A 56701-nucleotide genomic window follows, 5' to 3' on the forward strand; every position below is an offset into this window, starting at 1 on the left:
CGCCGCCGTCGCCATTGCGGCGTTAAGTGCCGGTGGGTGAGACGATGAAGTCGATGTCAGCTACCAACTTTCCTTCAGACCGGTCCGGCCGGCCCGATGACGCCGCACCCGACGGGGTGCCTCCGGAGCCGGCGGCTCCGGATCTGGCCCAGCCCGCAGCAGCGGGGGCCAGTGAGACCCGTTCCAGCGCCATCATGGCTGCCGGGACCCTGGTGTCTCGTTTCCTGGGCTTCGGCAAGACCTGGATGCTCGGTACCGCCTTGGGCCTGGGCTCAACGGTCAATGACACGTTCATCAACGCCAACAACCTGCCCAACCTGATCTTCCTCCTGGTGGCCGGCGGCGTTTTCAACGCCGTACTGGTCCCGCAGATCATCAAGGCCAGCAAGGCCCCGGACAGGGGAGCGGACTACATCAGCCGGTTGCTGACGCTGGCTGTCCTGCTCCTGTTCGGCCTGACGGCGCTGGTCACGCTGGCGGCCCCGGGCGTGATTGAACTGACCACCCAGGGGTATTCACCCCAGCAGAAGGCCCTGGCTGTGGCCTTCGCGTTCTGGTGCCTGCCGCAGATCTTTTTCTATGGCCTCTATGCCCTGCTCACCCAGGTCCTGAACGCCAACGGAGCCTTTGGCCCAGCCATGTGGGCTCCCATCCTGAACAACCTGGTGGCCATCGCCGGCCTGGGCATGTTCATCTGGATCTTCGGCGAGAACAAGGTGAACCCCCACACCCTGGACAACTGGGGCCCCACCCAAACGCTCCTGGTGGCCGGGTTCTCCACCATCGGCGTGCTGTCCCAGACCGCCATCCTGCTGGTGCCGGTTTTCCGGCTCAAACTCGGCCTCCGTCCCCGGTTCGGGTGGCGGGGCGTGGGACTGGGCCACGCAGCCAAACTGAGCGTATGGACGCTGTTGACGGCCGCCGTCGGGCAACTGGCCTTCCTGTACGTCATGCGCATCGCCACCATCCCCGGTGCCGAACGTATCCGGCTGCAGCAGGCCGGCGACGCCTCCGCTGACACGCTCCCCGGCAACGCGGTCCTGGAGGTGGCCAGCCAGCTGTACCTGCTGCCGCACTCGATCATCGCGCTGTCGCTGGCCACCGTGCTCTTCAACCGCATGACCAGGGCGTCCCAGGACGGCAACCGCACTGAACTGCGCGATGCCCTCTCCCACGGACTGCGGACCATGGCCGTAGCCACCGTCTTCGGCGCCCTGGCGCTGTTTGCCCTCGCCGGTCCGCTGGGGATGTTCTTCTCCGGCGGCTCGCGGCAGGACGGCGTCATGCTTGCCCAGACGCTGACCATCCTGGCCCTCAGCACCCCGTTCATGAGTGCCAACTTCATGATGTCCCGCGTGTTCTACGCCAACGAGGACGCCCGTACGCCGTTCTACGTCCAGCTGCTGCTCGCGGTGGTGTACGTGGCCGGCGCCTTTGCCATCCAGTTCCTGCCGGTGGGCCAGATCATCTACGCCATCGCCGTCCTGTACATGGTGGGCAACATCCTCTCCGTGGTCATCAGCGCGTTCTTCCTGCGGCGCATGCTGGGCCACCTTGACGGCCCGCGGATTGCCAACTCGTACATTCGGATGGGGTACGCGGCCCTTGGCTCGGCAATCGCCGGTGCGGGCGCCCTGTGGCTCATGGGCAGCTACAACCCGGACGGTTTCGCCTGGCAGAACCGGCTCACCGCGCTGGTAACCGTCGTTGTGGTGGGCCCCGTCATGCTGGTGGTCTATTTCTTCCTGCTCAAGCTGTTCCGGGTCTCGGAGCTCACCGACATGCTCCGGCCCCTGCTGGGCAGGTTTGGCCGCGGCGGCCTGGCCGCTGCTCCGGAAGCCGGGGACACGCCGTCGCCCGCTCACGGTGAAGGTGCCGAGGGGGAGCGCAGCCACCGCCCGGAGCGTGCCACCACGTCCGTTGACACCGGCCTTATCCCACGGATTTCAGGCGAATTTGACGCCGTCTCCTTCCGTGCCGGCCCCGATCCGGAGCACGGTTCCCGGCGGCTGGAAACGTACGACGACGGCGCGCGGCAAGGTGCCGAAGGCGCCTACCTGCCGGGTGAGGACCAACCGGGCACCGCCCGGGGCGGCCTGCTCAAGGAGCAGATCCCGCTTCCCGGCCGCCGCACCTACCAAGGCAAGCCCGGCGAGAACCCGTATTTCAAGACCCGGCGCAAGCGGAAAAAGTGAGCCCCATCGGGTCCGGCTCACGTCTTCTCCACGGCCGTTTGGGGCGGATCGGCTAGGATCGAACAGGTACAGGGGTAGTTGCATTCGGGGTTTTGCCATGCGCGGCACCCGAACGGCGGTTGCGTCACCAGACCGGCAATCCCGGACAGTCTAGGAGGAACACGTGTCCAACCCGATCGATGTCGGATCAGTACTGGGCGGCCGCTACAAGGTCACCGCCACAGTGTTGGCCTCGCACGACCACGATCTGGTGCTGGACGGTGTGGACCAGGTCCTCAACCGCCCGGTCAGTATCCTGGTAGCCGGACCGGAGAACACCGAACAGGTTGCCCAGAGTGCCCGCGAAGTCGCCACGGGCGAACGTCCCGGCACCGTACAGGTACTGGACCTTGGCGTCACCGAGGACGCCACCTACCTCATCACCAACCACACGTCCGCCGCAGACCTGCTGGACTTGGCAGTGGCGCCCAACCCGCCCTATGTGGAACCGTTCTTCACGGACACCCTGGGCAGTGAGATCTTCGGCCAGCCGCGGTCGCACGAACCCGAGCCGTACGACGAGGAAGACCACGTCGACGCCGGATACATCAACTACGCCGATACGCACCCCAGCCAGGTTGATCCATACCGTTCCGCTCCCGCAGTACCGCCCAGGCCTGCTGCCCGCCCCGAGTCCCAGCAGCCCGCTGCGCCCGGACGCAACGGCGCAGCCGCTGCGGGTTCCGGTAAAGGTTCCGGTGTCGGGACCGCCGCTGCCGGTGGTGCGGGTGCTGCAGGTGCGGCGGCCTCGAAGGCGGGTGGCGGGGCCTCCCGGATCGATCCGGATGCCACTGCCGCACAGCCTGTCGCCCCTCATGACCCATCCCTGCAGGCGCGCGCCGGCTCCGCGGACGCAGATACGGGTCCCAACGATACGGCTGCCACAAGCACACCCCAGCCGCGGGTCCAGCCCTCCGAAGAGGACCGCACGCCAAAGGTTTCCCTGTGGTCCGATGACGACTATGCGCAGGCAGGGGACAAGGACCACTACGAGGACACTCACGAATCCCCGCGGGAACAGCCTCCCGCAACGGGCAAGCCGGCCTTCTTCGCCCGTGCGGCGGCACCCGCTGCCGCCGGCGTGGCGTTCGCCGACCGTGACGATGACGACGATGACCGTGATGAGTCCGAAAACCAGCCCCGTTCAATGCGCTGGTTGGTTGGCGGCCTCCTGGCCGTCGTGCTGATCGCAGGCCTGATCTTCGCCGTAACCAACCTCGGCAGCCTCTTCACCTCCGAGCCGCAGGCCAAGCCGACAGCCGCCCCGGCAACCACCAGTTCCCAGGCGTCAGCACCTGCAACGCAGGCAGCACCGTCTGCCCCGCCTGCAGTTCCTCCGGCCATCGAGAGTGTCAGCCGGCAGGGGAACTTCGACTTTGCCGCAACCTTCGATCGCGATCTGATCAAGGCCTACGACGGCAACGCTGCCAGTTACTGGTCCGACATGGAATTCGCCACCGAGAACTGGGGTGGCTTGGCGCCGCAGGGTGTTCCCCTCGTGGTGAAACTCAAGGGCACTGCCACTGTCTCTTCCATCACGCTCTCCCAGCTTGGCGGGTCGGGCGGCAACATCACCGTCTACACCAATGACCGGCCTTCCATGGACGGAGCCAAGGCGGTAGGAACCAACAGCTTCACCTCCACTGACCTGAACATGCCGCTCCCGGAACCGGTCCAGGCACAGTACGTGATTGTCTCCATCAATTCACTTCCCAAGCTGGCGGCTCCCAAGACCCGCTACGGCTACGGCCTCCGGTTGGCGGAGATCAAGGTCCAGTAGCAAAGATCTCACCAGCAAGGGCCGTAACACGCGTCATTACGGCCCTGGGTGTTACTGCTGCTGTTACTGCTGCCCGCCGCGCAGCCGCAACGGGAAGGTAGTCTGGAAAAAGCGCCCTGTGACGGCTGGTCTCCCGTCTTCCCCGATGGTTCACCTTGTCCGGGCGCTGGAATATTCAGCACGCGGGCACAGTTGTGCCATGTGGCCGGCCTCCACAGGGAGGCGAGTCGAACAAGGAAGAGGTTCACGGTCCAGTGACCATCGAAGAGAAGACGGCGTCCGACGTTCGCGACGTCATCATTGTGGGCTCAGGCCCGGCGGGCTACACGGCAGCCGTCTATACAGCCCGGGCGAACCTCAAGCCTCTGCTGCTGGCAGGATCAGTGACCGCCGGCGGTGAGTTGATGAACACCACCGACGTGGAAAACTACCCCGGCTTTCCTGAAGGGATCATGGGGCCGGACCTCATGGAAAACTTCGAGAAGCAGGCGGCGCGCTTCGGGACCGAGATTCAGTTTGAGGACGTCACTGCACTGGAGCTCGAGGGTCCGGTCAAGACAGTGACCATCGCCACGGGGGAGACCTTCCAGGCCAAAGCCGTCATCCTCTCCACTGGCTCTGCCTACAGGGAACTTGGTCTGCCTAACGAGAAGCGGCTCTCAGGCCATGGTGTTAGCTGGTGTGCAACCTGCGATGGTTTCTTTTTCAAGGACCAGGACATTGCGGTTATCGGCGGCGGTGACTCGGCCATGGAAGAGGCTCTGTTCCTCACCAAGTTTGCGAAATCAGTAACGGTTGTCCACCGCCGTGATTCGCTGAAGGCCTCCAAAATCATGGCAGACCGCGCACTCGCCCACGAGAAGATCAAGTTCGTCTGGAACAGCACCGTGGACGATGTCCTGGGAACCGACAAAGTGAGCGGTCTTCGGTTGAAGAACCTGTTGGACGGTTCGCTCTCGGAGCTCGCAGTCACCGGTGTCTTCGTCGCTATCGGCAATGATCCCCGTACCGACCTCGTCAAAGACGTCCTCGAGTTGACGCCAGAGGCAACTATCGCCGTGGAAGGTCGCAGCTCCAGGACAAGCCTCCCCGGTGTGTTCGCTGCCGGCGATGTCGTGGACCTCACGTACCGTCAGGCCATCACCGCTTCCGGTTCCGGCTGCGTGGCGGCAATCGACGTCGAACACTACCTGGCAGACCTGCCGGCATAATCTGCGCCCATTGATATCCGAAGAGAAAGATAAGGTTATGAGCAACGCTAAAGATGTAACTGACGCAAGTTTCGGCACCGACGTCCTGTCCGCCGAGAAGCCGGTAATCGTCGATTTCTGGGCCGAATGGTGCGGCCCCTGCCGCAAGCTCGGGCCCATTCTGGACGAAATCTCTGTCGAGTACAGCGAAAAGGTGGACGTCGTCAAGGTAAATGTTGATGACAACCCTGCCATTGCCGCTGAATACGGAATCACCTCTATCCCGGCCGTCTACCTCTTCCAGGGTGGCGAAGTGAAGAGCACTGTCATCGGTGCCAAACCCAAGCAGTTCTTTGAGAAGGAATTCTCTGACGTTCTTTCGTAAGTGACTGACCCCTGGTACGACGCAGGGGAGTTGGAATAGAAGAATGGCCACCGCCCCGCAGCGGTGGCCATTCTTTTGCCCTGCGCGCGATCGGTTGCCAGTGATGTTTCACGTGAAACTCCCGCTGCCAATATTCCGTCTCCTTAACTCGAATTGGCAGAACCTGTCAATCGTCTGAGCTAAGACCGCCAACACGGCCAATGCTGAACCTGCGCGGCCTGAGGTGAAGAATGCGACGAGCGTCAGCACCATCCGACCCCCGGTAGCTAGCCGAAGGATCGAGGCAAGCGGCACAAGCTACTCGAATTCGCAATCGGTGTCTGCTCCGGCCTCGCGACTTCGCGGCTTGGGGTTGGTTTTGCCCGGGCTAAAGCTCCAACAAAGCGAGCGGGGAGGGCATCGCTGTCGGAATGGTTTCACGTGAAACAATTCCCACCGTCCAATCGGAACGCGCAGCCGATCCGCTCGGTAGATCGTGGTTCGCAACGCATGCTCCCTCGGAATGTTAAGAAAAACACAAAGGAACGCGCCCTAATCCACGGTCAGCTGCCCATCAAGCCTGTGTACAGGCAATTGCCGTTCCGCATGCCGCGCCCAAAGGCTCGAAACCATGGGGAACGGCAAGCCAGGGAGTCCGGGGCTAGCGGCGCCGGCGGGCATGCAGGTACCGGACGCGTGAGGATGACTATTTCAGCCGCTGCTCCGCAACGTTGTCCTGCGTACCTTCTACCGCCTGGCGTGGTGCCTTGGCTGTCCAGGAACCTGCGGTGGACCAAAGTCCACGAAGAGGGAAACGAGAAGACGGAGGATCTATGCCGGCAACTCAGATTTATGGACACACCGGACTGCTGCAGTGTCTTGCCACGCTAGAAAACGTCGCGCATACGACGCCGGGCGCAGTGGAGTTCTGCAGGGACCAGGACCACTCCACATACTTTTTCAGCCATTAATACGGAGGTTGTCCCATGAACTTCCCCACGGCCAATGGCCAATTTTCTAAGTGGACAGCTGACATGCATACTCTGACGTGGCGGAAGCGATGAAGGGCGTGGCGCCAGCAAGCCATAGTCCGCGCGGATGCCGAGGTGCTTGGGGGAGGACATCCTCCTGGCCTCGACGTTTGCCTCTGTGATTTCGTCAGCGCGCTACGCGCCATCTCGATCATGCGCCGTTTCACGTGAAACATCGCAGCCTGGGGATGTGTTTCACGTGAAACGCACGCGATGGACTGTAGCGCCGATACCCGGGGGAGCCCAGGCGCCTTCCCTCAGCGGCCACCCACCACCGGCTATACCAATAGCTCGCGGCAGCCCCATGGGGAAGAAGGACATGCCCTCTTCCAAGCGGAGGCGCGTCATGAAATTCCGCACGAGGACAACCCTGCGTCGTGCAACGACGTATGGTCTGCCTTTTATGCAACACACTACCGGTGCGGGCAAAGGTGCGAGATCTGGAGCTAAGAAGGAAGCTTGCAGGACCCCGCGGTCTCAGCTGATCTACAACACGGCGTCTCGGGGCAAGGCCGGCAGTCCCGGACGCCGGTTGAACAATAGGGGTTTGAAGGGCCCCTAAATCTCGCCATCCGTCCAGTGGGCTATCCAGGTCTTCCCAAGCACGTGCAATGAACCTTCACGCTTCTCCGGCGGGAGGCTCCGGGTTGACCGTTTGGGATCAAGGACGGACCTGCGAGTATCCCTTGGCCGGCCGCCGTCCACTTCTCATAAGCACTAACTATGGCGGGGATGGCAGTGCCCATCCACACGGTTATCCACACGCCATCGTAAAGATGTCCACAATCTTATCCACAGGCCGAGACCGCGGTCAGTCACTGTGGCGACATTGAAGCTTTAGTAGGAATCCCCGCAGCTCCAACCAAGCGGGCGCAATTGCAAGACGATGCTTGGTGACTAATGCCAGCATGTTCGGCTTCCCCGAGCGAGTTAGGCAAGAGAAACGCCTCTTTGCGGTTGTTTCAAAGCCTGGGAGTACCACACGCTGCGCGCGTATCCGAGTTTCACGTGAAACGCCGCAGAGGTTGGAGCATCAAGGACGAACCGCACGCGACCGGGCTGCGCTCCTTGCGGACGAGGGCGGTCGGTCCTTTGACGCGTGCGGGGGGTGTTATGCACATCCTTGTCCACAGTGCTATCCACAGGGATATCCACTGGTGACATTGCACACGGGTCCGGCGCTTCGGGGTGCTCGCATACTTTGTCCCCGGGAGGGGAACCAGACGTTGCCTCCCCTCAACCCACCGACAAGCTCCTACAGCTGCGTCCGCTGCCTTCTAGCCCGGACCTGATGAGGTCGACGCTGCCCACGGGAGATCAGGCCGAAGCGCACTAGCACCAACTACGCCGTTGACTGCTCCCTGGACAATGTCGCTACCCCCTCCCTGCCCTTTGCGCCTCGCAGTTCGCTTGCGCGGTGGACCGATGCAAACGAAGGGTCGCTGCACGACGCAGCCACTTGGCTGTCACAGTCGCCGGACACGGCGCATACCCGGTCGAGGAATCATGCTCTGCTGCCATACGACCGCCAACCTTGGTCCCACCGCAAGCGAAGGTCTCGCACCATCGTAGCCAGCTGCCGGCCCAACACATTTATCAGGGGCTGCTAAACCAGGGGGACAGGCGAATGGATGTGCAAACCTTTTGTGCCTGGGATGTAAGAGATCACGACAAGCGCCGGAGCAGCCGAAGCTATAATCGCGATGGAATCAAGCGCATCAAGCTACTGAAGAAGATCATCCTTGAAGACCAAGCAATCCCTCCCGTTCAAGATCACCATCGCAGTACATGCCGTTTCACGTGTAACAACTGCCACTCCAGACGAAGGCGCCACCGTTTACTTCGGCTATCGCAAGTGTGGGAAGCCGCTCTCGGCATCGTCGTTTCACGTGAAACAAAGTCTGCCCCGGCCGGATTCGCCGAGTACCGGTACCTTTACCGGTACCGGCGCCCATGACGCGGTGATCATCGTCAGTAAATGGCCCACATCTCTCCTAGCCCTGCGCCAACCCGTGGATGGATCCTACGAACGTGCCAGAGCAGATCCTTCGGGCCCCGGTCATCTGCACCTCGGGCGCAGAGGCCAGTCGACTTAGTGATTACTTGTACCAACAGGACCTGAGCATCAGTGTAGATCCAACGGAATCGGCGATCACATCGGTACACACCGGAAGGAACCGCCACCACGGCTCATGGAGGCGGGAAGTTCTCCAGTACCCGTCCCCATCAGCCACACATGCCATCGGCTGCAAACTTGCGACGGGTTAGTTAGCCCGCAGGACCCTCAATCGCCTCCGTGCGCACCTGGTGCGCACGGGAGCACTATGTCGCCCTGGCCCTGCGAGTAGGTGTTAGACGGCGCGCACGCCTGTGCGAAGGCAAGAATAAATGCAGCATTCGCAGCCGCGGGGCAGAAGATGAAGGCTGTGTGGGACGTATTCGCAATACAGATGAAGTCCTGGTCAAGCCCCTTGCAGAAGCATCAATACGCCGAGGCCCGTTCTGATTTGGGTACCAGCACGGACTGATCCTATCGGCTTGGCCAAATGCCAGGGAATGACACACCAATCCCGCTGCAGCCGTCGGCCCGCGGGGTCCAACCATTGGTTTCACGTGAAACAGGAACCGAACAAGTTGGTCCGAGCGGGCTGCATTGGGCTGCAACTATAGAGGTGCGACCATAGAGCAGGCCGCAAATCCACCACGGGGGAGGGTCACGCTCATATATGAAGAGGTACAGGGATAAGATCAGTGCCGAGGGCCACGGAAGCGGCAGCGAGGAGCGCTCCGTGGCCTAAGCGAGGCATTTTGAACGCACCGTTGTCCAGTTGAGGCTGCCCGATAGAGCCTAGAACAATTAGGTTCCACGGACGAAGACGCGTAATTGACAAAGGTTTCGTAGTTCGACGCGGATGCAGACCCAAGGAACTACACGAGCGTGGCAAGAATACGACGCCAGCGGCACTCGGACGGGCTTGGTGACAACGTCAAAAGAAAAAGACCCGATTCATAATGAATCGGGTCTTTCGCGGGGGAGTTAGTTGGTGGAACCAGGTGCAAGTACATCCATGATTCGGTTTAGGTCCTCGACGCTGGCGAACTCAATGCTGACTTTGCCCTTCCTCACCCCGAGGGAGATCTTGACATTGGTATCAAGGCGGTCAGAGAGTGATGATGCAAGGTAGTCCAGGCGCTCATGCCGTGCACCGGGCCTCGGAATATTGTTCTTTGCCGGCTTGGCAGGATCCTGGTACAGGGTCACCGCCTCCTCCGTGGCGCGGACAGACATTCCCTCGGCAACAATCTTCTGCGCAAGACGCTCCATGGCAGCAGCATCCGGTAGGGAGAGCAAAGCCCGGGCGTGGCCCGCCGACAGCACACCTGCAGCAACACGCCGCTGCACCAGCGGGGGAAGCTTCAACAGCCGGAGCGTGTTCGACACCTGGGGACGGGAACGCCCGATGCGGTCTGCCAACTGCTCATGGGTGGTGCCGAAGTCCTCCAGGAGTTGCTGGTACGCAGCAGCCTCTTCGAGGGGATTCAGCTGGCTGCGGTGAAGGTTCTCAAGCAGCGCATCCCGCAGGAGATCGTCATCCGCCGTATCGCGGATGATGGCAGGAATGGTATCCAGCCCCGCTGCCTGCACGGCGCGCCAGCGGCGCTCACCCATGACAAGTTCGTACGGTTCACTATCGTTTTCGGTTGATGTGCGAACAACAATCGGCTGTAGGACACCGATCTCGCGGACAGAGTGCACCAGCTCAGCCATGTCATCTTCATCGAAGACATTTCGGGGCTGTTTGCGGTTCGGATGGATATCGGACACGGGAATCTCTGCGAACCGCGCACCGGGAACCTCCACCAGCTCAACGCCGGAGTCTGCCCGCGTGTCCGCAGGGTCGGTCTTGGCTGGCTTCCGGTTCTCTGCCGCAGGAGCCCCGTTCACCTCGGTGGCAGCGGCGGATTCCACGTCAGGGGAGGGTTCAGGCTTCTCCTTGGAGCCCGCAGTGGCCTTCCTGGCAGGAGCCTTCTTCGCCGGAGCCTCATCGACTGCAGGAGCGGACTTCTTATCGTTACTAGTCTTGTCCGAATCCGGCTTGGCAGAAGCTGCTTCAGCTGCGGACGGTCGCGTCCCCGCGGCAGCGACGTCCTTGTCCTGTACGTTGGCGCTGTTGACTGCAGGTTCTTCCAGCGGCTCGGTCTTCTTACGGCCTTCCGGAAAGAACAAATCCACAGGCCGGGATACCGCACCACCGTTGCCGGCCCCATTAGTTGCGGCGGAACTCGGAATCAGCGCGCCAAGACCGCGGCCTAGGCCCCGTCGCTTCTCGCTCATGGGTAAATCCCTCCAGTGGTAGAGCCCCGGACCAGCCTGGCTCCGTGCGTTGCGGTAATGAAGATTTTAGCGTTCCGCTATTTCAGCAGCGGCTTCCAGGTAGGACAGTGCACCACTCGAGGACGGATCGTATGTCATGACCGTCTGCTGGTAGCTGGGCGCCTCAGAAATGCGCACCGACCGCGGAACCACGGCCGAAAGAACCTGGTCGGGGAAGTGCTGCCGTACCTCCGCAGCGACTTGTGCCGCAAGGTTGGTGCGGCCGTCATACATCGTCAGAAGGATGGTGGAAACAACGAGGTCAGCGTTGAGGTGCTTCTGAATCATCTCGATGTTCTTGAGGAGCTGGCTCAGGCCTTCCAAGGCGTAGTACTCGCACTGGATGGGAATCAGCACTTCACTGGCTGCACAGAACGCGTTGACCGTCAGCAGGCCCAGGCTGGGCGGGCAGTCAATGAACACGTAGTCCAGGCGCTCTTCACCGTTCTTCTCGCGGGTCTTCGCGTAGACGTCGATAGCGCGGCGCAAGCGCTGTTCGCGGGCCACGAGCGACACCAGTTCGATCTCGGCACCCGCAAGGTGGATGGTGGCCGGGGCGCAGATGAGCTTCCCTATATCGGGGCACGGGGCAACAACATCGGCCAGCGGGACGTCATTGATCAAAACATCGTAGATGCTGTCCACATCGGCATGGTGTTCGATTCCCAACGCGGTGGAAGCGTTGCCCTGCGGGTCGATATCGATAACCAGAACGTTCAGTCCAGCCGCCGCCAGTGCCGCGGCAATGTTCACGGTTGTGGTGGTCTTGCCGACGCCGCCCTTTTGGTTTGAAACGGTGAAGATCCGCGTTTTATCGGGCCGGGGCAGTTGGCGGCCCACCAGCCGTTCGCGGCGCTTGGTCTCGTGTGCAAGTTCGCGCGCGATGGGGCTTGAGTCATCAATGGCATCAATAACGTTTGAACGACCACCAGAGGTTGTTTCACGTGAAACTGCTCTAGCAGAGGCGGCTGAACCAACCGTCTTAGGGTGATTTCCGCCGCGTCCGGGAGCCATGGCACTCCCCGCCAACCCCGACCCAGCGACAGAACGTGCCGACCCCAAAGACACAAACGGTGGGATCCGTTGTGCGGAGGCTTCACTACTGGTCACTGGGGCACACTCACTCTCGTTCAGCCAATTTTGCTGCCGTTGTCTAGCCTAACCGCTCCGGCCTGCTGACAGCCGTCAGCAGGCCCGCATTAGGACTTCTTTTGGGACTTGTTCACCACGATGCGGACCACCGTGGTGGGCTCCTCCAGGAGATTGTCGCCGACGGTCAGCACGGAGGTCTCGACACCACCCAGCTTGCGGATGGTCTTGGCCGCCTTTTCGATCTCCTCGCCCGCACTCCGGCCCTTGATGGCCACCACTTCACCGTGGCCGCCAAGAAGCGGGATGGTCAGGCCGGCAAGGTTGGACAAAGCGGATACGGCCCGGGCCGTCACCACGTCAGCCTCCACATGCCCCACCGCCAGCTCAGCACGGGTGCGCATCACGGTGACATTGTCCAGGCCGAGGTCATCGACCACTTCCTGGAGCCAGATCACGCGGCGCTCCAGCGGTTCGATGAGCGTCAGCTCAAGGTCGGGACGGGCGATGGCAAGGCAAAGCCCCGGCAGTCCGGCGCCGCTTCCGACGTCGGCAACGTGGCTTCCCTGGGCAATTTCGCTTTCAATGACAGCACAATTGAGCACGTGGCGGCTCCACAGGCGCGGAACCTCACGCGGCCCAATCAGGCCGCGCTCCGTCCCGGACGTGGCCAGGTGCTCCACGTAGCGCTTGGCCAGTTCCAGGCGGTCGCCGAAGATCTTCTCAGCAGCGCGAAGCTCTGCTGCCGTGATGTCAACCATGGTTATCGGGTCAGCATTCTCTAGTCTGCGGAAACAACAATGTGGCGTCCGGCGCCTTCGCCCTCGGACTCACTCACGAAGCCGAGGTCGGCTACGGCGTCGTGCACGATCTTGCGTTCGTAGGCGCTCATCGGTTCCAGCGCCACAGACTTGCCGGTCTCCTTGACAGACGCTGCAGCATCCTCGGCGATCTTCTGCAGATGGCCGGTGCGTTCCTGCCGGTAGCCGTTGATGTCCAGGACAAGCCGGGAACGGTTCTCCGTGGCGGACAGGACAGCCAGCCGGGTGAGCTCCTGGAGGGCCTCAAGGACCTCGCCGTCTTCGCCAACCAGGCCTTCGAGCCCAACGGACTCCTCTTCGGCCACGATGGAGATGTACGTCCTGCCGTTGCGGACCTCAATGTCGATGTCGCCGTCGATGTCGGCGATGTCCAGCAGTTCCTCCAGGTAGTCTGCAGCCACGTCCCCCTCTTCCTCGAGGCGGCTGGCGGCGGAGCCCTTGGGGGACGAAGCATCCTGGTTCACGGACTCGTCCTGATCTTCGATCTCTTCAGAGAAGGCGTGCTCGGTGCTCTCGGCTGACATTACTTCTTCTTCCTGTTCTTGCGCTGGGGCTGGACGCGCTGTCCCTTGATCTCAACTGCGGAGGAGCCAGCGGTGTCGGCTGCTTCGTCCCGCTTGCCGGTAAGGACGGACAGGGCCGGCAGGCCCTTGGCGGCACGGCGTTCGGCGAGGGCCTTGGCTGCGGGGGATCCCGGCGTCGGCATGCGGCGGATGACGAAGAACTGCTGGCCCATGGTCCAGAGGTTAGTGGTGGTCCAGTAGATGAGGACACCGATGGGGAAGTTGATGCCACCCACGCCGAAGACGAGGGGCAGGATGTAGAGCATCATCTTCTGCTGGCGCATGAAGGGGCTGGCCATGGCCTCTTCGGACATGTTCTTTGCCATGATCTGCTTCTGGGTGATGAACTGCGACGCCGTCATGGCCAGGATCATGATGATCGAGAGGATCCACACAGCAACCTGGTTACCGCCGCCACCATGCAACAGGGATGCGGAGAGTGGGGCGCCGAAAATGCTGGATTCATCGAACTGCACCACCTGCTCGTGGCTCATGGCACCGATGCCTGCACCAGTCTGGCGCGCTGCAGTGATTCCTGACAACACCTGGAACAGTGCGAAGAAGAACGGCATCTGGATCAGCATGGGCAGGCAGGCCGAGAACGGGTTGGTCCCGTGCTTCTTGTACATGGCCATCTGTTCCTGGGCCATGGCCTGGCGGGACAGTTGGTCGGTCTTGCCCTTGTACTTGTCCTGGAGCTTCTTCAGGTCCGGCTGCAGCAGCTGCATGCCACGCTGGGCCTTGATTTGCTTGACGAATACCGGAATCAGTGCGGCACGGATCACCAGCACGAGTCCAATGATGGACAGCGTCCAGGTCCAGCCGTTCGCAGCAGGCATCCCGATGGCGCTCAGGCCATCGTGGAATCCGATCATGATGATGGAAACCAGCCACTTGAACGGGGCCATGATTGTTCCAAAGAAGTCCATACTTATCCCTATTCGTCAGGCCGCACTGCGGCCTTCTTCATCAGTCCGAGCAATCAGGTACCTGTCCGGATTGTTCAACACAACAATTTTGGGGGTCTGGCCTGCGGGCCATTCCCTGTGGCCGGCGGGGACGTGGTCCACTCCGCCGGCGTTCCATGGATGGCAGTGGCCCAGGCGCCGGACCGCGAGCCAGCTGCCCTTGACGGCTCCATGGACGGTGACCGCTTCAAGGGCATAGGCCGAGCATGAAGGGAAGAATCGGCAGACCGGCCCGTACAAGGGAGAAACCACCTTGCGGTAAGCCATCAGCAGAAGGATGAGGATGTTCCGGGGCAGGTTCCAGAAGAACCTCCCGACGGCGGCGGCCAGGTTGCTGAAAAGGGCGACGACGGCGGTGGCGTTAGGCACGCGTTGTCCCCTTCTGTGTTGTACCGGCTGAACCTGTCGCGGCAGCCCGTGGAGGGCGGCCAGCCAGCCGGTTCAGCGTAGATTCCAGTGCAGCGTTGTAGTCCGACAGCAGCTGGTCCCAACTGGCGGACGCGGACGCCGGAAGCGCCCGGACCACGATAGCCAGTCCCGTACGGTGCTCGCCCAAGGAGGCAGCAGCTGCTTCTCTCAGTCTCCTCTTAACGAGGTTCCTAACCACAGCGTTCCCTACACTTTTGGAAACAATGAACCCGATCCGGCTGGGTTCGTCGGCAGCAATGGCTGCCGCATATAACACTACGTTCCGGCGCCCATTGCGGACACCGGAACGTACAGTTGTTGAAAAATCGGTTGAGGTCCTCAAGCGGTTGCGGGCGGCCAGCACCTTAAACTCGCAAAGGGATGTCTACCGACAAGCCAGTTATTTAGGCCGACAGTTCGGTGCGGCCCTTGCCACGACGGGCTGCCAGGATGGCACGGCCGGCACGGGTACGCATACGAAGGCGGAAGCCGTGCTTCTTGGCTCGACGGCGGTTATTCGGCTGAAAAGTCCGCTTGCTCACGTTAGTTACTCCAGTGGATCAAAGGTGCGCCCACCCGATCAGTATGGGGAAGAACTGGCCGACGCTAAGTTTTGTATATGCACGCTTCCCCCGGCTGCCCTGACGCACTGCGCCTGGGGAGTTCAGATGGGGCCAAAAGCGGACACAAAGGACTTCACAACGTTAGGGCAATTTACGGCCCCGAGTCAAACCGGAAGGGTCCTCCCGGGCTGTCCCCAGCTGTGCCTAAGTATCCCCAACAGCCTGTGGATGAAGTGGCTCACAGGGCCGTTTGAAGAACCACACTGGTGTAATTATCCACAGCCGGATACCCAGCTATCTTCTGGGCTTTTCATCCCCTAGAGTGTCCCAGTAGCCGATTATCCACGCGCTGTGCATAACCCTGTGGATTAAGTGGGGCCAGCACCCTGGTTCCGGACTTGGGCTGCAGGCAATGCAGGCAAAGCAAGTTTTGAGGGAACCGATTGATGACAGTAGACGAAGCCAACCACGCCAATACTGTCGGAAGTTCCTGGCGCCGGGTTGTCAGCCTGCTGGAACAGGACCACCGTGTATCCCCACGCCAAAGGGGCTTTGTCATCCTCGCCCAGGCACAGGGCCTCATCGGTTCCACCCTCCTGGTTGCCGTCCCCAACGAACTCACCAGGGAAGTGCTGCAGACCCAGGTCAAGGACGCCCTGGACGATGCCCTGCACAACGTCTTCTCCGAGGACATCCGCTGCGCGATCGACGTCGACACCGATCTGGTTCCCATCCACGAAGAGCCCGAGCCCGTCGTCGAACCGGCTTACGCGCCCGACCAGCTGATCGAGCAGAAGCCGCAGCCCATGCTGCCCAGCACTTCGCATGAATTCGGCCGGCTGAACCCCAAATACGTCTTCGATACCTTCGTGATCGGTTCCTCGAACCGCTTTGCGCACGCCGCCGCCGTCGCCGTCGCCGAAGCACCGGCCAAGGCCTACAACCCGCTGTTCATCTACGGTGACTCCGGGCTGGGCAAGACCCACCTGCTGCACGCGATCGGCCACTACGCCCGGCGGCTCTACAGCGGAATCCGGGTCCGCTACGTCAACTCCGAAGAATTCACCAACGACTTCATCAACTCCATCCGTGATGACGAGGGCGCCAGCTTCAAGACCACGTACCGGAATGTGGATGTGCTGCTCATTGATGACATCCAGTTCCTGGCCGGCAAGGACCGGACGCTGGAGGAGTTCTTCCACACCTTCAACTCGCTGCATAACAACAACAAGCAGGTGGTTATCACCTCGGACCAGCCGCCCAAGCTGCTGGCAGGCTTCGAAGACCGCATGAAGTCCCGGTTCGAATGGGGCCTGCTGACAGACATCCAGCCGCCGGAACTCGAAACCCGTATCGCCATCCTCCGCAAGAAGGCGCTGAGCGAGGGCTTGTCGGCACCGGATGATGCCCTGGAGTACATCGCTTCCAAGATTTCAAGCAACATCCGCGAACTTGAAGGCGCGCTGATCCGGGTGACGGCCTTCGCAAGCCTGAACCGCCAGCCCGTGGATGTAGCCCTTGCGGAGATGGTCCTGAAGGATCTGATCACCGACGACGGCGCACAGGAGATCACATCCGCCCAGATCCTCCAGCAGACCGCTGACTACTTCAAGCTCAGCATGGAAGAACTGTGCAGCAAGTCCCGGACCCGGACGCTGGTTACCGCACGGCAGATCGCCATGTACCTCTGCCGGGAGCTGACTGACATGTCGCTTCCCAAGATCGGACAGGAACTTGGCGGCCGCGACCACACCACCGTCATCCACGCTGACCGCAAGATCCGCGAGCTGATGGCCGAGCGCCGTGTGATCTACAACCAGGTGACAGAGCTGACCAACCGGATCAAGCAGCAGCAGCGGGACTCCTGAATCCACATTGCGGCCGCCGCTCTATACCTTATTAACAGGACCATGTGGATAAGCCTGTGGATACTTAAGGGGACAAGCGCGGTTAATGGGCTTAAAACCCTTAAGGCGCCTGTGGATCGTTAAAAACCGTCCTTCACGTTGTCCCCATCCACACCCTGTTTAAAACCCAGTTAACGCACACTCCGTGAACAGGGCTTAACCGCGGAACGGTGGGGCAGGACTGGGTTATCCACAGTTTCCACAGCAGTTATTAACACTACGAATCCCAAAAAATTGAATTCCCTCAAACAACAAGATCGCTGCGCATGTTCGACCACGGGGCCTGCAGGCCCCAAAGCGGGCCGGGCCTGATCGTGGGGGATGGGTTAATCCAGGATCTTCCGGCTAAGCTGTCAGCAGCGCTCCCATCCCTGGGTTTTTGTGTGGTTTCGGTCTGAACGGACCATGCACCAGCCAGGGTGCGCCCAACTTCTTCCGGAGTTTCCCCTCGAAATTCCCGGGTTTACATGGCAGCAGCAATGAAAGGCGGCACCCTTCCGTGAAGTTCAGAGTCGATCGGGACGTCCTGGCAGAAGCCGTCACCTGGACAGCCCGTTCGTTGTCTCCGCGGCCGCCAGTGCCTGTCCTCTCCGGCCTGCTTTTGAAGGCTGAAGCAGGAACAGTAAGCCTCTCCAGCTTCGACTACGAGACTTCGGCAAGGCTTGAAATCACGGCGGACATCAGGGACGAAGGAACCATCCTTGTTTCGGGCCGGCTGCTCGCCGACATCTGCCGCAGCCTACCTTCCGCGCCGGTCGACGTCGAAACGGACGGCAACAAAGTCACGCTTACCTGCCGCCGAAGCAGCTTCCACCTGGCAACAATGCCGGAAGCCGAATACCCCCCGCTCCCTGCCCTGCCGGCCATCAGCGGAACTGTCCCGGGTGACGCCTTTGCACAGGCCGTATCGCAGGTCATCATCGCGGCCAGCAAGGACGACACCCTCCCCATCCTCACCGGCGTGCGGATGGAGATCGAAGACGACCTGATCACCCTTCTTGCCACTGACCGCTACCGCCTCGCCATGCGGGAAGTACCGTGGAAGCCGGTGACTCCCGGCATCTCCACCAGCGCCCTGGTCAAGGCAAAGACACTCAACGAGGTCGCCAAGACCCTGGGCAACAGCGGTGACATCAATCTGGCCCTGTCCGACGACGACAGCCGGCTGATCGGCTTCGAAAGCGGTGGCCGCACCACCACGTCGCTGCTGGTGGACGGCGACTACCCGAAGATCCGTTCGTTGTTCCCGGAGTCCACCCCCATCCACGCCACGGTCCAGACCCAGGAACTCGTGGAAGCAGTCCGCCGTGTCTCCCTTGTGGCTGAACGCAACACCCCGGTCCGGCTGGCCTTCACCTCAGGCCTGCTGAACCTGGATGCCGGCACGGGTGAGGACGCCCAGGCCTCGGAAGAGCTTGAAGCCCAGCTTTCCGGCGACGACATCACGGTGGCTTTCAACCCGCACTACCTGATCGAGGGCCTCAGCGTCATCGAGACCAAGTTCGTCCGCTTCTCTTTCACCACGGCACCCAAGCCCGCCATGATCACGGCGCAGGCGGATGCCGACGGCGAGGACCAGGATGACTACCGTTACCTGGTGATGCCGGTCCGCCTTCCCAACTAATCCCCATCGGCTCCCAGCCTTCGCAAGCTCAGGCCGGCCCCTAGCCGATGGGGCCCCACCCACCGCCACCCTCCCACTAGCGCAGAAAAGAGTTCCACGTGCACATTGGACTGATCGGCCTCGGCAAAATGGGATTCAACATGCGCGAGCGGCTGCGCAAGGGCGGCATCGAGGTCACCGGCTATGACCGGAACCCCGACGTCACCGATGCCGCCAGCGTCGATGACCTGATGGCCGCTGTCCCGGCGCCCAGGATCATCTGGGTCATGGTCCCGTCAGGGGCCATCACGGACGCCGTTATCACCGAACTCAGCGAAAAACTGGAGCCGGGCGACCTGGTCATCGACGGCGGCAACTCCCGGTTCACGGAAGACCAGAAGCACGGCGAAGTGCTTGCTGCCAAGGGGATCCGCTTCGCGGACTGCGGTGTCTCGGGTGGCGTCTGGGGCCTCCAGAACGGCTACGGCCTGATGGCCGGCGGTGACGCCGCCGACATCGAACGCGCCCTGCCGGTCTTTGACGCGTTGCGCCCGGAAGGTGAACGGGCGGACAGTTTTGTGCACGTGGGCGGCGTCGGTGCCGGCCACTACGCCAAGATGGTCCACAACGGCATCGAGTACGGCCTGATGCAGGCGTACGCCGAGGGCTACGAACTGTTGGCCGCCAAGGACATCGTCACCGACCTGCCCGGCACGTTCCGGGCCTGGCAAAAGGGAACTGTGGTCCGCTCGTGGCTGCTGGACCTCATGGTCAAGGCCCTTGACGAGGATCCGGGGCTGTCCTCGATCGACGATTACGTGGAGGATTCGGGCGAAGGCCGCTGGACGGTGGAGGAGGCTATTGCCAACGCCGTCCCCGCTCCGGCCATTACCGCCGCGCTGTTCGCCCGGTTCGCCTCCCGGGAAGACACCTCTCCTGCCATGAAGATGGTTTCCGCTCTGCGCCACCAGTTTGGCGGCCACGCAACCCGTCCCGCCAAGTAGCACCCACAGGGAACCAGCAGCGTTCCCAGAATTGCCGAAAACCGCGTGTATCTGGAACACCTTTCACTGACCGACTTCCGCAGTTACGCCCAGGTTGACCTCGCGCTGGGCCCTGGTGTCACCGTCCTGGTGGGATACAACGGCATCGGCAAGACCAATCTGATGGAGGCCATCGGCTATCTGGCCACGCTCAGCTCTCACAGGGTGAGCTCAGATGCGCCGCTGCTGAGGTTCGGCACCGAGCGCGCCCTGGTGCGTGCCCGGCTGGTCCGCGGTACCCAGGTCACTGTGCTGGAGCTGGAAATCAACGCCGGCCGCGCCAACCGTGGCCGCATCAACCGCAGTAATCCGGTCCGTGCCCGGGACCTGCTCGGCATCTGCCAGATCGTCCTTTTTGCGCCCGAGGACCTGGCCTTGGTCAAGGGTGATCCGGCCAACCGCCGCCGGTTCCTGGATGAGCTGCTGGCAAGCCTCATCCCGCACCATGCCGCCACGCGCAGTGACTACGACCGTGTCCTGAAACAGCGCAATGCCCTGCTGAAGTCGGCGCGCGCCGGAAAGTTCACGGCCGCCCATGAATCGACCCTTGACGTCTGGGACCAGCACATGGCGCGGGCCGGAGCGGAGCTGCTGCATGCCCGGCTCGAACTGGTGGAACGCCTCCGTCCGCACCTCGCCCGGGCCTACGCGGAGCTCACGGACGCAACGAAGCCCGCTGACGCCACCTACCGTTCAACGCTGCAGAACCAGATGGACGACGACGGCGTCCCGGCCGGAGGCATGCAGGGTGCCGCAGCCGGAACTACTTCGGGCGGCCCGGAAGACCTGCGTCTTCTGTCGGTGGACCAGCTCACGGAACAGTATGTCCAGGCCTTTGCGGAGTCACGGAAAAAGGAACTGGAACGGGGCATATCGCTCGTGGGTCCGCATCGTGACGAACTTGAGCTGATGCTGGGCCAGGCGCCGGCCAAGGGGTATGCCTCGCACGGGGAAACATGGTCCATGTGCCTGTCCCTCCGACTGGCCTCGTACTATGTGATGCTTGACGATGCCCGGACCGGCGGTTCGGCTCCCATCCTCATCCTGGACGATGTTTTTGCTGAACTGGATGTCCAGCGGCGGCGTAAACTTGCGGCAATAGTCTCCGGCGCGGAACAGGTCCTGGTGACCGCCGCCGTCGACGCCGATATTCCGGAAGAGCTGTCCGGGCGGCGGGTGAAGGTCATCCCGGGAGGTATCGATGAGCAGTGACCAGGGCGGCGGGCCCCCACCCGGCCGCGAGCCTGACAACATCGATGCCCCCCAGGCCGCGCTGAACAGGATGCGCGAAGCCGCCGCTGCACGCGGCGAAGTGCGCCGCAAGGTGGCACGGCCGGGTTCCCAAAAGGCCAAGGGCAGCATCCGTGACACCCGCGGCTTCAGCCAGTTCCACGCCACGGGCCGCGATCCCCTGGGCCTGGGAAAGGTTGTTGGCCGCCTGGTGGCAGAGCGCGGCTGGACTTCACCGGTGGCTGTGGGCTCGGTGATGGCGGAGTGGGCCACGCTGGTGGGACCGGAGATCTCGGCCCACTGCACGCCCGAAAGCTTTACCGACACCACGCTCCACGTCCGTTGTGATTCCACTGCCTGGGCCACCCAACTTCGGCTTTTGAGCAGCAGCCTCCTCGAGAAATTCCGCCGGGAACTGGGCGACGGCGTGGTGACCAGCATCCAGGTGCTTGGCCCCTCAGCGCCCAGCTGGCGCAAGGGTGGACGCAGCGTCAACGGCCGTGGGCCGCGGGACACCTACGGATAGCCGGGCCGGCAGCTCTTGAAACTGCGCCCGAGGGCGTGTACGGCGCTGTAAGGACCGAAGCGTGTATAGGCACCCGGAGGGGGTACCGCTGGGCCGCCCTAGGCGGGGCCAAGTGCCTTGCAGAGCCATATTCCGCCACTGGCGAAGGCCCCGGAATGCGGGGATATGAGCCTGTTCGCGGTAGAATTGGGCAGATAACTGGGCGCGGATGAAACGTTGACATCAGTCCGTTCTCCGCGCGCTCTCCGCGTGCGGAGCGTGGATCACCAACCGTCAGCAAGTCACCGGCGCCATAAGCTTGTGCCTGTTGGCGGGTGGCTTTTCCCTGGGGAAGAGAAACCGGCCGGCCATCATCGAGAACAGAGGAGTCGCAGCGCCTGTGGCTAACGACAATACAGATATTCTGGCAGCAGATACCGCAGTCGAGGATGGCCGCACCCCTGATACCCCGGCCGCGCCAAGCACCCAAAGGGAATACGGCGCCAGCGACATCACTGTGCTGGAAGGCCTGGAAGCTGTCCGCAAGCGTCCCGGCATGTACATCGGTTCCACCGGCCCCCGCGGCCTTCACCACCTGGTCTATGAAGTGGTGGACAACTCCGTGGATGAGGCACTGGCCGGCTACTGCAGCCACATCGAGGTGGTCCTGCAGGCTGACGGCGGCGTGAAGGTAGTGGATGACGGCCGCGGCATTCCGGTGGACATGCACCCCACCGAGCACAAGCCCACCGTCGAGGTGGTTATGACCATCCTGCACGCCGGCGGTAAGTTCGGCGGCGGCGGATACGCGGTCTCCGGTGGCCTGCACGGTGTGGGCATCTCCGTGGTCAACGCCCTCTCCAGCCGGGTGGACACCGAAGTGCGGCGCCAGGGGCACGTTTGGCGGATGTCTTTTGCCGACGGCGGCAAGCCGCAGGGCAGCCTGGTCAAGGGTGAAGAGACGGATGCCACCGGCACCACCCAGACCTTCTACCCGGACCCGGCGATCTTTGAAACCACGGAATTCGATTTCGAGACGCTGCGCGCCCGTTTCCAGCAGATGGCCTTCCTGAACAAGGGCCTGCGGATCACCCTGACGGATGAGCGCGACGCGGCCACCGACGAGGCAGACGCCGATCTCGATCTCGACGAGCTGGTTACCGAGGGTGAGGTCAGCGCCGAGCACCGCACTGTGGTGTACCAGTACAACGAAGGCCTGCTGGACTACGTCAAGCACCTGAACTCGGGCAAGAAGGTGGAGGTGGTGCACGAGGACGTCATCGCCTTCGAAACCGAGGACACCGAACGCCGCATCGCCCTGGAAATGGCCATGCAGTGGACCAGTGCGTACTCCGAGAGCGTGCACACCTACGCCAACACCATCAACACCCATGAAGGCGGCACGCACGAAGAAGGTTTCCGCGCTGCCATGACATCCCTCATCAACCGGTACGCCCGGGAAAAGGGCATCATCAAGGAGAAGGACGACAACCTCACGGGTGACGACATCCGCGAGGGCCTCACCGCCGTCATCTCCGTCAAACTGGCAGAGCCCCAGTTCGAAGGCCAGACCAAGACCAAGCTGGGCAACTCCGAGGTCAAGGGCTTCGTCCAGCGCGTTGTTACCGATGGCCTGGGTGACTGGCTGGAGCGCAATCCCGGCCCCGCGCGCGACGTCATCCGCAAAGCCATTTCCGCCGCCCAGGCCAGGATGGCAGCACGGAAGGCCCGGGACAACGCCCGGCGCAAGAGCCCGCTGGAATCCTTCGGCATGCCGGGCAAGCTGTCCGACTGCTCCTCCAAGGACCCGGAAAAGTGTGAGGTCTACATTGTGGAGGGCGACTCCGCCGGTGGTTCTGCCAAGCGCGGCCGCAACCCCGAGACCCAGGCCATCCTGCCGCTGCGCGGCAAGATCCTGAATGTGGAGCGCGCCCGCCTGGACAAGGCCCTGGGCAACGCGGAGGTCCAGTCCATGATCACCGCTTTCGGTACCGGCATTGGCGAGGACTTCGACCTCGCCAAGCTGCGGTACCACAAGATTGTCCTCATGGCGGATGCCGACGTGGATGGCCAGCACATCACCACCCTGCTGATGACCCTGCTGTTCCGCTACATGCGGCCGTTGATCGAAAACGGCTACGTGTACCTGGCACAGCCCCCGCTGTACCGGATCAAGTGGTCCAACGCCCCGCATGATTACGTCTACAGCGACCGTGAACGCGACGCCAAGCTGGTGGCGGGACAGGCTGCCGGGCGCCGCATCCCGAAGGACAACGGCATCCAGCGCTACAAGGGCCTGGGCGAGATGGACTACACCGAGCTGTGGGACACCACCATGGATCCTGACCACCGCACGCTGCTGCAGGTCACCATGGACGACGCCCTGGCCGCCGACCAGATCTTCTCCGTCCTCATGGGCGAAGACGTCGAATCACGCCGCAACTTCATCCAGCAGAACGCCAAGGACGTCAGGTTCCTGGACATCTAAGGACCCGCTCCAAAGTATTCAGAACCAGACATATACCTGAAACGGAAATTAAAGAATGAGCGACGAAACCCCCGAGATTCCCGCCCCCGAGGCCGGAGCTCCGGACACCGTTCTTGAAGGCGACGTGCTGATCGACCGCGTGGAGCAGGTGGACCTGCAGACGGAAATGCAGCGTTCCTACCTGGATTACGCCATGGCCGTCATTGTGGGCCGTGCCCTTCCGGACGTCCGCGATGGCCTCAAGCCCGTGCACCGCCGGGTGCTGTACGCGATGTTCGACGGCGGCTACCGCCCCGACCGGTCCTTCAACAAGTGCGCCCGCGTGGTCGGCGAGGTCATGGGCCAGTACCACCCCCATGGCGACACCGCGATCTACGACGCCCTGGTACGCCTCATCCAGGACTGGACCATGCGCTACCCGCTGGCGCTCGGGCAGGGCAACTTCGGCTCGCCGGGCAACGACGGCGCCGCCGCACCGCGGTATACCGAAACCAAGATGGCGCCCCTGGCCATGGAAATGGTCCGGGACATCGACGAGGAAACGGTCGATTTCCAGGACAACTACGACGGCAAGAACCAGGAACCCACCATCCTGCCGGCCAGGTTCCCCAACCTGCTGGTCAACGGTTCCTCCGGCATCGCCGTCGGCATGGCCACCAACATCCCGCCGCACAACCTCCGCGAAGTAGCCGACGGAGTGCAGTGGTACCTGGCCAACCCCGGCGCCACCCGCGAGGAACTCCTCGAGGAACTGCTGGTGCGGGTCAAGGGTCCGGACTTCCCCACCGGTGCCACCATCCTGGGCCACAAGGGAATCGAAGACGCCTACCGGACCGGCCGCGGATCCGTCACCATGCGGGCAGTGGTTGCCGTGGAGGAACTGCAGGGCCGCACCTGCCTGGTGGTCACGGAGCTTCCGTACCAGGCCAACCCGGACAACCTGGCCATCAAGATCGCCGAACTGGTCAAGGACGGCAAAATCTCAGGTATCGCCGACCTCCGCGACGAGACCTCCGGACGCACCGGCCAGCGCCTGGTCATTGTGCTGAAGCGCGACGCAGTGCCCAAGGTGGTGCTGAACAACCTCTACAAGCACACCGAACTGCAGAGCAACTTCTCCGCAAACATGCTGGCCATCGTCGACGGCGTGCCGCGCACCCTGAGCCTGGATGCGTTCATCCGGCACTGGGTGACGCACCAGATGGACGTCATTGCGCGCCGCACCCGGTACCGCCTGCGCAAAGCGGAGGAAGAAGCACATATCCTCCGTGCCCTCCTGAAGGCACTGGATATGCTCGACGAGGTCATCGCCCTCATCCGCGCGTCCAACACCACCGAAGCCGCCCGCGACGGGCTGATGGAACTGCTGGACATCGATGAGCTGCAGGCCCGGGCCATCCTGGACATGCAGCTGCGCCGCCTGGCCGCACTGGAACGCCAGAAGATCCAGGACCGGCATGCCGAACTTGAAGCCCTGATCGAGGAATACAACGCGATCCTGGGTTCCGAGCAGCGGCAGCGCGAGATCATCAGCGTCGAACTCGGCGAAATCGTGGACAAGCACGGCGACGACCGGCGGACCAAGATCCTCATGGGCTACGACGGTGACATGTCCATGGAGGACCTGATCCCCGAAGAGGAGATGGTGGTCACCATCACCCGCGGCGGATACGTCAAGCGCACCCGCAGCGACAACTACCGGTCGCAGCAGCGCGGCGGCAAGGGCATCAAGGGCGCCCAGCTCCGCGGTGATGACGTGGTGGAACACTTCTTCGTAACCACCACCCACCACTGGCTGCTGTTCTTCACCAACCTTGGCCGCGTCTACCGTGCCAAGGCGTACGAGCTCATGGAAGCAGGCCGGGACGCCAAGGGCCAGCACGTGGCCAACCTGTTGGCGTTCCAGCCCGATGAGCACATTGCCCAGGTCCTGGACCTGAAGGACTACCAGCAGGCGCCATATCTGGTGCTGGCCACCAAGAGGGGCCTGGTGAAAAAGACCAGGCTGGAGGACTACGACACCAACCGTTCCGCCGGCGTGATCGCCATCAACCTGCGCGACGGCGATGAGCTGGTCTCGGCCCAGCTTGTTTCGGAAACCGACGACCTCTTCCTGGTGTCCCGCAAGGGCCAGTCGATCCGCTTCACTGCCACCGATGACGCACTGCGCCCCATGGGACGTGCCACCTCGGGTGTTACCGGCATGAAGTTCCGCGAAGACGATGAATTGCTGGCCGCCGACGTGGTCACCGACGGTTCCTTCGTGTTCATCGTGACCGAGGGCGGTTATGCCAAGCGCACGGCTGTGGAGGAATACCGCCTTCAGGGCCGCGGCGGCCTGGGCATCAAGGTAGGCAAGTACCAGGAAGAACGCGGGCACCTGGTAGGGGCACTCATTGTCCAGGAAGAAGATGAAGTCCTGGTGGTTATGGAGGGCGGCAAGGTTGTCCGCTCTTCGGTTGCCGGTGTTCCTGCCAAGGGCCGTGACACCATGGGCGTCATCTTCGCCAAGCCGGACAAGAATGACCGGATCATCGAGGTGGCGCGCAACAGCGAACGCGGTCTCGAGGACGAGGAATCTTCCGGAGATGACGTAACGTTGGCTGAAGATGGCGGGCCCGCTGGGGAATCCGCCGTGCCAGCAATGGCAGAAGAATCACCGGCCGTTGAGTCAGAGGACGCCTCGGGCGACGCTGAGCCGAACGAAGACAACACGGAGGTAACGAGTGAGTAATTCCGACTCATTTCCCAAGCCGAACAGCACTGTTCCCGACGGGAACCGGCCTTCCGGGGCACCCCGGGTAAACGCCCCCGTACGTCCGCAGCAGCGGCCGGCAGCTCCTGCCGGGGCTCCAGGCCAGCGCCCTGCCGTGCCGGGCCAGCGTCCGCAGCAGGGTGACCGCCCCGCCCAGCCCGGCCAGCGTCCCTTCCAGGGACAGCAGGGCCAGCAAGGGCAGCGCCCGGCACCGGCAGGACAGCGTCCCGGGCAGGGGGCTCCCGGACAGGGAACGCCTGGCCTGGTGAAGCCGGCGCCCAAGGCAAAGGTCCGCCGCGCCCGGCTGCTGATCAGCAAGGTGGACCCGTGGTCCGTCCTGAAGATGGCATTCCTGCTTTCCGTGGCCTTGGGAATTGTCACCGTGGTTGCCGCCATTGTCCTTTGGACAGTCCTGGACCTGACCGGAATCTTCGACCAGGTGGACAGCCTGCTCGGTACGCTCGCGGGCTCTGAAAGCGGCGGCTTCGAACTGAAGAAGGTGGCCTCGCTGGGACAGGTGGCCTCGTTTGCCACCATCATTGCCGTGGTCAACGTTGTCCTGCTGACGGCGCTGTCCATGCTCTCCGCCGTCCTCTACAACATTTCAGCCACCCTCGTGGGCGGCATCGGCGTTACCCTCACCGACGATTAGGAAGCCATTTCCGCCGCCCAAAAAAGCGGCGGAAAGGCCCGATTTGAGATCGGGCCGGGATGTGCTGTAAAGTCATGTCTCGGCCCGATGAGGCATCGGGGCGTATAGCTCAGGCGGTTAGAGCGCTTCGCTGATAACGAAGAGGTCCCAGGTTCAAGTCCTGGTACGCCCACGGAACCTGTGCAGGTTTCACAATAGGTCTGGTCCGGATTCATCCGGAACTTGACTGGAACGGGGAGCACGTGAAGAAGTTGCTTGTATTGGCAGCCGCAATCGCAGGCGTCCTGGTCTACCGGAAAGCACAGGAATCCGAAGCCCAGAAGACGGTCTGGAGTAAGTCAACCGATACGGTGGACTAGCCCGGACACCCACTCCGGGAGCCTGTCAGGGGCTCTGCGGTTCTAGGGTATGATGGACGGGTTGCTTCTTATGGGGGCATGGCGCAATTGGTAGCGCACCTGCTTTGCAAGCAGGGGGTTCGGGGTTCGAGTCCCCGTGCCTCCACCATAAGAAAGTCCCGGTCAGCGGAAACGCTGGCCGGGACTTTTCGCTTTCCATTTCCATTAGGAACGAGCTTCAGGGGTGCGCCATGAACTTCTTCTTCGCCGCCTTGGGCGTCCTGGGTGTCGCCTCGTCCGGCCCCTTGATTGCAGCCACGCTCGGTGCCACCAGCGTCAGCGCCCTGGCCATTGCCTTTTGGCGCAACGCCATCGGAGCAGCCGTCATGGCCGCCCCCACCCTGGTTCGTGAACCCCGCCAGTTCGGCCGCATAACCCGCCGCGAGTTCCGCTGGTCGTCTCTGGCCGCCGTCGCCCTTGCACTGCACTTTGCCTGCTTCATCACCTCCCTGCAGCTCACGTCCGTCGCCGCCGCCACGGCCCTGGTTTGCCTTCAGTCAGCCTGGATTGCGGTCTTCCAGCTCTTCCGCGGCACCCGCCACCGCTGGCAGGTCCTGGCCGGGCTGGGCATCGCCTTTGGCGGCGTCGTTGCCATTACAGGCTTTGACCTGGGAACCTCATCGCGGGCGCTCACGGGAGACCTGCTGGCGGTGGCCGGCGGTGCGCTGGCCGGCCTCTATACGCTGGCCGGGGGCAAGGCGCGGCAGAGCATGACCACGGGTACCTACACTACGCTCTGCTACGGGATGTGCGCCGCCCTGGTGGCCGTACTGGCCCTGTTCGCGGGCCAGCCGCTGGCCGGGTTCGAGCCCGCAGGATGGCTGGGCATCGCTGCGATCACCGTCTGCGCGCAACTGGTGGGCCATACTGCGTTCAACCACCTGTTAGCCACCGTGAGCCCGCTCTTGGTCTCCATGATCATCCTCCTGGAGATCCCGGGCGCTGCGCTGCTGGCGGCGATGTTCCTGCACGAGACCCTGCCGGCCGGCACCTACGCCGGACTCGGCCTAATTCTGGCCGGACTCGCCGTCGTGGTCCTGGGCCAGCGGAACGCGGGCAGGCGCGGAAGGGCACCCAAGGATGAACCGCCGTCGGAACTCGCCGAGCTCGGGGCCGACTGAAGTTATTGGCCGCCGCGGCGGATGGGTTGGGCTGTGTTGACCGTGTGGATGGCCCTGAGGAGCTTGGCCGGGAAATACACCGAAAAGAAGACCACCATGGGGGCCTTCAAAGCCATTTTCCTGACGTTGTGGGCCTTATAGGTCCGGTCGAAACGGGTGACGTAGTAGCGGTAGTCGCGCGGTGAATCCTCCAGCCGGCGCGCGGACATCCCCGACACCATTTGAGGCCAGTAGCGTACCGGAAGGTCATGCTCGGCCAGGTGCAGGGACAAATCGATGTCCTCGTGCATCTCGTCCTTCTCGTCCCGGCACGTTTCGGAGCGGATGGTCTCCCAGGCGGTGGCGCGCAGGGCCATGTTGGAGCCGAACAGGAAATGGTACTGGTGCTTGGCCAGCTTGAGCATCAACTGGCGCATCTTGTCGTCTGCCTTGAGCCCAAAGCGCCGCATAGGCATGTCGTAGTAGACCACAGGGCCGGTGGCGGCCTGGACGGATGGGTCCGCGAAGGCCTTCTGCACCTGCTCCACCCAGTCGGGTTCCACGATGGAGTCCGAGTCGATGCGCCCCAGGATGTCCCCGGTGGCACTGTCCAGCCCGAAGTTGCGGGTGGGGATGAGTCCCTGCTCCCGGTCCTGGCTGAGCAGGATAATGGGGCTTTCCGGATACTCGAGCTGCATCTGGCGGACGATGTCAGCGGTCCGGTCTTTGGAAAGGTTGTCCACCACGATGATCTCGTGGGCGGGAACAGACTGGTAAATAGCCGCTATGAGGCATTGCCTGATCACGCTTTCCTCGTTGTATGCCGGGATGACGATGGACACGCGGAGCTGTACGGCTGCGTCGTTCACGGCATCCCCAGAGGATTGATTGGCTGGCATCACTATAAATCTAGCATCCGGGCCATGGCCTGCCCCCAGCGGTGGCCCCGCTTCTGAAGCGGGCTCGTGCGAATGTGGACGGCCCGGCAGGAAGGTTTGCGGCAAGGCGTGGAGCGGTACGCAAAAGGGGCCCCGTCGTGTAACGGAGCCCCTTCGAGTGCGGGATGGAATCTAAGGAAAACTAGGCCTGGTTGCTGCCTTTGTCGTCCCCGGTGGCCGTCTTGGCGTCGTTGGCGGCGCTCTTTGCACCCTCAGCGGCGTCTGCGGCCACGTGCTTGGCCTTTTCAGCGGCGTCCGCGGTCTCTTCCTTGACCGCATCGGCTGCGTCGCCGGCTTTGCCTGCAGCGGCAGCCGTGGCGGAGCCGGCAGCAGAGGCAGCACTGCCGGTGGTGTCCGCGCTGCTGTCCTTGACATCGCTGACGGTGGTGGCGGGAACCGGAGCAGGAGTGGGTGTCACCGGCGAGGGAGTCTTCCAGGGGTCCTCCACCGGCTTGGATGCCTTCCATGCGGCGACACCCGCGGCCACGGCAGCAGCAACAACTCCGAAGACCAGCCATCCGCGCTTCTTGGGCTTTTCCGGCTGCGCGAGCTGAACGTCTACTGCCCGGCTGGCGCCTGCTGCGGCTGCCTTCAGCTGCGTGCCGGTTGCCTGGGCCTGTTCCTGGATGGCGTGGATGATCCCCACATCGCCCAGCTTCTGGGCCACGGCGTCCACCCGTGCCGGGGTGTTTTCCAACGTGCGGTGAACTGCACCGGAGGCCACGCCGATCTGGTCCGAAAGCCTGGGCAGGTATTCCACTACTACCCGGTCACGGGCATTCAGGACAACAGGGGTGGCCTTGTCCAAGGCTTCGTGCAGCCTGGGTGAGGCGCCGTCGACGACGTCATTGATCCTGGGGGCCAACTGGGCCAGACCGTCCTGGATCCGGGGAGTTACTGTGGCAACACCGTCGGCCAGGCTGTGCGCAGCCGTCTTGAGGCCCTCCTGGATCTTGGGAGATGCGGTATCCAGGCCATGCTGGAGACGGGGAACAGCCCAGTCAACGGCAGCTTCCACCCGGGGGGCCGCCCAATCCTTGGCGTTTTCCACCGCACTGGTGACCGACTGCTCAAGGTCACGGGCAATACGATCCGATTTCTTCACAACTACCTCCCGATTAATGTGACGGTTCTGTCGTTAGCCTACGTGCCCAGATCACCACGGGCTATTCACTCTGCGGATTTTAGGGCGATTTCACCCAGCGCGGAACTGTGCCCGCAGCCGTGGCCGCCCATAACCGGCGTGGAAGAATGGGGCCTATGACTGCCATCGCAACTGCAAAAGCAACCATCCACACCAGCCTCGGCGACATCGTGGTTAACCTCTTCGGCAACCACGCGCCCAAGACGGTCAAGAACTTCGTTGGCCTTGCCACCGGCGAGCAGGCCTGGACCCACCCGGAAACCGGTGAGGACAAGACGGGCACCCCGCTCTACAACGGAACCATCTTCCACCGCATCATCAAGGACTTCATGATCCAGGCGGGCGATCCCCTGGGCCGCGGAACCGGTGGCCCCGGTTACCGCTTTGACGACGAGATCCACCCCGAACTCAGCTTCAACCAGCCCTACAAGCTGGCCATGGCCAACGCGGGCATCCAGATGGGCAAGGGCACCAACGGTTCCCAGTTCTTCATCACCACCATCCCCACCGACTGGCTCCAGGGCAAGCACACCATCTTCGGTGAAGTGGCCGACGACGAATCCAAGAAGGTCGTTGACGCCATCGAGGGTGTGCGTACGGGCATGGGCGACCGCCCGGTGGAAGACGTGACCATCAACAGCATCGACATCGAACAGCTGTAACGCTCCACCATGAGCTACGGAATTCCGTCGGCTGAGCCGTCCGCCCAGGTTCCGGTCTGCCCCCGGCACCCGGACCGGCCGTCCTACGTACGCTGCCAGCGCTGCGGGCGCCCGGCGTGCCCCGACTGCCAGCGGGCGGCCGCCGTCGGATTCCAATGCGTGGACTGCGTCAACGAGGCAAAACGTACGACGCCGGAGGTACGGACCGTCTATGGCGGTGCCGTTGCCACTGGCAGGCCATTGGTGACGTTCGGCATCATCGCCGCTTGCGCTGTGCTGTACGTGCTGCAGTGGCTGGTTCCCAATGACCTGATTTACCAGAGCCTCGGCTTTGCGAACGTTTACGCGGAGCCCCGCTGGGGTGAGTTTGAACCGTGGCGGATGCTCACTTCCGCCTTCCTGCACTCGCAGGGCTTCATCCTGCATATCGCCCTTAACATGTACATGCTGTGGGTGTTCGGACAGGCCCTGGAACCGCTTCTGGGACGCATCCGCTTCCTGGTGCTCTACCTGGTTTCGGCGTTTGGCGGCTCTGTGGGCTATTTGCTCCTGACACCCCTGTATCTGCCCGGTCAGCCGTTGTATGGCGTGGTGGGTGCTTCCGGGGCAATCTTCGGACTCTTTGGAGCGATGCTTCTCATTCAGCGCCACCGCGGCGGGGACACGCGCCAACTGTGGGTGCTGATCGCCATCAACGGTGTCATCGGCTTCGTGATCCCCCAGATTGCGTGGCAGGCGCACCTTGGTGGCCTCGTGGCCGGCGCCCTGTGTGCTGCAGTTTTCGCCTACACCCCTCGCGGCCGCCGGCAGGGTCTGATCCAGGCCCTTGGAGTAGCAGCAGTGCTGGCGCTCCTCATAGCAGTCAGCTGGGTCCGCGTGACGTTGTAACCTGCCGGCGCCTGTAGTTACCGATGCCCCCGACACCCTGCGGTGTCGGGGGCATCGTCGTTTTCCACAGCGGTTATCCACAGTGTTGGTAACTTACACGCCTGTAGTTCATCTGTCGGCCTCACCATTCCCCGCCCTCTCCAGGCCCTCGGCCGGAAGTTGGTCCGCGTTCTCCACATCTGTGGATAACCTGTGGGGATATCGCTGTGTGTAAGTGGATAAGCCGGAGATCTTCCCGCTTTTTGTGGAAAAGGACATTGCAAACAGCGTCAGAGGGCTTGTCCCCGGGTGCCGCCAGCATGTTATCGACACCCTTATACACAGTGTTAATAACTGACAGGTGTGTAGTTCGCCCGCTGGAAATCCCGCAGGAGTAAGCCGCGGCGGCGGTAGGCCGAGGATTTCCACGGCTTTACCCACAGTTGTGGATAACTTGTGGGTATTGCGGTGTTGGTAAGTGGATAAGTGGCCGGTTGCCCGGTGGACTCCTGCCTATGATGGTTGCCTGCCAAGCCTTTCAAGCGACAAGGATCCCCGTGGGCGTCACCGAGCACCTGTACCTGGACAAACAGCATCCGGCCCTTTGGAAGGCGATCAGTGGCTTGGGCCTCAAGGTGCAGGAAGCAGCAGAGGAAGCCGGAATCGGACGGGGTCTGTTGGAACTCCTCAACGTCCGGATTTCGCAGATCAACGGCTGCGCCTACTGCCTGGACCTCCATGTGCGAAAGGCGGTCGAGGCAGGGGAAAGCGCGCAGCGGCTGGCGGTCCTGCCGGCATGGCGGGACACCGCACTCTTCACCGGCAAGGAGCGGGCAGCACTGGCACTCGTGGAGAGCATCACCGAACTCCCGGACCAGGAGTCACGCGAGCATGCCGAGGCCGCCGCACGGGAGTGTCTGACGGCAGAGGAGTTTTCAGCGGTGAGTTGGGTTGCGGTGACCATGAACGCGTTCAACCGGGTCTCCATCACCAGCCACCACCCCGTGAAGCGGGACCGCTGACAGCATTCCGGTGTCCAGGGCAGGAACCCATAGAGCTCCAGCTGCCTTTTATCCACAGGTATTCCACACTGTTAATAACGGCATCTGCGCGGCCGGTTTAACCGGATCAGCCCTGCCCCGCGGGCGAAACGCTCCATCCTGGGCCCCCTGGCGAGCTTTTCCACACTGTGGATAACTTTCCCAACAGCTGGGGATAACCGGCTTCGTACCGGGAGGGTGCTATCCGGGCCAGATGCCGGAGGATCCACGCCGGTGGCTGCCCAAGAGGTGGGTATCCACCATTCCCACAGCCTCCATCAGGGCAAACATGGTGGTGGGTCCCACAAAGGAAAAGCCGCGCTTCCGCAGTGCCTTGGACAAGGCAACCGATTCCGCGGACTGGGTGGGGATCTCGGCGGCCACCCTCGGCCGCGGGGTGCTGTCCGGGGCAAAGCCCCACACAAAGTCCACCAGCCCGCCGTCGTTCCTTAACTCCAAGGTTGCCTGCGCATTCCTGATCGTGGCCAGGATCTTCAGCCGGTTCCTGATGATGCCCGGATCCTGCATCAGCCGGTCCACGTCCGTGCTGCCGAACAACGCCACGGCTTCCGGATCGAATCCTGCGAAGGCTGCACGGAACGCGGGACGCTTGCGCAGGATGGTGGCCCATGAAAGTCCCGCCTGGAAGCCCTCCAGACAGATGCGCTCGTACAGGCCCTGCTCGTCAGTGACGGGCAAGCCCCATTCCTGGTCGTAATAGTTCCGCATGAGCGGATCCGAGGCAGCCCACGCTGGCCGGGCCAGGCCGTCCTCGCCGATAATTACTCCGGCGGAATCGGGAGCCAGTGCGTCCTCCTTGGAAGGTCCGCGGGCGCCGCTAGGAGCGCCAGCGGGTGGTCATCAGGAAGCCCACGATCGCAATGCCAAAGCCGGCTACGATGTTCCACGACTGCCAGGCCTGCACGGGGAAGCGGCCCTCACTGATGTAGAAGGTGATGATCCAGAAGAGGCCGATAATCATCAGGCCAAACATGACCGGCTTGAACCACACGGGGTTGGGCTTGTAGGCCTGGGGGGAAGCCGGCTGGGCGGTGCTGGCGGTCTTCTTGCGAGGCTTTGACTCGGGCACTGGCTCTCCTTGGCGGGCTGGGCAAGCTCGGCGGTCCGGGCTTGGTATCCTGCAAGAAGGAAGTTGCCAGCGGTCTGCGCGATCTTGGTCAAATCTGGATTCTTACTAGCAGCCAATTCTAGCCGCAGTTGATGGGCAGCCTGTGCCCAGGGCGGACGCCCGGAGGAGAACGCGTGGTATTGCAGGAGAAGGCGGGGCCCCACACTGCGCCCGCGTCCCGCCGTGCCCTGCTGCCTGGCATCATCCAGGTTCTGGGTGAGCTGTTGATAACCGCCGGCGTCATCCTCCTTCTCTTTGTGGCATGGCAGCTGTGGTGGACCAACGTCGAGTCCGACGCCAAGCAGAGCCAGGTCATCAAGGAATTTGCCCAGGACCTCAGCAGCGCCGCTCCCGCACCAGCAGCCCCCTCCGCGCCGCCGGCTGCAGCTGAAGATTTCGGCAAACCGGTGGTGGGCACCGCCCCGGGCCATGCAGGAACGATCGGAATCATGTACATCCCGCGGTTTGGCCCCGGCTACACCCGTCCCATCGTCCAGGGAACCAGCCAGGACGTCCTGGACACCCTGGGCCTTGGCCACTACAGCAACACGGCCATGCCCGGAGCCGTGGGCAACTTTGCCGTCGCGGGGCACCGGCAGACGCACGGCGCGGTGCTGGACAACATCCACACGCTGGTGCCCGGTGACAAAATTTACGTCCAGACAAAGGACGGCTATTACGTCTACGTTTTCCGGAACAACCAGATTGTGATGCCCTCCCGCACCGACGTCCTGGAGCCGGTCCCCACCAAGCCCGGTGCCACGCCCACCGAAAGCTACCTCACCATGACGAGCTGCAATCCCCGCTTCGGCGCGGAAGAACGCATCATCGCCTACGCCCTGCTGGACAGTTGGCGTCCGGCTGCGGCCGGACCGCCGGCCGAGATCGCCGCGCAGGTTGCAGCAGCCACCGGAAGGAGCTGACCGTGTACGCCTGGATTTTCCGCCACCTTCCCGGACCGCTTTGGCTCAGGATCACCATCTCGCTGGCACTGGTCTTCATTGCCCTGGTACTGATGGTCCAGTTCCTGTTCCCCTGGATGTCCCATTTCACCCAATTCACCGACTCGACGATTGGTTCCACAGACCAGCCATGACCACAACCAAGATCCTTGTAGTGGATAACTACGACAGCTTTGTCTACACCCTGGTGGGCTACCTCCAGGAGCTGGGCGCCGAAACCACGGTTGTCCGAAACGACGACGTTACGCTGGCGGAGGCAATTGAACTTGCCGGTACGCGCGACGGCGTCCTCATCTCACCCGGCCCGGGCAACCCTGCCGAGGCCGGCATCTGCATCGAGCTGATCAAGTGGTGCGGTGAAAACAGCGTGCCCATGTTCGGTGTATGCCTGGGTCACCAGGCACTGGCTGAGGCCTTCGGCGGCAAGGTGACCCACGCCCCTGAACTCATGCACGGCAAGACGTCCCAGGTGGAGCACATTGGTACCAGCGTTTTCGCTGGGCTCCCCTCCCCCGTCACGGCCACCCGCTACCACTCGCTGGCCGCGGTCCGGGAATCCATTCCCGATGTCCTGGAAGTCACCGCGCAAACTGCGTCCGGTGTGGTCATGGGCCTGCAGCACCGGACGGCGCCGCTCTGCGGTGTGCAGTTCCATCCCGAGTCGGTCCTCACCGAAGGCGGGTACCAGATGCTGGGCAACTGGCTGGAATCGCTGGGCATGAAAGGCGCAGCGGCCCGGGCGGCGAAACTGAGCCCCCTCATCCAGCACTAGCCGCCAGTAAAGCTGGCGGGAAGCGACCCGGCCCACCAGGGTGAGGTCAGCCCTTCCTGGTGGGCGTCGGCGTCGGCTTCGGTGTGGCCGTGGGGGTCGGCGTTTCCGTGGGTGACGGCGGTGGCGGCGGTGGCGGCGGCGCCTTGGCCACAACGATGGTGATGGTCTTTCCCTGGACGACGGCGGCATTGGCAGGATCGCTCTGGTCCGTGACCCTGCCGGGCTCCACCTGCGAGTTCTCCGCCTCGACCACAGAAGGCACCAGGCCAAGCTCCTTCAGGGCCGCCTCCGCCTCTTCACGGGCCAGGCTCCGCAGCTCCGGGACCACCACCTTGCCGGTGGAAACGATGAGCTCCACGCTGGTGCCCACGCCAACGCTCTGGCCCGGCGCCGGGTTGGAGGTGATGACGATTCCAGCCGGAACAGTGGCGCTGTTGGCCGTGCTGGTGGTCGGCGCGCCGGCCAGTCCCGCCTGGCGGAGGATGTCGCGGGCGGCAGCCTCAGTCTTGCCGGGGAGGCTGTCCGGGACCTTCACCGAGCTGGGGCCCTCGGAAATGTTGAGGATGACGTCCGCCCCCGGATCCAGCGAACCGCCTGCCGCTGGATCAGTCCCGATGGCGGTTCCCTTGGGCACCGTATCGTTTGCAGCCCGTGCGATCCTGGGACGCAGTCCCGCGTCATACAGTGCCTGAAGTGCCGCGCTCTCCGTCATGGACGCGACGGCGGGTATTGGGACCTTGGGTGGAGCGGGGGCCGGCCGGTTGACCGTTTGGTAAAGCCACAGGCCGCCGCCCGCGAGTACCAGCAGGGTGAAGATCACCAGGGTGGCGATCCAGGCACGACGGCGGGACTTCTGCCGGGTGCTCGGCTCACGTTCCGGAGGGAAGCCAAGCGGGAGCGGCGCAGCCGCGCTGTACCCGTCTGCCCGGTACCCGTTCGGCCTGTATTCGTCCGGCCCATCCTCATCCGCAAGTTCAAGCGGAACGCCCGGTCCGCCTTCGCCATCAAGCGTGGTTGCTGCCAGGCGGCCGGTGGGGGCGTCATCAAGGAAACTTGCGCCCGTTGCCGTGAAGGCTTCGGTGGGCGGGGCCGCTTGCGGGACGTGGTCGTTTGGATCGGTAGGCGCCTCGGACGCCGGCACGGCAGGGACAGGCACGCCGGCCTTCGCAGCCCTCAGGGCGCGCCGGAAGGCTGCAGCATCCTGGAACCTGTCATCCCGGTTCTTCTGCAGGGCCTTGGCGAGGACGGTGTCCAGGGCCGGTGACACCTTCGGATTCAGGCTGCTGGCAGGGTCCGGAATTTCGCGGACGTGCTGGTACGCGACGGACACCGGGCTGTCTCCCACGAACGGAGGACGCGACGTCAGCATTTCGTAAAGCAGGCACGCGGCGGAGTACAGGTCACTGCGGGCGTCGACGGATTCGCCGCGCGCCTGCTCCGGTGACAGGTATTGCGCCGTTCCCACCACTGCCTGGGTCTGGGTCATGGTGGCCGAGGAATCGGCGATGGCGCGGGCGATGCCGAAGTCCATAACCTTTACCGAATTGGTGCCGGGGCAGTACATCACGTTGGCCGGCTTGATGTCCCGGTGGACGATTCCGGCCTTATGGCTGTACTCGAGCGCGCCCAGGACGCCCAGGCAGTAATCGATGGCCTGGTCGATGCCGACCTCATTTGCACGGATCAGGTCACGCAGGGTCCGGCCCTCGACGTACTCCATCACGATGTAGGGCACCCGGACGTCTTCGCCAGTGCCGTCGTGGACCAGGTGTTCACCGGTGTCGAAAATGGCCACGATGGAGGGATGGTTCAGGGCGGCCACCGCCTGGGCTTCACGCTTGAACCGTGCCTGGAACTGCGGGTCCCGGGCCATATCCGGACGGAGCAGTTTGACGGCCACTGTCCTGCCCAGGCGGGTATCGGTCCCGCGGTAGACATCCGCCATGCCACCCCGGCCAATAAGGCTGCCCAGTTCGTAGCGGCCGCTCAGGACACGCCGGTTATCCACCGGCAGGCTATCCTCCCGGTGCAACGGTGTGCGTGGTGACTCATTCACTGGTGGCCCCAACGATTACGGCGCGCAGGTTGCCGGCGTTCCGGCGGTTTGGCCGGCCGCGCAGGTTGCCAGGGGCGAGATGGGCGTGGGACCCGCAACGGGCGAGGACGTGGTGGGGGTAGGCGTCGGCTTGGGTGCCGTGGTTGTGGTGGGGGCCGGGGATGGAGCGGTTGCGTAGATAACGGTGATAAGCGATCCCTTTGGCACCGGGCCCGTGGGATTCAGTTCCAGGACGGTGCCGGGAGCGGCGGTTCCGCTCTCCTGCGGCAGGACGGTCACTTGGAGTCCAAGGTTCGCAAGGGCAGTCTGGACCTGGCGGTAATCCTTGCCGAGGTAAGCGGCCGGTATCACGTTGACCGTGTCCTGTGTGGGCTCGGGCGTGGGAGTGGGCGTCGGTGTGCTGCGGGTCTGCGTGGGAGTGGCCGACGGGGTCCGCGTGGGTGTCGCCGATGAAGGGGCCGCGCTGCTGGTGGTGGTGCCCGACGTCGGGTTGCCGGACGGCGAGAACAAGCCCATCTGGTTCAGCAGGAAACCCACCAGCGCAAACAGGAGCAGCAGGATCAGGGCCACCAGGGGCCATGTCCAGGGACTGCGTCCCTTGCGCCGGGGCTCATCGGAGGGCACGTCGTCGTACGTTTCCTCCTCCTGGTCCCAGTTCCGTTCGGCGGCCAGCGCGTTGGCTCGGGCAAGCGGGCCCTTGGGCGTGTCCCCATCGGCGGCGGCGCCTGCGGCCATTCCGGCGGCAGCACCGGCTGCCCCGGCACCGAGTACCGGCAGGGCGGACGTGGCTGTGGGGGTGGAATCGTGCTGGGTGCCAATGACTCCGGTGGGGGCAGTGGCGGTGTCAATGGGGGCCGTGATGGGCCCGGTATCGGCGTCGAAAAGAAGCATGCCGGGCACCGCGGCGCGTGCTGCGCTGATGTCACCGTTGCGGATAGCCTCGGCTGCTTCGGCCAGCTTGATGGCGTTCGCCGGGCGGTCCTTGGGGTCCTTCGAAAGCATGGACATCAGGAGGGCGCGCACCGGGGCCGGCAGGCTCTCCGAAAGGGGAGGCGGAGCGTCATTCACCTGTGCCAGGGCGATGGCGATCTGCGATTCCCCGGAGAACGGACGGTGCCCGCTGAGGCACTCGTAGCCGATGACACCCAGCGAGTAGATGTCCGAGGATCCCGTGGCGGTCTGGCCCGTGGCCTGCTCCGGTGAAAGGTACTGGGCGGTTCCCATGACCTGGCCGGTCTGCGTGAGGGGCACCTGGTCGGCGAGGCGCGCGATGCCGAAGTCGGTGACCTTGACGCGGCCGTCAGGGGTGATCAGGAGGTTGCCGGGCTTGACGTCGCGGTGGACCAGGCCCTGCGCGTGGGCAACGGCCAGAGCGCGGGCGGTCTGCGCGATGATCGAGAGCGTACGGTCCGGTGACAGCACCTGTTCGTGCTCGATGATGCTGCTCAGCGGCTGGCCGGGGACCAGTTCCATGACCAGGTACGCCGAGCCTTCTTCTTCGCCGTAGTCAAAGACGTTGGCGATCCCCACGTGGTTCAGCAGGGCAGTGTGGCGGGCCTCCGCACGGAAGCGCTGGAGGAATCCGGGGTCCCCCGTGTACTCCTCCTTCAGCACCTTGATGGCGACGATGCGGCCCAGGACGAGGTCTTTGGCTTTCCAGACTTCCCCCATGCCGCCGATCGCAATCCGCGTGGTCAGCTGGAATCTGCCGCCGAGGGTGATTCCGGTTGTAGGCCTCACTTATTCAACACCGCCTCAAAAATCTTCTTCGCGTTAGGACTGGTCAGCTGTGCGCCGGTGGTGATGTTCACGCCTTCCATGACGATCGTGACACTCACCTGCGGGTTGTTTGCGGGGGCGAAGCCGGTGAACCAAGAGTTGTTGGTTCCGTTCCCGAGCTCTGCCGTTCCTGTCTTGCCGGCCACCTGGACGCCGGGGACCGCGGCACCCTTGGCAATGCCCTCGCTGACGGCGCTTGCCATCCATTCCGTGATCTGGCTGGCGATCTGCGGGGTGGTGGAGGTGCGCAGCTGCTGCGGCTGCGGTTCGTCGATCACCCGAAGGTCCGGGGAGCGCAGGGTCTTGATGAGGTTGGGCTGCATCTGCTTTCCACCGTTGGCAATGGCGGAAGTCATCATGTTGATCTGCAGCGGCGTGGCGCGGACATCCTTCTGGCCGATGGCCGACTGCGCCAGGCCGGGTCCGTCCAGGTTCTCGGGGAACCCATTGCCCAGCGCGTGGCCCAGCTTCAGCTGGTCCCCGACATCCTCGCCGAAGCCGAACTTCTTGGCCTGTTCAGCGATGGCGTCGCGGCCAAGATCCAGCGCGATGCTCGCGAAGGGAGTGTTGCAGGACTGTTGCAGTGCGAAGGCGAAGCTGGCCGTGTCCCTGGTGTAGCAGTTGCCGCCCGCGTAGTTGGGCAGCTTGTACTGGATGCCCGGGAAGGGCATTTCGGCAGGGTTGGGAAGTTCGCTGTCCTTGTTGTACTTCCCCGAGGCAAGCGCGGCGGCGGTGTCCACGAGCTTGAAGACGGAGCCCGGTGCCAGCAGTTCCCCGGTGGGGCCGCTGACGTTCTGGTTCAGGTTAATGCCCGGGACCTTGACCAGTTCATTGATGTTGGCCCGTTCCGCGGCGGCGTCCTGCGTGGCCACTGAGTTGGGGTTGTAGGAAGGCTTGGAGGCCATGGCCAGGATGGCGCCGGTCTTGGGATTCGTCACCACAATGGAGCCGCGCTGGCCATCCGGAATCAGGCTGTAGGCCAGCTGCTGGATCTGGGGATCAATGGTGAGCTCCACTGAGGCGCCCTTGGGCTGGTTGCCAAGGAAGAGCTGGCCCACCCGGTCCAGGAAGAGCTGGTCGGAGTTGCCAGCGAGTTCGGCGCCCATGGACTGCTCCAGTCCGGTGGCACCGTAGTTCTTGGAGAAGTAGCCGGTGAGGCCGGCATAGAGCTCCGGCTGGGTATAGGTGCGCTGGAACTTGCAGGTCTCCGAACCGGTTTCCACCGACTCGGCAATGGGGGTGCCGCCAACGATGATGGCCCCGCGGTCATTGCAGTAGTTCTGCAGGATGGCGCGCTGGTTCAGGGGATTGGTCTTGAGGTCGTCCGCGCCCACCACCTGCACATAACTGAGGGCGCCGAACAGCAGTGCAAACATGGCGACGGCGGCCACCCATGAGTGCCGGATTGCCTGGTTCATGCCTGCTTCACCGCCTCGGTTGGAGTGTCAATGCCGGTTGCTGCTGCCGCGCCGGCCGGCGGAAGCGGTGTGGTGTCCACCGGGCCGCGGGCTGCATGGGAAATCATCAGGAGCAGTCCCACGATGATCCAGTTGGCCAGGAGGGATGATCCGCCGGCGGCGAGGAACGGCGTGGTGAGCCCCGTCAACGGGATGAGCCGGGTGACGCCACCGATCACGACGAAGCACTGAAGGGCCACCGCGAAGGACAGGCCGCAGGCCAGCAGCTTGCCGAACGCGTCGCGGGTACCCAGGGCGGCGCGGAATCCGCGGGTGACCAGCAGCAGGTACAGCAGGACGACGGCGAACAGGCCGATCAGCCCCAGTTCCTCGCCCAGGGACGCGATGATCATGTCGCTGTTGGCGAAGGGGACCAGGTCCGGGCGTCCCTGGCCAAGGCCGGTGCCCACCAGGCCGCCGTTGGCCATGCCGAACAGGCCTTCGATGACCTGGCGGCTGCCGTTTTCATAGACGTCGGGGGAGAAGGCGTTGAGCCAGCCGTAGACGCGCTGCTGGACGTGGGAGAACACCTGGGCCGCCACGAAACCGCCGCCGAGGATCAGGGCCAGGCCGATGACCACCCAGCTGATCCGGCTGGTGGCCACGTAGATCATGACGATGAACAGCCCGAAGAACAGCAGGGAGGAGCCAAGGTCCCGCTGGAAGATGAGGACACCGATGCTGACCAGCCAGGCCGTGATCATGGGGCCCATGTCCTTGAACCGGGGGAACTGCAGGGGACCGATCTTGCGGCCGGCGAGCAGGATAAGGTCACGGTTGGAGGAAAGATACCCTGCAAAGAATATGGCGAGGGTAATCTTGGCTACTTCGCCCGGCTGGAACGTCATGGGGCCGAACCTGATCCACACCCGTGCGCCCAGGATTTCGCCGGCGCTGATTCCCGGCACAAGGGGCAGGATCAGCAGCAGGGCTGACGCCGCCAGGGAAATGAAGGTGAACCGGCGCAGGATCCGGTGGTCCTTGAGGAAAAACACCACCGCGATGGCCACAGCCATGGCTATCAGGGTCCACCGGAGCTGGTTGTTCCCCGTATCCTCGCCGGGAGCATCGAGGCGGTGGATCATCGCCAGGCCCAGACCGTTCAAAGCAACCACAATCGGAAGTATTACGGGATCGGCATACTTTGCGCGGAAGCGCAGGACGCCGTGGAACACCAGGGCTGCGACCGCCAGCAGGCTGGACTGGAACCAGAAGTCGGAATCGAAGGCCTTTTCCTGGTCCACGCCCACCAGCATGTTCGCGCCGATGCCCACGGCAAGCGCCAGCAGCAGGAGCGCGAGTTCGACGTTGCGGCGAGGCTTGGGCAAAGTGCTTACCTGGCTCATTTGGCAGCCTCGCAGGTGATGGTCGGAGTGGGGGAAGGAGAAGCTCCCGATGGTGCAGGTGAAGGCGCCGGTGCCGGGGCGTCCGATGCGGGCGGCGGCGGAGCGGGCGCGCTGGCCGGGGGTGCTGCGCTTCCCGAGGGGCTCGGGCTTCCCGTGGGGCCGGCCGAAGGCTTGGGGCACTCCTCGGGCGACGTCGTTCCTGTGAGCTCCAGGTTCTTGACGATCCGCTGCGCGTCGTAGAGGTCGTTGGCGGGGACGGTCTGGCGCACCCGCTGCTGCGAGAACGGCGGGAGGGAGTCCATGCGGATCTCGGTCACGGTTTCAAGCGAGGACAGCTGGATGGGGCCCAGCCGCTGGGACACGCCGTTGTAGATGGCCACCCGGGAATCGAACTCGCCCACGTAGTAGCGGGTCTGGGTCCACGCGTACCCGAGCCAAAGGCCAACGGCCACCACAACCAGGACGGCGGCTGCGACGGACCAGGCCACCCAGCGGCGGGGACGCAGTGCCGGCAGGGTGTCCTCCGGCTCACTGGCCGGTTCCGCCTTGTGGGTGAGGAGGGTGGCTGCCCGCCGTGCGACGGTACGTCCGGCCACGGTTGGAATGGAGCCGGATTCGGCGGCTGCGGCCGCTGCACCCACGAGTTCATGCGGGCGGGAGGCGAGTTCTTCGCGGAGGACTTCCGCCGAAAGATGCTCACCGAGGTGGGGGTCCGTGCTGCCCGGCTCAGGGGAAGCGGCTTCCGCGTCCTTCGCGCCGTCGTCAACCGGGTCTTTTTCCGGGCGCGGCTGTTGGCTGGCATCGTTCGGGGCGGACCCGCCCTTGCCGCCGCTGTCCGCTGCCGCGGCAGCGGGCTTGCTGCCCTGCACCGGCGGAACGATTTCGACGGCGGCGGTACTGACGTCGTCGGGCGTTTCCTCCACGATGTCCACCATGACCACGGTGACGTTGTCCGGCGAACCGGCCTCGAGTGTCAGCTGGACAAGGGTTTCGGCGCACTCGTGCAGGTTGTGGGTCTCCCGGACGGTCCGCTCCACGGCGTGGGCGGCTACGTAGTTCAATCCGTCCGAGCACAGCAGCCAGCGGTCGCCGGACCGGGCTTCAAGGGTGTCCAGATCGAGTTCGGGGCTGGCGTCCACGTCGCCCAGGACGCGCATGAGGACGTTCTTGTGGGGGTGCGTTTCAGCTTCCTCGGGACGCAGCCGGCCTTCGTCGATAAGCCGCTGGACGAAGGTGTGGTCCACGCTGATCTGCTTGAATTCGCCGTCGCGGAGCCGGTAGGCGCGTGAATCACCGATATGCGCGAAGTGCAGTTTGCCGTCAGCGAGCAGGAGCGCCGTCACAGTGGTGCCCATGCCCGCCAGTTTGGGGTTGATGTGCACCAGTTCGGAGAGCAGAGAGTTGGCGGTCTGGATTTCATCGGCGAGGATCGTGCCGGCTTCGTCGCCGTGGTCCGGACTGTCCAGGTGGATCATGTCCAGGACAGTTGCGGCTGAGGCAACGTCACCGCCCGCGTGCCCTCCCATGCCGTCTGCGACGACGGCGAGGTGGCGTCCGGCGTAGGCGGAATCGTCATTCTTGGAACGGATCCGGCCGACGTCGGACCGCGCCGCGAAGCGCATGATGAGGGGCCGCTGCGCCGGGCTGGAGCCGGTTGCGGAGTTTTCAGCCTCGGCCACGGTTACGGCCTCAATTCAATGACCGTCTTGCCGATTCTCACGGGTACCCCTGGCTCGACGGGCAGGGCACGGGTAAGTTGCTGGTCTCCCAGGTAGGTTCCGTTGGTGGAGCCGAGATCCTCGATGAACCAGCGGCTGCCCTGGGGGAAGAGCCTGGCGTGGCGGCCGGAAGCGTAGTCATCCTCGAGCACCAGGGTGGCTTCCTGGGCGCGTCCCAGCAGGATGGGGCTGGCTGCCAGGGGCAGGGTCCTGCCCTTGAGCGGTCCTTCGACCACTACCAGTTGGCGGGCCTGCTGCTTGACGGGCTGCTGGTTCTCCGCCAATTCCGGGTTCCGGCGGACCTGGCGGGCGGTGGGGACGCCCGATGCGGCTTTTCGGCCCAGCATGAGGTCCCGGCGCATCGCGGAGACGATGCTGAAGATGAGCACCCAGAGGAGCAGCAGGAAGCCGAACCGCAGCGCGGTGATGGTCAGGTCGCTCATGCGCGGCCACCCGGGTTGGCAGGAAGCAGGCGGAAGATGATCTTTGTCCGTCCCATCGTGATGGTGGATCCGTCTGTGAGTTCGGTGCTGCCGGAGACCTTTTGGCCGTTGACGTAGCTGCCGTTGGTGGACCCCAGGTCCACGGCGCTGGTGACTCCGTTGGCAGTGCGGATTTCCAAGTGGCGCCGCGATACGCCGGTGTCCTCAATGTGGATATCTGCCTCGGATGACCGGCCCAGGATGATGGACGGGGCGTTTAGCGAATAGCGCTGGCCCTCGATGTCCAGGACAGGCTGCAGCCTCACGGGCGCGCGGCTCGGTGCTGCCGGGACGTTCGGCCTGGGCTGGTTTCCGCCGGAGCCTTGGGACTTCTCGGTGGAGGAGGCAATTTCGAAATCACCGGCGCGAAGTGCGCTCTCGCGGCGGAAGGAAATCCGGACCGGCCCCTGGAGGATGTAGCCCTGGCTCCGGACGTGGTTGATGACCACGTCGCAGAGTTCTTCGGCCAGCGGCGTGCCCCACTCCTGTGCGCGTCCGAAGTCGTCGTCACTGAGTTGGACGTCGAAGACGTTGGGAACCAGAGTCCGTCCCGCCGCCACGGTGATCGCTTTGTGGTCCACCTCGCGGCGGAGCCTGCTGGCGATCTCCACGGGTTCGACCTGGGCCTTGGAACCGGTGGAGAAGACGCCGCGGACGGCCTTTTCAATGCCACGTTCAACCTTGTCCAGCAGACCCATGGTTCTTCTCCTTTCCCCCCGGCTCCGGGGCAGTAGTTGTTGCTGGCCAGCACCTGCAGGGCGGTCCGGCACTGCGTGGCGTGCCCGCCGGCAGCGGCCACTCCTACACCCGATACTACTGGCCACCCCCGCGAATGACCTTAATCCACAACGGCCGGGCGCCGGCAAAAGTTCAGATCCGGCCCTGCCCGGCACGGTCTTGCCGCGGCTCCGGCGGGCGGTTTTGGGCTGGTATTGCGGCTCATTTGAGCCGCTGTTCCGGGCTTGTAGAAGGGGCAAGGGCGGCCAATTGGTAATTTGCGGCATCTGTCCGTTATGCTTGATCTCGCTGCTTTTACGAGGCGCAGTAAGGGAAACCGAACTGGCTGAGTGGAAGAAGTTGCGCGCGAGTGGCGGAACGGCAGACGCGCTGGCTTCAGGTGCCAGTGTCCGAAAGGGCGTGGGGGTTCAAATCCCCCCTCGCGCACGCAATCGGAAGAGCCCCGGTCTTAGGACCGGGGCTCTTCTGCTTTCCCGGGGTCCGGCGGCATGCGCCTTCTCCCCGGCATATGGTCAAATCCCCTTGGAACGCGGAGGGGAGTAGTCCGTGCGAGGGGGAAAGTTAGCTGGACGGGCGCGCCGAAGCCTTGAACCGGCGTCGTGAGTTGGCAAGGTGGCTGCGCATGGCGGCCGCCGCGGCAGCCTGGTCGCCGTCCGCGATCGCGTCCCTGATGGAGCGGTGCTCCAGCACCACCTGCTCGAAGTGGTCGCGGGCGTACTGTTCCGCGCCGGTCATCAGCCGGGTGCGCGGCATCGCGATCATGGTCTGCCCGAGCGCAGCGAGGCAGTCGGAGTAATAGGGGTTGCCGGATGCCGCCGCCACGGCCCGGTGGAACTCGAAATCCGACTTCATGGCATGGGCGGGATGGTCCGAGCTCTCGCTGAAGGCGTCCAGCGCCGCGCTGACGGCCCGTAACTGCCGGTCAGTACGGTTTTGCGCGGCCAGTGCGGCAGCTTCGCTTTCCACTCCCATACGGAAGGCCAGCAGGTGCAGCCTGTCTTCGGTGGTGGCCACCGGACGGCCACCCGGCACTGCCTGAGGACCTTCCGTGGGGGGAGTGAGGGCGAAGCTGCCGCGCCCCCGCTCGGTTTCGACAAGCCCCTCAGCCTGGAGCCGGGTGAGGGCGGCGCGGACCACCGTACGGCTGACGCCAAAATCGCTGATGAGCGTGTTCTCGCTGGGCAGCTTCTCGCCGGGCTGAATCACGCCGTCGACGATGCGGGTGCGAAGGTCAGCGGCAAGGTCCGCGGTGAGGTTCCGGCTCATGGCTCAAGATTACGCGCCGAACTCCACACTTTCGGTGGTCCAGGCACGGGCCTGCTCGCTGAGCGTGACCCCGAGTCCGGGGCGGTCCGGGACGATCATGCGGCCATTTTTGGTCTCCAGCCGCTCGTTGAACAGGGGGTCCAGCCAGTCGAAGTGCTCCACCCAGGGTTCGCGGGGGTAGGCCGCCGCGAGGTGGAGGTGGATTTCCATGGCGAAGTGCGGTGCCAGGCCCAGCCCGCGTTCGTCCGCGAGGGCGGCCAGGCGCAGGAATTGGGTGATGCCGCCGACGCGCGGGGCATCCGGCTGGATGATGTCGCAGCCGTTGGCGTTCATGAGGCCCTTGTGCTCGGCGACGGAGGCGAGCATTTCACCGGTGGCGATGGGCGTGTCCAGGACCTGCGACAGGTGGGCGTGGCCTTCGAAGTCGTAGGCGTCCAGCGGCTCCTCGATCCAGACGAGGTCGAATTCCTCGAGGCGGCGTCCCATGCGGAGGGCGGTGGCGCGATCCCATTGCTGGTTCGCGTCCACCATGAGCGGAACGTCCCAGCCGATGTGTTCGCGGATGCCGGCCACGCGGCGCAGGTCTTCCTTGCTGTCCGGCAGGCCCACCTTGATCTTGATGCCGCCGATGCCTTCCTCGATCGATTGCGTGGCCCGTGCCTTCACTTCGTCCAGGGTGGCGTTCAGGAAGCCGCCGGACGTGTTGTAGGTCCGCACCGAGTCGCGGTAGGACCCGAGGAACTTCGCCAGCGGCAGCCCGGCGCGCTTGGCCTTGAGGTCGTACAAAGCGATGTCGACGGCGGCGAGGGCCTGGGTGGCAACGCCTGAGCGGCCCACGGAGGCGCCTGCCCAGAGCAGCTTGGTGTAAATCTTCGCGATGTCATTGGGGTCCTCGCCAATGAGGCCTGCGGCGACCTCCTTGGCGTGCGCGTACTGTGCGGGGCCGCCTGCGCGCTTGGAGTAGCTGAAGCCGATGCCGGAGTGGCCCAGCTCCGTGGTGATTTCCGCGAACAGGAAGACCACCTCGGTCATGGGCTTCTGCCGGCCGGTGAAGACCTTGGCGTCGCTGATGGGAACGGCGAGGGGAAGGCGGGCGGTGGACAGCTTAACGTGTCGGATCAGATCGACAGTGCTCATGGATTCTCCTGGAAGCGGGGGGCTGGGCTCCTTCGCCCACACTCCTAGGATATAAGTTAACTACTTGTATTACAAGTGTGAGCGGCCGGTGTCCTAAGCCACTCCTCCAGGGGAACTGGAATAGCGGCGTCCCACTGCGCCGTTATCGAAGGCATGAAGGCAATTACCTACAGTGAATACGGAACCCCGGACGTCCTCGAACTGACCGATGTGCCTGTGCCCAAGGTGGGGCCGGGCATGGTCCTGGTCAAAGTGAAGGCGGCCGCAGTTAACCCAGTGGACTGGAAGATCATGGCCGGCTACCTGGATGCGGCAATGGACCTGCAGTTTCCAGCGATCCCCGGATGGGACGTGGCGGGGGTTGTTGAATCCGTGGGTATCGATGCCCGGCAGTTCCAGCCCGGCGACGAGGTCATAGCCTACGGCCGCAAGGATTATGTCCACGGCGGAAGTTTTGCCGAGTACATCGCCTTGCCGGAAAGACTGCTGGCCCGCAAGCCCGCCTCACTTGGCTGGAATGAATCGGCGGGGCTTCCGTTGGCCGGGCTGACCGCTTACCAGGTCCTGAACCGGCTGGGCCTCACGTCCGGTGAGACTGTCCTGATCCACGGCGGCGCCGGCGGGGTGGGGTCACTCGGCATCCAGATCGCGGTGGCACTAGGTGCGAAGGTTATCGCCACGGCCTCTGAAAAGAACCACGAATTCCTCCGCTCCCTGGGAGCCGAACCGGTTGCCTATGGGGAGGGCCTTGCTGACCGCGTACGCGCGCTGCGTTCCGGCGGCGTGGAAGTGGTTGCCGATTTCGCCGGGGGAAATCTCGACGCGACCCTGGCGGTACTGGCCGAAGGCGGGAGGCATGCATCCATCGCCGACAGCGAGGTGGAGGAGCATGGCGGCACCTGGATGTGGGTCAGCCCGGTCGGAGCGGACCTGCAGGAACTCGCCGAACTGGTGGACCAGCGGAACATCCGGGTGGAGGTTGCCAAGGTTCTCCCGCTGGCCCAGTCCGCCGAGGCTTTCCGCCTGAACATGGAGGGGCATACCCGGGGCAAAATCGTGGTCGCCGTGGACGCCTGATTCGGGCCTTCCGGTCTCCTACTTCCGCAGCGCGCCCAGCCCGGAAATCAGCGCATCAAGCCCCAGGCTGAAGGCGGTATCGGCAGGCCGTCCACGCTCCTGGCCGGCCGCCGAACTGCGCACCGCCGCGGAGAAGTTGGGGGTGGACCCTGCCATGGAGCCGGAATCGAAGATGTCCTCCGGAGCGGTGACGTCATACGCCGACCCAAAGATAAAGGACTCCAGCGCCACGATGGCGGGGATGATGCGTTCCTGGGGGAACCCGGCGTCGAGGAACCCCTTGCTCACGGTTTCGTACATGGCAAGGGTCTGCGGCGCGTCTGTCACGGGCAGGACGGCGATCACGGGGATCAGCGGAGTGTGCTCGGCGAACACATCCCGGTAGCTCCATGCCCAGGCCCGGACGGCGTCCTCCCAGCTCCCGCCGCCGAATCCCGAGAGGTCCACCAGGGACATCAGGTGGTCCTCGACCAGGAGCAGCACGTCCTGCTTTGAGGCCACGTGGTTGTACAGGGCGGACGGTGCTACCTCCAGCACCTTGGCCAGCGCGGCCATGGTCAGCCCGCCATAGCCCTTGCGGCTGATGAGTTCCAGCGCGGCTGCCGTGATTCCGGCCTTGTCCAGTACCGCCGCGGACGGTCGGCCTGCCCGCCTCCTCTGTGCTCCGCCGTTGCTGGTGGAGCGTCCCTGTGCGGCTGATACTGCCGGCATTGCTGCCCTTTCGTCGATGTCCCCTGCATTATTCCATCCGGTACTTCCGCTCCCGGCAGGAACCAGCTATAGTTCTAATAAATGAATGGCATTCATTTAGTGGTCCCCGTCACCAAGGGACGCAGAGAGGACATCATGCTGAACCTGAACCGCGACGTCGTGGTCGTTGGAGCCGGGCCGTCCGGACTCACCGCCGCCCGTGAACTGAAGAAAGCCGGCCTCACCGTCGCTGTGCTGGAGGCCCGCGACCGCGTGGGCGGCCGCACCTGGACCGACACCGTGGACGGTGCGATGCTCGAGATCGGCGGCCAGTGGGTCTCCCCGGACCAGACCGCCCTCCTGGACCTGATCCAGGAGCTGAACCTCGAAACCTATCCGCGCTACCGGGACGGCGAGTCCATCTACATCGGCGCGGACGGCACACCCGTGCGCTACACCGGCGACACCTTCCCCGTGGACCCGGACACCGCCGTCGAGATGGACCGCCTGGTGGCCCTGCTGGATGGCCTGGCCGCGGAAATCGGCCCGACGGAACCGTGGGCCCATCCCAAGGCGCGGGAACTGGACACCGTTTCCTTCCATCACTGGCTGCGGCAGAACTCGGCCAACGAGGAAGCGTGCAGGAACATCGGCCTCTTCATCGCTGGCGGCATGCTCACTAAACCCGCCCATGCCTTCTCCGCCCTGCAGGCGGTCCTCATGGCAGCTTCCGCAGGTTCGTTCACCCACCTGACGGACGAGGACTTCATCCTTGACCGCCGCGTGGTGGGCGGGATGCAGCAGGTCTCGCTGCTTCAGGCCCGGGAACTGGGTGACGACGTGATCCTTGACTCCCCGGTGCGCACCATCAACTGGGAACCTGATTCGGACGGCGGCCACCGCGTCTCCGTGATATCGGACCGCGCCACGGTCAATGCCAGGTTTGTGATCATGGCTGTTCCGCCCAACCTCTACTCCCGGGTCTCCTTCAACCCGCCGCTGCCGCGCCGCCAGCACCAGATGCACCAGCACCAGTCCCTGGGCCTGGTCATCAAGGTGCATGCCGTCTATGGCACGCCCTTCTGGCGGGACAAGGGACTCTCCGGCACCTGCTTCGGGGCAGACGCCCTGGTCCAGGAGGTCTACGACAACACCAACCATGGCGACCCGCGCGGCACCCTGGTGGGCTTCGTCTCGGACGAGAAGGCGGACGCCGTCTTCGAGCTCAGCCCTGATGAGCGCAAGAAGGCCATCCTGGAATCGATCGCCGGCTACCTCGGCGACGAGGCCCTGGCCCCGGAGGTGTACTACGAGTCCGACTGGGGCTCGGAGGAATGGACCCGCGGCGCCTACGCATCCAGCTACGATTTGGGCGGACTGCACCGCTATGGCAAGGACCAGAACACGCCCGTGGGCCCCATCTACTGGTCATCCTCCGACCTTGCGGCCGAGGGCTACCAGCACGTGGACGGCGCCATCCGGATGGGCCGCATCACCGCTGCCCGCATCGCCGAGGTCGCTAAGGTGCCGGTGACTGCCGGCTGGTAAATAAGCATGCTTACTAATAGGCTGGCGGCGGGGAGCGTCCCCGACTTCAGACGAACGAGGTGAGGCATGACTGACGCCCAGAGCATCAGCAAGGTTACGGAGATCATCAACGATTCCAAGATCGGAATGGTCACCACCATCAACGAAGAAGGCGCCCTCGTCAGCCGGCCGCTGGCTGTCCAGGAGGTAAAGGACGACGGCGACATGTGGTTCTTCACAGGGCTCGGCACATCCCAGGTTGCGCATGTCCGGGCTGATCCGCGCGTCAACGCCGCCTTTGGCAAGAACACCGAATGGGTGTCCGTGGCCGGAACCGCCGAGGTGGTCACTGACCGGGCCAAGATCCACGAACTCTGGAACCAGGCGGTTGAAGCCTGGTTCCCCGACGGCCCGGATACTCCCGAGGTGTGCCTGCTGCGCATCGATTCGGACTCCGCCGAGTACTGGACCAGCCCGGGCGGCACGGCCGCCACGGTTCTGCAGTGGGTGAAGTCAAAGGTCACCAACAGCCGGATGAGTGTTGGCGAAAGCGGCACCGTGGAGTTGTAAGGCGCAGCTTGTAAGGCCGGATATCGAACGGGGCGGGGCGGCTAAGGCTGCTCCGCCTCTTTCAATGCCACGAGCACTGCCGGCAGCAGCACGTCATTGCGCCCCCACACCGGGTCCAGGATTTCCACGTACCAGGAATCCGCGAGCAGGAGGGCCAGGGCATCGTTGGTCTCATCCGCCCAGTCCCGGATCTGATCCTCCTCCACGGGATTCTCGCTGGAGCCGAGCACCGTGGTGATCTCCGGTCCAGCGAGCGTCACGGGAATGGCAGCGCTGCTTGCCTCGCCCGGCGCGTGGGCTACGGTCACCAGTTCCGTGCGGGTGGACAGCGCCAGCAGGCTGCCTGCCGTGCCTGCACTGCAAAAGCCCGTCACATACTGCCGCTGTGCAGCATCGTCGGCCCGTATTCCCGGCTGGGATTCCCTGGTGAACAGTCCGTTCCGGTTCAGTTCGGCCAGGGCTGAGGCGATGGGTTTGGTCTCGTCGTCGGAGCCGGCGGCAAAATGGCCCGGCTGGTAGGAACTGCCGCCTTCCAGCCAGCGGGCGGTCAGTTCGCCGGCGGCCTCCAGGCTGGTGGCCTGGCGCCAGACTCCGCGGTCCTCCAGCAGCCGGCCGTACTGATCGTGGACAGGAACTTCTTCAGGCTTCATCTTCGGATGCTATCGCCGGGCCTGCCTGCCGATGCAACACCTGCGACACAGCAGTTAACGTCAGCCCGCCTGTTCAGCGGGCAGACCGGCGGGAATCCCCGCCGCCCGTTCCGCTGCAGCCAGCGATGCTGCCAGGCTTCCGACGGCGTCCGGGTAACCCTTGTGCGTGGCAGTCCGCAGCTGGTCCGCTGTCCGCATCGCCTTGATGAGGGCAGACGTTTCCGGCAGCCGGACGTCCGTCAGTGCCGGATAGTCGATGCTGCACGCCGGGTCCAGTTCGTAGCGCCGCCACCGGCGCATGAGCTCGTCATGCCGGACCCCGGCGGCCTGATGGGCGGAAAGCCGCTGCCGCTCTTCCCGGCGCGCGTTGCGCCAGGCCAGGAACCGTGGGCTCCCGCGGTACGCGGCGACGCCTGACGCAGCAGCCGCCCCTGCCAGGACCAGTCCAGCCCATGGCGATACCAGGGCGGGGATCAACAATGCAGGAAGGGCCACGCAGGCGCCAAGGAAGAGATCCCAGAAAAGCTGGTCCCCGCCTTCGGGTGCGCTGCCCGTAGCCCCGCTGCCTGTGGAAACCAGGGCCCGGCGTCGTACGACGAAAACGGTGGCGGCCACGCTGGCCACCAGCACGGGGCCGCACAGCAGGACCGCCCACGCACCCTGAAGCAGACCGTGCATCAAGGACTCCACCACGACTGACATCCTGCACCTCCAGCATCCAATCGAAGGACCAGGCCCGGCCGGTAAGCCAGGGCTGGTCCTTCCATTGGACCGTCTTCCGGGCAGAGCGTCAATGGCGGCCAAAAAGGGGAGTCAGGCTGTGCCACGGACCCGCGGGTGGGAGGTAGCGTGAAGGCATGCGACTCAAGATGTGCAGCATCCACGTCCAGGACCCCGCCGCGGCCCACGCCTTCTACACGGGCACGCTCGGCTTTGACACGCTCATGGCGATGCCGGAGTACAACCTTTACATCATCAAGGATCCGGGAGCGCCGGACAGCAGCTCAGCAGGCCTTCTCCTTGAACCCAGCGACAACCCGATCGGGGCGGACTACATGAACGCCGTGCGCGAGGCAGGGCTTCCGGCGATCGTCTTCGGGGTTCCCGATGTGCAGGCGGAGTACGAGCGGCTCATGGCCGCCGGAGTCAGTTTCAAAACCCCGCCCACTACGGATCCGTTCGGCACCAGTGCGGTGTTCGACGACGGCTGCGGCAACTACATTCAGATCCACCAGGACTGACGGCTATTCAGCCTGTGCCCGGTCCTTCTTGGCCTGCTTCTTCGCAGCCTCTTCCTTGACCCTCTGCGCCTCGGCGCGGACGGCCGCGTGCGTGGCGCGTTCGGTGACCAGCCACTGCGGCGGAGCCTGCAGCAGTGCGGTGATTTCCGCCGTCGTGAGCGCTTCCTCCACACCGCCGCGGGCCAGGCCGCTGATGGACACGTTCAGCTTTTGCGCTACCACAGGGCGGGGGTGCGGGCCGTTGCGGCGGAGCTCGGCGAGCCATTCCGGCGGGTTGGCCTGAAGCTCGGCGAAGTCCTCGCGGCTGATGGTCGAATCCTGGAACTCCTGCGGCGTGGCCGGGAGATAGATGCCAAGTTTCTTGGCAACGGTGGCCGGCTTCATGGACTGGGAGTTTGCAGAGGTCATGCTTCAAGGGTATCCGGGCGGCGGGTACTGTGAAGACGTGCCCGCCGACAATGCCCCCACGCCTGACGCCCACGCCGCTCCTGACGGGGCGGCGCCACGCGTGCTTCGCATCGCTTATGTAGCCGGGGTTACCCCGGGCAAATGGATCCGCCGCTGGGAAGAGCGGATGCCACATATTCCCCTTGAAGCATTTATGGTCGACGACGACGGGCAGCTTGGGGCGCTCCGGGAGAGCCAGGCGGACATGGCCTTCGTCCGTCTGCCCATCGACCGGGACGGGCTCAGTGCCATACCCCTCTACGAGGAACAGCCCGTGGTGGTGGCGCCGAAGGGTCACGAGATTTCCGTGTTCGAGGAAGTGGCCCTCGCCGACCTCTCGCAGGAATCGTTCCTCGACGTTGCCGCCCTGGGCGGACCCGAGGCCGCGCTCCAGGTGGTTGCCGCCGGCGCCGGCCTGGTGGTCCTGCCCATGTCGGTGGCCCGCCACTTCAACGTCAAAGACACTGTGGCGCGCAGGCTCAGCGGGGCGGACGGCACCGAAATCGCGCTGGCCTGGCCCACCGAGGCAACGGATGAGGTGCTGGAGGAATTCATCGGCATCGTTCGTGGCCGCACCGCCCAAAGTTCACGCCAGCCATCCGCGCAGCCTGAGAAGGTGAAGAAGGAGCCGAAGCCGGACCGTCGGGGGACCGGCGCCAAGAAGGCGCCCAAGGTGGCCCAGCGCTACGCACCCAACCCGGACAAGGGCCGCGGCCGCGGCTCACGCAAGAAGGGCAAACGCTAGCGGAAGCTTTGCGGCCCGGCACTTAGGCCCGGCAGCAGCAAAGCCGGTCCGCGGGGTGCGGATCCGGCTTTGCCATGGTGCGTGGTTACCCACGGGGTTTAGGTGTTTTGGACGTTGTCTTTGGCGTCGGTGGCGCGGTCCTTGACGTCGGCGGCGGCCATTTGGCCTTCGGTTTTGACGTTTTGGGCGGCGTCGGTGGCGGTTNGTTTAGGTGTTTTGGACGTTGTCTTTGGCGTCGGTGGCGCGGTCCTTGACGTCGGCGGCGGCCATTTGGCCTTCGGTTTTGACGTTTTGGGCGGCGTCGGTGGCGGTTGCCTTGACGTTTTCCATGGCTTCCTGGGCTGGTTCCTTCAGGTCYTGGGCCATGKWYTTGGCGGCGTCGGTGACCTGGGTGGCCAGGGGCTGGGCTGCCGTTTTGAGCTGGTCCGCGGCTTCGCGTTCCTTCTGGCTTGCCGGGATCAGCGAGGAGACCAGCATACCGGCGCCGAACGCGATCAGCCCGGCGGCCAGGGGGTTCCCGGCGGTTTTGGCTTTGACCTGGTCCGGGGCGGCGGAGACGGCSTGGCCGGCGTCGCTGAGTTTGGCCGAGACGCTGTCCTGTGCCTGGTGCAGGCTGTCGCCGGCGGAGTGCATGGCGKTGGTGGTGTGCCCGGCGCCGGTGGAGGTGGTGTCGTGGRCCTTGGTGGTGGCGGTGTCTGCTGCTCCCATGATTTTCTCCTTCACCCCGGTCACGGCGTCCTTCACTTTGTCGGTTTGGCGGTGGACGATGTTGGACGGGGTGACCTTGTCTGCCACGGCGTCCACGTTGGTGCCCAGCCGGGCCCGGGTGGCTTCTATGTCTGCGCGGATGACGTCAGGGTTTTCGCTCATCGGTTTACCTCACCTGGTTTTAGGGTTGGGGGAATTTCTGAGAGGGTTTCCCCGGTTTGGGGCAGGCCCTTGATCTGCTTGAGTTCCTTGCGGCCGATGGAGGCCAGGACCGCGGCGATGATGCCCCAGATCACGGCGACGATCAGCGCGGACCAGCCCAGGGGCATGATGGCSCCSAGGGCCCACATCAGGGCCAGGGACAGGAAGAGCAGCACGAAGTGCCCGCCCACGCCGGCGCCGGCGAGCATGCCGGCGCCTTTCCCTGCACGGGTGGCGGACTGCTTCGCTTCGGCCTTGGCCAGCTCCACTTCCTGGCGCATCAGG

Annotated in this window: 52 protein-coding genes and 3 tRNA genes; 28 read left to right on the forward strand and 27 right to left on the reverse strand. The window is 64.0% G+C overall.

Annotation, left to right across the window (positions count from 1 at the left end):
* The first annotated feature begins 53 nt into the window (after positions 1 to 53).
* The 4 genes from murJ (at position 54) to trxA (ending at position 5589) form a co-directional block, all read left to right on the forward strand.
* A complete protein-coding gene (murJ, locus tag ASG86_RS15020) occupies positions 54 to 2195 on the forward strand; it encodes a murein biosynthesis integral membrane protein MurJ (RefSeq protein ID WP_056335976.1) in 2142 nt (713 codons plus the stop codon).
* A 163-nt stretch (positions 2196 to 2358) separates the two neighbouring features.
* A complete protein-coding gene (locus ASG86_RS15025) occupies positions 2359 to 4014 on the forward strand; it encodes a hypothetical protein (RefSeq protein ID WP_056335979.1) in 1656 nt (551 codons plus the stop codon).
* A gap of 254 nt (positions 4015 to 4268) precedes the next feature.
* Positions 4269 to 5225: a thioredoxin-disulfide reductase gene (gene trxB, locus ASG86_RS15030; RefSeq protein WP_056335983.1), complete on the forward strand. Its 957-nt coding sequence runs from the start codon at positions 4269 to 4271 to the stop codon at positions 5223 to 5225.
* 37 nt (positions 5226 to 5262) lie between these two features.
* On the forward strand, positions 5263 to 5589 hold the full coding sequence (gene trxA / locus ASG86_RS15035) for a thioredoxin (protein WP_056335985.1): 327 nt from the start codon (positions 5263 to 5265) through the stop codon (positions 5587 to 5589).
* Positions 5590 to 9636: 4047 nt separating this feature from the next.
* Here trxA and ASG86_RS15040 read toward each other — a convergent pair.
* The 8 genes from ASG86_RS15040 to rpmH form a co-directional block, all read right to left on the reverse strand.
* The gene (locus tag ASG86_RS15040) at positions 9637 to 10935 is read right to left on the reverse strand and encodes a ParB/RepB/Spo0J family partition protein (protein WP_056335988.1); all 1299 of its coding nucleotides are present in this window, start codon (positions 10933 to 10935) and stop codon (positions 9637 to 9639) included.
* 66 nt (positions 10936 to 11001) lie between these two features.
* Entirely contained in the window at positions 11002 to 12084 is a 1083-nt protein-coding gene (locus ASG86_RS15045) for a ParA family protein (RefSeq protein ID WP_235565192.1), read from the reverse strand.
* An 89-nt stretch (positions 12085 to 12173) separates the two neighbouring features.
* Positions 12174 to 12824 (reverse strand): 16S rRNA (guanine(527)-N(7))-methyltransferase RsmG, encoded by a 651-nt coding sequence (gene rsmG / locus ASG86_RS15050; protein ID WP_056335995.1) that lies wholly within the window; start codon positions 12822 to 12824, stop codon positions 12174 to 12176.
* Between the two features lie 20 nt (positions 12825 to 12844).
* Positions 12845 to 13408 (reverse strand): Jag family protein, encoded by a 564-nt coding sequence (locus ASG86_RS15055; RefSeq protein WP_056335998.1) that lies wholly within the window; start codon positions 13406 to 13408, stop codon positions 12845 to 12847.
* Positions 13408 to 14376 carry a membrane protein insertase YidC gene (gene yidC, locus ASG86_RS15060; protein WP_056336001.1) on the reverse strand — a complete coding sequence of 323 codons (969 nt, stop codon included), beginning with the start codon at positions 14374 to 14376 and terminating at the stop codon, positions 13408 to 13410. Before yidC ends, ASG86_RS15055 begins: the two co-directional genes overlap by 1 nt.
* A 15-nt stretch (positions 14377 to 14391) precedes the next feature.
* A complete protein-coding gene (gene yidD, locus ASG86_RS15065; RefSeq protein ID WP_200946273.1) occupies positions 14392 to 14784 on the reverse strand; it encodes a membrane protein insertion efficiency factor YidD in 393 nt (130 codons plus the stop codon).
* On the reverse strand, positions 14777 to 15187 hold the full coding sequence (gene rnpA / locus ASG86_RS20260; protein WP_082566806.1) for a ribonuclease P protein component: 411 nt from the start codon (positions 15185 to 15187) through the stop codon (positions 14777 to 14779). Before rnpA ends, yidD begins: the two co-directional genes overlap by 8 nt.
* 40 nt (positions 15188 to 15227) lie before the next feature.
* The gene (gene rpmH, locus ASG86_RS20265; RefSeq protein WP_003800212.1) at positions 15228 to 15365 is read right to left on the reverse strand and encodes a 50S ribosomal protein L34; all 138 of its coding nucleotides are present in this window, start codon (positions 15363 to 15365) and stop codon (positions 15228 to 15230) included.
* Positions 15366 to 15832: 467 nt separating this feature from the next.
* On the opposite strand from rpmH, the gene dnaA reads away from it, so the two are divergent.
* From dnaA to ASG86_RS15120, 12 genes are all read left to right on the forward strand, one after another.
* The gene (dnaA, locus tag ASG86_RS15070; RefSeq protein ID WP_018769876.1) at positions 15833 to 17254 is read left to right on the forward strand and encodes a chromosomal replication initiator protein DnaA; all 1422 of its coding nucleotides are present in this window, start codon (positions 15833 to 15835) and stop codon (positions 17252 to 17254) included.
* Between the two features lie 538 nt (positions 17255 to 17792).
* Positions 17793 to 18917 carry a DNA polymerase III subunit beta gene (dnaN, locus tag ASG86_RS15075; RefSeq protein WP_018769877.1) on the forward strand — a complete coding sequence of 375 codons (1125 nt, stop codon included), beginning with the start codon at positions 17793 to 17795 and terminating at the stop codon, positions 18915 to 18917.
* 98 nt (positions 18918 to 19015) lie between these two features.
* Positions 19016 to 19900 carry a phosphogluconate dehydrogenase (NAD(+)-dependent, decarboxylating) gene (gene gnd / locus ASG86_RS15080; RefSeq protein WP_056336006.1) on the forward strand — a complete coding sequence of 295 codons (885 nt, stop codon included), beginning with the start codon at positions 19016 to 19018 and terminating at the stop codon, positions 19898 to 19900.
* Positions 19901 to 19945: 45 nt separating this feature from the next.
* Positions 19946 to 21151: a DNA replication/repair protein RecF gene (gene recF, locus ASG86_RS15085; protein WP_056336009.1), complete on the forward strand. Its 1206-nt coding sequence runs from the start codon at positions 19946 to 19948 to the stop codon at positions 21149 to 21151.
* A complete protein-coding gene (locus ASG86_RS15090) occupies positions 21141 to 21695 on the forward strand; it encodes a DUF721 domain-containing protein (RefSeq protein WP_056336012.1) in 555 nt (184 codons plus the stop codon). The genes recF and ASG86_RS15090 overlap by 11 nt, the downstream gene beginning before the upstream one ends.
* Before the next feature lie 379 nt (positions 21696 to 22074).
* On the forward strand, positions 22075 to 24162 hold the full coding sequence (gyrB, locus tag ASG86_RS15095; protein ID WP_056336014.1) for a DNA topoisomerase (ATP-hydrolyzing) subunit B: 2088 nt from the start codon (positions 22075 to 22077) through the stop codon (positions 24160 to 24162).
* A 55-nt stretch (positions 24163 to 24217) separates the two neighbouring features.
* Positions 24218 to 26896: a DNA gyrase subunit A gene (gene gyrA, locus ASG86_RS15100; protein WP_056336017.1), complete on the forward strand. Its 2679-nt coding sequence runs from the start codon at positions 24218 to 24220 to the stop codon at positions 26894 to 26896.
* The gene (locus ASG86_RS15105; RefSeq protein WP_056336020.1) at positions 26889 to 27569 is read left to right on the forward strand and encodes a DUF3566 domain-containing protein; all 681 of its coding nucleotides are present in this window, start codon (positions 26889 to 26891) and stop codon (positions 27567 to 27569) included. Before gyrA ends, ASG86_RS15105 begins: the two co-directional genes overlap by 8 nt.
* 98 nt (positions 27570 to 27667) lie before the next feature.
* Positions 27668 to 27741: transfer RNA gene (locus ASG86_RS15110), tRNA-Ile, on the forward strand.
* Positions 27742 to 27811: 70 nt separating this feature from the next.
* The gene (locus tag ASG86_RS21060; protein WP_268760612.1) at positions 27812 to 27928 is read left to right on the forward strand and encodes a DLW-39 family protein; all 117 of its coding nucleotides are present in this window, start codon (positions 27812 to 27814) and stop codon (positions 27926 to 27928) included.
* Between the two features lie 72 nt (positions 27929 to 28000).
* A tRNA-Ala gene (locus ASG86_RS15115) sits at positions 28001 to 28076 on the forward strand.
* 82 nt (positions 28077 to 28158) lie between these two features.
* On the forward strand, positions 28159 to 29088 hold the full coding sequence (locus tag ASG86_RS15120; RefSeq protein ID WP_056336023.1) for a DMT family transporter: 930 nt from the start codon (positions 28159 to 28161) through the stop codon (positions 29086 to 29088).
* A gap of 2 nt (positions 29089 to 29090) precedes the next feature.
* On the opposite strand, the gene ASG86_RS15125 is transcribed toward ASG86_RS15120, so the two are convergent.
* Positions 29091 to 29966 carry a glycosyltransferase gene (locus tag ASG86_RS15125; protein WP_056336026.1) on the reverse strand — a complete coding sequence of 292 codons (876 nt, stop codon included), beginning with the start codon at positions 29964 to 29966 and terminating at the stop codon, positions 29091 to 29093.
* Between the two features lie 181 nt (positions 29967 to 30147).
* Positions 30148 to 31110 (reverse strand): hypothetical protein, encoded by a 963-nt coding sequence (locus ASG86_RS15130; protein ID WP_056336028.1) that lies wholly within the window; start codon positions 31108 to 31110, stop codon positions 30148 to 30150.
* Positions 31111 to 31265: 155 nt separating this feature from the next.
* Here ASG86_RS15130 and ASG86_RS15135 point away from each other — a divergent pair, with 155 nt between their 5' ends.
* The 3 genes from ASG86_RS15135 (at position 31266) to ASG86_RS15145 (ending at position 33700) form a co-directional block, all read left to right on the forward strand.
* Positions 31266 to 31811, forward strand: coding sequence for a peptidylprolyl isomerase (locus ASG86_RS15135; protein ID WP_013599179.1), 546 nt, complete (start codon positions 31266 to 31268; stop codon positions 31809 to 31811).
* A gap of 9 nt (positions 31812 to 31820) precedes the next feature.
* Entirely contained in the window at positions 31821 to 32699 is an 879-nt protein-coding gene (locus ASG86_RS15140; protein WP_056336031.1) for a rhomboid family intramembrane serine protease, read from the forward strand.
* Between the two features lie 536 nt (positions 32700 to 33235).
* A complete protein-coding gene (locus tag ASG86_RS15145) occupies positions 33236 to 33700 on the forward strand; it encodes a carboxymuconolactone decarboxylase family protein (protein ID WP_156386196.1) in 465 nt (154 codons plus the stop codon).
* Between the two features lie 219 nt (positions 33701 to 33919).
* On the opposite strand, the gene ASG86_RS15150 is transcribed toward ASG86_RS15145, so the two are convergent.
* Both ASG86_RS15150 and ASG86_RS15155 read right to left on the reverse strand, forming a co-directional pair.
* Positions 33920 to 34525, reverse strand: coding sequence for a DNA-3-methyladenine glycosylase I (locus ASG86_RS15150; protein ID WP_056336034.1), 606 nt, complete (start codon positions 34523 to 34525; stop codon positions 33920 to 33922).
* A 31-nt stretch (positions 34526 to 34556) separates the two neighbouring features.
* On the reverse strand, positions 34557 to 34808 hold the full coding sequence (locus tag ASG86_RS15155; protein WP_018769892.1) for a cell division protein CrgA: 252 nt from the start codon (positions 34806 to 34808) through the stop codon (positions 34557 to 34559).
* Positions 34809 to 34981: 173 nt separating this feature from the next.
* On the opposite strand from ASG86_RS15155, the gene ASG86_RS15160 reads away from it, so the two are divergent.
* From ASG86_RS15160 to ASG86_RS15165, 3 genes are read left to right on the forward strand one after another with little or no spacing between them, the layout of a single operon-like run.
* Positions 34982 to 35770 carry a class E sortase gene (locus tag ASG86_RS15160; protein WP_056336038.1) on the forward strand — a complete coding sequence of 263 codons (789 nt, stop codon included), beginning with the start codon at positions 34982 to 34984 and terminating at the stop codon, positions 35768 to 35770.
* 2 nt (positions 35771 to 35772) lie between these two features.
* Positions 35773 to 35943 carry a hypothetical protein gene (locus ASG86_RS20810; protein ID WP_200946274.1) on the forward strand — a complete coding sequence of 57 codons (171 nt, stop codon included), beginning with the start codon at positions 35773 to 35775 and terminating at the stop codon, positions 35941 to 35943.
* A complete protein-coding gene (locus ASG86_RS15165; RefSeq protein ID WP_056336041.1) occupies positions 35940 to 36581 on the forward strand; it encodes an aminodeoxychorismate/anthranilate synthase component II in 642 nt (213 codons plus the stop codon). The genes ASG86_RS20810 and ASG86_RS15165 overlap by 4 nt, the downstream gene beginning before the upstream one ends.
* A 46-nt stretch (positions 36582 to 36627) precedes the next feature.
* On the opposite strand, the gene pknB is transcribed toward ASG86_RS15165, so the two are convergent.
* Genes pknB through ASG86_RS15200 form a run of 7 tightly spaced genes read right to left on the reverse strand, consistent with a single transcriptional unit; the run spans position 36628 to position 46117 of the window.
* Positions 36628 to 38637, reverse strand: a complete 2010-nt coding sequence (pknB, locus tag ASG86_RS15170; protein ID WP_056336043.1) for a Stk1 family PASTA domain-containing Ser/Thr kinase — start codon at positions 38635 to 38637, stop codon at positions 36628 to 36630.
* A 15-nt stretch (positions 38638 to 38652) separates the two neighbouring features.
* Positions 38653 to 40377 (reverse strand): protein kinase domain-containing protein, encoded by a 1725-nt coding sequence (locus tag ASG86_RS15175; RefSeq protein ID WP_056336046.1) that lies wholly within the window; start codon positions 40375 to 40377, stop codon positions 38653 to 38655.
* Positions 40374 to 41834: a penicillin-binding transpeptidase domain-containing protein gene (locus ASG86_RS15180; protein WP_056336049.1), complete on the reverse strand. Its 1461-nt coding sequence runs from the start codon at positions 41832 to 41834 to the stop codon at positions 40374 to 40376. Before ASG86_RS15180 ends, ASG86_RS15175 begins: the two co-directional genes overlap by 4 nt.
* The gene (locus ASG86_RS15185) at positions 41831 to 43219 is read right to left on the reverse strand and encodes an FtsW/RodA/SpoVE family cell cycle protein (RefSeq protein WP_056336053.1); all 1389 of its coding nucleotides are present in this window, start codon (positions 43217 to 43219) and stop codon (positions 41831 to 41833) included. The genes ASG86_RS15180 and ASG86_RS15185 overlap by 4 nt, the downstream gene beginning before the upstream one ends.
* Positions 43216 to 44898 (reverse strand): PP2C family protein-serine/threonine phosphatase, encoded by a 1683-nt coding sequence (locus ASG86_RS15190; protein WP_056336057.1) that lies wholly within the window; start codon positions 44896 to 44898, stop codon positions 43216 to 43218. The genes ASG86_RS15185 and ASG86_RS15190 overlap by 4 nt, the downstream gene beginning before the upstream one ends.
* Before the next feature lie 2 nt (positions 44899 to 44900).
* A complete protein-coding gene (locus ASG86_RS15195) occupies positions 44901 to 45380 on the reverse strand; it encodes an FHA domain-containing protein FhaB/FipA (RefSeq protein WP_056336060.1) in 480 nt (159 codons plus the stop codon).
* Complete coding sequence (locus ASG86_RS15200; RefSeq protein WP_056336063.1) at positions 45377 to 46117, reverse strand: FhaA domain-containing protein; 741 nt, start codon at positions 46115 to 46117, stop codon at positions 45377 to 45379. The genes ASG86_RS15195 and ASG86_RS15200 overlap by 4 nt, the downstream gene beginning before the upstream one ends.
* 383 nt (positions 46118 to 46500) lie before the next feature.
* Here ASG86_RS15200 and ASG86_RS15205 point away from each other — a divergent pair.
* A tRNA-Leu gene (locus ASG86_RS15205) sits at positions 46501 to 46583 on the forward strand.
* 135 nt (positions 46584 to 46718) lie between these two features.
* Here ASG86_RS15205 and ASG86_RS15210 read toward each other — a convergent pair.
* Both ASG86_RS15210 and ASG86_RS15215 read right to left on the reverse strand, forming a co-directional pair.
* Complete coding sequence (locus tag ASG86_RS15210) at positions 46719 to 47423, reverse strand: FadR/GntR family transcriptional regulator (protein WP_056336066.1); 705 nt, start codon at positions 47421 to 47423, stop codon at positions 46719 to 46721.
* Between the two features lie 9 nt (positions 47424 to 47432).
* Positions 47433 to 48560 carry an L-talarate/galactarate dehydratase gene (locus ASG86_RS15215; protein WP_056336069.1) on the reverse strand — a complete coding sequence of 376 codons (1128 nt, stop codon included), beginning with the start codon at positions 48558 to 48560 and terminating at the stop codon, positions 47433 to 47435.
* 153 nt (positions 48561 to 48713) lie between these two features.
* On the opposite strand from ASG86_RS15215, the gene ASG86_RS15220 reads away from it, so the two are divergent.
* Positions 48714 to 49637: an NADP-dependent oxidoreductase gene (locus ASG86_RS15220; protein WP_056336072.1), complete on the forward strand. Its 924-nt coding sequence runs from the start codon at positions 48714 to 48716 to the stop codon at positions 49635 to 49637.
* An 18-nt stretch (positions 49638 to 49655) separates the two neighbouring features.
* Here the strand turns inward: ASG86_RS15220 and ASG86_RS15225 are convergent, their stop codons facing one another.
* Positions 49656 to 50348, reverse strand: coding sequence for a TetR/AcrR family transcriptional regulator (locus tag ASG86_RS15225; RefSeq protein ID WP_056336075.1), 693 nt, complete (start codon positions 50346 to 50348; stop codon positions 49656 to 49658).
* 81 nt (positions 50349 to 50429) lie between these two features.
* On the opposite strand from ASG86_RS15225, the gene ASG86_RS15230 reads away from it, so the two are divergent.
* Both ASG86_RS15230 and ASG86_RS15235 read left to right on the forward strand, forming a co-directional pair.
* Positions 50430 to 51875 carry a flavin monoamine oxidase family protein gene (locus ASG86_RS15230; protein WP_082566807.1) on the forward strand — a complete coding sequence of 482 codons (1446 nt, stop codon included), beginning with the start codon at positions 50430 to 50432 and terminating at the stop codon, positions 51873 to 51875.
* A 66-nt stretch (positions 51876 to 51941) separates the two neighbouring features.
* Positions 51942 to 52424, forward strand: coding sequence for a pyridoxamine 5'-phosphate oxidase family protein (locus ASG86_RS15235; protein WP_056336078.1), 483 nt, complete (start codon positions 51942 to 51944; stop codon positions 52422 to 52424).
* A 41-nt stretch (positions 52425 to 52465) separates the two neighbouring features.
* Here the strand turns inward: ASG86_RS15235 and ASG86_RS15240 are convergent, their stop codons facing one another.
* Together ASG86_RS15240 and ASG86_RS15245 are read right to left on the reverse strand one after the other, a co-directional pair.
* On the reverse strand, positions 52466 to 53074 hold the full coding sequence (locus tag ASG86_RS15240; protein WP_056336082.1) for a DUF6919 domain-containing protein: 609 nt from the start codon (positions 53072 to 53074) through the stop codon (positions 52466 to 52468).
* Between the two features lie 60 nt (positions 53075 to 53134).
* Positions 53135 to 53752, reverse strand: a complete 618-nt coding sequence (locus tag ASG86_RS15245; protein ID WP_235565195.1) for a hypothetical protein — start codon at positions 53750 to 53752, stop codon at positions 53135 to 53137.
* A gap of 179 nt (positions 53753 to 53931) precedes the next feature.
* On the opposite strand from ASG86_RS15245, the gene ASG86_RS15250 reads away from it, so the two are divergent.
* Positions 53932 to 54315 carry a VOC family protein gene (locus ASG86_RS15250; RefSeq protein ID WP_056336088.1) on the forward strand — a complete coding sequence of 128 codons (384 nt, stop codon included), beginning with the start codon at positions 53932 to 53934 and terminating at the stop codon, positions 54313 to 54315.
* 3 nt (positions 54316 to 54318) lie between these two features.
* Here the strand turns inward: ASG86_RS15250 and ASG86_RS15255 are convergent, their stop codons facing one another.
* Positions 54319 to 54723 (reverse strand): DUF5997 family protein, encoded by a 405-nt coding sequence (locus tag ASG86_RS15255; RefSeq protein WP_056336091.1) that lies wholly within the window; start codon positions 54721 to 54723, stop codon positions 54319 to 54321.
* Here ASG86_RS15255 and ASG86_RS15260 point away from each other — a divergent pair.
* The gene (locus tag ASG86_RS15260; protein ID WP_200946275.1) at positions 54686 to 55507 is read left to right on the forward strand and encodes a LysR family substrate-binding domain-containing protein; all 822 of its coding nucleotides are present in this window, start codon (positions 54686 to 54688) and stop codon (positions 55505 to 55507) included. The two genes, ASG86_RS15255 and ASG86_RS15260, sit on opposite strands and share 38 nt — an antisense overlap.
* 207 nt (positions 55508 to 55714) lie before the next feature.
* Here ASG86_RS15260 and ASG86_RS15265 read toward each other — a convergent pair whose 3' ends face one another.
* Together ASG86_RS15265 and ASG86_RS15270 are read right to left on the reverse strand one after the other, a co-directional pair.
* Positions 55715 to 56377: a DUF3618 domain-containing protein gene (locus ASG86_RS15265; protein ID WP_056336094.1), complete on the reverse strand. Its 663-nt coding sequence runs from the start codon at positions 56375 to 56377 to the stop codon at positions 55715 to 55717.
* Positions 56374 to 56700 (reverse strand): phage holin family protein, encoded by a 327-nt coding sequence (locus tag ASG86_RS15270; RefSeq protein WP_235565196.1) that lies wholly within the window; start codon positions 56698 to 56700, stop codon positions 56374 to 56376. Before ASG86_RS15270 ends, ASG86_RS15265 begins: the two co-directional genes overlap by 4 nt.
* Between the last annotated feature and the right edge of the window lies 1 nt (position 56701).

It is taken from the genome of Arthrobacter sp. Soil764 (assembly GCF_001428075.1).
Lineage (GTDB): Bacteria > Actinomycetota > Actinomycetes > Actinomycetales > Micrococcaceae > Arthrobacter.

Coding starts and splice junctions, on each gene's coding strand:
- murJ (WP_056335976.1), top strand. CDS start 54: ATGTCAGCTACCAACTTTCCTTCAGACCGGTCCGGCCGGCCCGATGAC.
- trxA (WP_056335985.1), top strand. CDS start 5,263: ATGAGCAACGCTAAAGATGTAACTGACGCAAGTTTCGGCACCGACGTC.
- ASG86_RS15040 (WP_056335988.1), bottom strand. CDS start 10,935: ATGAGCGAGAAGCGACGGGGCCTAGGCCGCGGTCTTGGCGCGCTGATT.
- rsmG (WP_056335995.1), bottom strand. CDS start 12,824: ATGGTTGACATCACGGCAGCAGAGCTTCGCGCTGCTGAGAAGATCTTC.
- ASG86_RS15055 (WP_056335998.1), bottom strand. CDS start 13,408: ATGTCAGCCGAGAGCACCGAGCACGCCTTCTCTGAAGAGATCGAAGAT.
- yidC (WP_056336001.1), bottom strand. CDS start 14,376: ATGGACTTCTTTGGAACAATCATGGCCCCGTTCAAGTGGCTGGTTTCC.
- dnaA (WP_018769876.1), top strand. CDS start 15,833: ATGACAGTAGACGAAGCCAACCACGCCAATACTGTCGGAAGTTCCTGG.
- ASG86_RS15090 (WP_056336012.1), top strand. CDS start 21,141: ATGAGCAGTGACCAGGGCGGCGGGCCCCCACCCGGCCGCGAGCCTGAC.
- gyrA (WP_056336017.1), top strand. CDS start 24,218: ATGAGCGACGAAACCCCCGAGATTCCCGCCCCCGAGGCCGGAGCTCCG.
- ASG86_RS15120 (WP_056336023.1), top strand. CDS start 28,159: ATGAACTTCTTCTTCGCCGCCTTGGGCGTCCTGGGTGTCGCCTCGTCC.
- ASG86_RS15125 (WP_056336026.1), bottom strand. CDS start 29,966: ATGCCAGCCAATCAATCCTCTGGGGATGCCGTGAACGACGCAGCCGTA.
- ASG86_RS15135 (WP_013599179.1), top strand. CDS start 31,266: ATGACTGCCATCGCAACTGCAAAAGCAACCATCCACACCAGCCTCGGC.
- ASG86_RS15140 (WP_056336031.1), top strand. CDS start 31,821: ATGAGCTACGGAATTCCGTCGGCTGAGCCGTCCGCCCAGGTTCCGGTC.
- ASG86_RS15165 (WP_056336041.1), top strand. CDS start 35,940: ATGACCACAACCAAGATCCTTGTAGTGGATAACTACGACAGCTTTGTC.
- ASG86_RS15180 (WP_056336049.1), bottom strand. CDS start 41,834: ATGAACCAGGCAATCCGGCACTCATGGGTGGCCGCCGTCGCCATGTTT.
- ASG86_RS15185 (WP_056336053.1), bottom strand. CDS start 43,219: ATGAGCCAGGTAAGCACTTTGCCCAAGCCTCGCCGCAACGTCGAACTC.
- ASG86_RS15195 (WP_056336060.1), bottom strand. CDS start 45,380: ATGAGCGACCTGACCATCACCGCGCTGCGGTTCGGCTTCCTGCTGCTC.
- ASG86_RS15200 (WP_056336063.1), bottom strand. CDS start 46,117: ATGGGTCTGCTGGACAAGGTTGAACGTGGCATTGAAAAGGCCGTCCGC.
- ASG86_RS15210 (WP_056336066.1), bottom strand. CDS start 47,423: ATGAGCCGGAACCTCACCGCGGACCTTGCCGCTGACCTTCGCACCCGC.
- ASG86_RS15215 (WP_056336069.1), bottom strand. CDS start 48,560: ATGAGCACTGTCGATCTGATCCGACACGTTAAGCTGTCCACCGCCCGC.
- ASG86_RS15220 (WP_056336072.1), top strand. CDS start 48,714: ATGAAGGCAATTACCTACAGTGAATACGGAACCCCGGACGTCCTCGAA.
- ASG86_RS15225 (WP_056336075.1), bottom strand. CDS start 50,348: ATGCCGGCAGTATCAGCCGCACAGGGACGCTCCACCAGCAACGGCGGA.
- ASG86_RS15230 (WP_082566807.1), top strand. CDS start 50,430: ATGAATGGCATTCATTTAGTGGTCCCCGTCACCAAGGGACGCAGAGAG.
- ASG86_RS15235 (WP_056336078.1), top strand. CDS start 51,942: ATGACTGACGCCCAGAGCATCAGCAAGGTTACGGAGATCATCAACGAT.
- ASG86_RS15240 (WP_056336082.1), bottom strand. CDS start 53,074: ATGAAGCCTGAAGAAGTTCCTGTCCACGATCAGTACGGCCGGCTGCTG.
- ASG86_RS15245 (WP_235565195.1), bottom strand. CDS start 53,752: ATGCACGGTCTGCTTCAGGGTGCGTGGGCGGTCCTGCTGTGCGGCCCC.
- ASG86_RS15250 (WP_056336088.1), top strand. CDS start 53,932: ATGCGACTCAAGATGTGCAGCATCCACGTCCAGGACCCCGCCGCGGCC.
- ASG86_RS15255 (WP_056336091.1), bottom strand. CDS start 54,723: ATGACCTCTGCAAACTCCCAGTCCATGAAGCCGGCCACCGTTGCCAAG.